The organism is Streptomyces sp. NPDC048018, assembly GCF_043202995.1.
Classification (GTDB): domain Bacteria; phylum Actinomycetota; class Actinomycetes; order Streptomycetales; family Streptomycetaceae; genus Streptomyces.
In genome coordinates this window covers 1-57671 of record NZ_JBIDBK010000010.1, presented here as the reverse complement: position 1 = coordinate 57671, position 57671 = coordinate 1, and the positions used below count along the sequence as shown (strand labels likewise).

General features: G+C 71.6%; 33 protein-coding genes (1 of these 33 running past the window's edge). 16 read left to right on the top strand and 17 right to left on the bottom strand.

Features of this window, described 5'->3' with window-relative positions; all coding sequences use genetic code 11:
- On the top strand, positions 1–2908 hold the 3' portion of the coding sequence (locus ACGF1Z_RS30275; RefSeq protein ID WP_393009218.1) for a GH92 family glycosyl hydrolase. It extends 908 nt beyond the left edge of the window; the window shows 2908 of its 3816 coding nt (coding positions 909–3816); its start codon lies beyond the left edge, outside the window; the stop codon is at positions 2906–2908.
- Positions 2909–2967: 59 nt separating this feature from the next.
- Here ACGF1Z_RS30275 and acnA read toward each other — a convergent pair whose 3' ends face one another.
- From acnA to ACGF1Z_RS30255, 4 genes are all read right to left on the bottom strand, one after another.
- On the bottom strand, positions 2968–5700 hold the full coding sequence (gene acnA / locus ACGF1Z_RS30270; RefSeq protein ID WP_393009217.1) for an aconitate hydratase AcnA: 2733 nt from the start codon (positions 5698–5700) through the stop codon (positions 2968–2970).
- Positions 5701–5952: 252 nt separating this feature from the next.
- Positions 5953–8265: a tetratricopeptide repeat protein gene (locus ACGF1Z_RS30265; RefSeq protein ID WP_393009216.1), complete on the bottom strand. Its 2313-nt coding sequence runs from the start codon at positions 8263–8265 to the stop codon at positions 5953–5955.
- 216 nt (positions 8266–8481) lie between these two features.
- Positions 8482–8661: a hypothetical protein gene (locus tag ACGF1Z_RS30260; protein ID WP_393009215.1), complete on the bottom strand. Its 180-nt coding sequence runs from the start codon at positions 8659–8661 to the stop codon at positions 8482–8484.
- Positions 8662–8721: 60 nt separating this feature from the next.
- Positions 8722–9570: an alpha/beta fold hydrolase gene (locus ACGF1Z_RS30255; protein WP_393009214.1), complete on the bottom strand. Its 849-nt coding sequence runs from the start codon at positions 9568–9570 to the stop codon at positions 8722–8724.
- Between the two features lie 66 nt (positions 9571–9636).
- On the opposite strand from ACGF1Z_RS30255, the gene ACGF1Z_RS30250 reads away from it, so the two are divergent.
- Genes ACGF1Z_RS30250 through ACGF1Z_RS30240 form a run of 3 tightly spaced genes read left to right on the top strand, consistent with a single transcriptional unit; the run spans position 9637 to position 12345 of the window.
- On the top strand, positions 9637–10353 hold the full coding sequence (locus ACGF1Z_RS30250; RefSeq protein WP_393009213.1) for a sigma-70 family RNA polymerase sigma factor: 717 nt from the start codon (positions 9637–9639) through the stop codon (positions 10351–10353).
- 55 nt (positions 10354–10408) lie between these two features.
- Positions 10409–10765 (top strand): VOC family protein, encoded by a 357-nt coding sequence (locus ACGF1Z_RS30245; RefSeq protein WP_393009212.1) that lies wholly within the window; start codon positions 10409–10411, stop codon positions 10763–10765.
- Positions 10766–10815: 50 nt separating this feature from the next.
- Positions 10816–12345: a helix-turn-helix domain-containing protein gene (locus ACGF1Z_RS30240; protein ID WP_393009211.1), complete on the top strand. Its 1530-nt coding sequence runs from the start codon at positions 10816–10818 to the stop codon at positions 12343–12345.
- Between the two features lie 157 nt (positions 12346–12502).
- On the opposite strand, the gene ACGF1Z_RS30235 is transcribed toward ACGF1Z_RS30240, so the two are convergent.
- Together ACGF1Z_RS30235 and ACGF1Z_RS30230 are read right to left on the bottom strand one after the other, a co-directional pair.
- The gene (locus ACGF1Z_RS30235; RefSeq protein WP_393009210.1) at positions 12503–13726 is read right to left on the bottom strand and encodes an McrC family protein; all 1224 of its coding nucleotides are present in this window, start codon (positions 13724–13726) and stop codon (positions 12503–12505) included.
- Complete coding sequence (locus tag ACGF1Z_RS30230) at positions 13723–15576, bottom strand: DUF4357 domain-containing protein (protein WP_393009209.1); 1854 nt, start codon at positions 15574–15576, stop codon at positions 13723–13725. Before ACGF1Z_RS30230 ends, ACGF1Z_RS30235 begins: the two co-directional genes overlap by 4 nt.
- Positions 15577–15763: 187 nt before the next feature.
- On the opposite strand from ACGF1Z_RS30230, the gene ACGF1Z_RS30225 reads away from it, so the two are divergent.
- The 4 genes from ACGF1Z_RS30225 (at position 15764) to ACGF1Z_RS30210 (ending at position 26098) form a co-directional block, all read left to right on the top strand.
- Positions 15764–16453 carry a hypothetical protein gene (locus ACGF1Z_RS30225; protein ID WP_393009208.1) on the top strand — a complete coding sequence of 230 codons (690 nt, stop codon included), beginning with the start codon at positions 15764–15766 and terminating at the stop codon, positions 16451–16453.
- A gap of 105 nt (positions 16454–16558) precedes the next feature.
- Complete coding sequence (locus ACGF1Z_RS30220) at positions 16559–17866, top strand: protein kinase (RefSeq protein WP_393009207.1); 1308 nt, start codon at positions 16559–16561, stop codon at positions 17864–17866.
- 83 nt (positions 17867–17949) lie between these two features.
- Positions 17950–20913 carry an SNF2-related protein gene (locus ACGF1Z_RS30215; RefSeq protein ID WP_393009206.1) on the top strand — a complete coding sequence of 988 codons (2964 nt, stop codon included), beginning with the start codon at positions 17950–17952 and terminating at the stop codon, positions 20911–20913.
- A gap of 13 nt (positions 20914–20926) precedes the next feature.
- Entirely contained in the window at positions 20927–26098 is a 5172-nt protein-coding gene (locus ACGF1Z_RS30210; protein ID WP_393009205.1) for a class I SAM-dependent DNA methyltransferase, read from the top strand.
- Between the two features lie 50 nt (positions 26099–26148).
- Here the strand turns inward: ACGF1Z_RS30210 and ACGF1Z_RS30205 are convergent, their stop codons facing one another.
- The gene (locus ACGF1Z_RS30205; RefSeq protein WP_393009204.1) at positions 26149–26352 is read right to left on the bottom strand and encodes a DUF397 domain-containing protein; all 204 of its coding nucleotides are present in this window, start codon (positions 26350–26352) and stop codon (positions 26149–26151) included.
- Positions 26349–27209 (bottom strand): helix-turn-helix domain-containing protein, encoded by an 861-nt coding sequence (locus tag ACGF1Z_RS30200; RefSeq protein ID WP_393009351.1) that lies wholly within the window; start codon positions 27207–27209, stop codon positions 26349–26351. The genes ACGF1Z_RS30205 and ACGF1Z_RS30200 overlap by 4 nt, the downstream gene beginning before the upstream one ends.
- A gap of 149 nt (positions 27210–27358) precedes the next feature.
- On the opposite strand from ACGF1Z_RS30200, the gene ACGF1Z_RS30195 reads away from it, so the two are divergent.
- The 3 genes from ACGF1Z_RS30195 to ACGF1Z_RS30185 all read left to right on the top strand — a co-directional run bounded on the left by ACGF1Z_RS30195 (position 27359) and on the right by ACGF1Z_RS30185 (position 32201).
- Positions 27359–27799: an ATP-binding protein gene (locus ACGF1Z_RS30195; protein WP_393009203.1), complete on the top strand. Its 441-nt coding sequence runs from the start codon at positions 27359–27361 to the stop codon at positions 27797–27799.
- 104 nt (positions 27800–27903) lie between these two features.
- A complete protein-coding gene (locus ACGF1Z_RS30190) occupies positions 27904–28329 on the top strand; it encodes a hypothetical protein (RefSeq protein ID WP_393009202.1) in 426 nt (141 codons plus the stop codon).
- Positions 28326–32201: an AAA domain-containing protein gene (locus ACGF1Z_RS30185; protein WP_393009201.1), complete on the top strand. Its 3876-nt coding sequence runs from the start codon at positions 28326–28328 to the stop codon at positions 32199–32201. Before ACGF1Z_RS30190 ends, ACGF1Z_RS30185 begins: the two co-directional genes overlap by 4 nt.
- Positions 32202–32219: 18 nt before the next feature.
- Here the strand turns inward: ACGF1Z_RS30185 and ACGF1Z_RS30180 are convergent, their stop codons facing one another.
- Positions 32220–33269 carry a hypothetical protein gene (locus tag ACGF1Z_RS30180; protein ID WP_393009200.1) on the bottom strand — a complete coding sequence of 350 codons (1050 nt, stop codon included), beginning with the start codon at positions 33267–33269 and terminating at the stop codon, positions 32220–32222.
- Between the two features lie 214 nt (positions 33270–33483).
- Here ACGF1Z_RS30180 and ACGF1Z_RS30175 point away from each other — a divergent pair, with 214 nt between their 5' ends.
- Both ACGF1Z_RS30175 and ACGF1Z_RS30170 read left to right on the top strand, forming a co-directional pair.
- Positions 33484–40428 (top strand): DEAD/DEAH box helicase, encoded by a 6945-nt coding sequence (locus ACGF1Z_RS30175; RefSeq protein WP_393009199.1) that lies wholly within the window; start codon positions 33484–33486, stop codon positions 40426–40428.
- Positions 40425–42698, top strand: a complete 2274-nt coding sequence (locus ACGF1Z_RS30170; RefSeq protein WP_393009198.1) for a UvrD-helicase domain-containing protein — start codon at positions 40425–40427, stop codon at positions 42696–42698. The genes ACGF1Z_RS30175 and ACGF1Z_RS30170 overlap by 4 nt, the downstream gene beginning before the upstream one ends.
- Before the next feature lie 257 nt (positions 42699–42955).
- On the opposite strand, the gene ACGF1Z_RS30165 is transcribed toward ACGF1Z_RS30170, so the two are convergent.
- The 4 genes from ACGF1Z_RS30165 to ACGF1Z_RS30150 form a co-directional block, all read right to left on the bottom strand.
- A complete protein-coding gene (locus tag ACGF1Z_RS30165; RefSeq protein WP_393009197.1) occupies positions 42956–45550 on the bottom strand; it encodes an ATP-binding protein in 2595 nt (864 codons plus the stop codon).
- A gap of 671 nt (positions 45551–46221) precedes the next feature.
- Entirely contained in the window at positions 46222–47775 is a 1554-nt protein-coding gene (locus tag ACGF1Z_RS30160; protein WP_393009196.1) for an MFS transporter, read from the bottom strand.
- 114 nt (positions 47776–47889) lie between these two features.
- Entirely contained in the window at positions 47890–48288 is a 399-nt protein-coding gene (locus ACGF1Z_RS30155) for a RidA family protein (RefSeq protein WP_393009195.1), read from the bottom strand.
- Positions 48285–49415: an acyl-CoA dehydrogenase family protein gene (locus ACGF1Z_RS30150; protein ID WP_393009194.1), complete on the bottom strand. Its 1131-nt coding sequence runs from the start codon at positions 49413–49415 to the stop codon at positions 48285–48287. The genes ACGF1Z_RS30155 and ACGF1Z_RS30150 overlap by 4 nt, the downstream gene beginning before the upstream one ends.
- Before the next feature lie 220 nt (positions 49416–49635).
- On the opposite strand from ACGF1Z_RS30150, the gene ACGF1Z_RS30145 reads away from it, so the two are divergent.
- Together ACGF1Z_RS30145 and ACGF1Z_RS30140 are read left to right on the top strand one after the other, a co-directional pair.
- Positions 49636–51291, top strand: a complete 1656-nt coding sequence (locus tag ACGF1Z_RS30145; RefSeq protein ID WP_393009193.1) for an AMP-binding protein — start codon at positions 49636–49638, stop codon at positions 51289–51291.
- 4 nt (positions 51292–51295) lie between these two features.
- Positions 51296–52102 (top strand): PaaX family transcriptional regulator C-terminal domain-containing protein, encoded by an 807-nt coding sequence (locus ACGF1Z_RS30140; protein WP_393009192.1) that lies wholly within the window; start codon positions 51296–51298, stop codon positions 52100–52102.
- 35 nt (positions 52103–52137) lie between these two features.
- On the opposite strand, the gene ACGF1Z_RS30135 is transcribed toward ACGF1Z_RS30140, so the two are convergent.
- From ACGF1Z_RS30135 to ACGF1Z_RS30120, 4 genes are all read right to left on the bottom strand, one after another.
- Positions 52138–52527 (bottom strand): VOC family protein, encoded by a 390-nt coding sequence (locus ACGF1Z_RS30135; protein WP_393009191.1) that lies wholly within the window; start codon positions 52525–52527, stop codon positions 52138–52140.
- A complete protein-coding gene (locus tag ACGF1Z_RS30130) occupies positions 52524–52823 on the bottom strand; it encodes an ArsR/SmtB family transcription factor (RefSeq protein ID WP_393009190.1) in 300 nt (99 codons plus the stop codon). Before ACGF1Z_RS30130 ends, ACGF1Z_RS30135 begins: the two co-directional genes overlap by 4 nt.
- 162 nt (positions 52824–52985) lie before the next feature.
- Complete coding sequence (locus ACGF1Z_RS30125) at positions 52986–55490, bottom strand: bifunctional salicylyl-CoA 5-hydroxylase/oxidoreductase (RefSeq protein WP_393009189.1); 2505 nt, start codon at positions 55488–55490, stop codon at positions 52986–52988.
- 83 nt (positions 55491–55573) lie between these two features.
- Positions 55574–56401 carry an enoyl-CoA hydratase family protein gene (locus ACGF1Z_RS30120; protein ID WP_393009188.1) on the bottom strand — a complete coding sequence of 276 codons (828 nt, stop codon included), beginning with the start codon at positions 56399–56401 and terminating at the stop codon, positions 55574–55576.
- A gap of 287 nt (positions 56402–56688) precedes the next feature.
- Between ACGF1Z_RS30120 and ACGF1Z_RS30115 the strand changes: the two genes are divergently transcribed.
- The gene (locus tag ACGF1Z_RS30115; RefSeq protein ID WP_393009350.1) at positions 56689–57156 is read left to right on the top strand and encodes an ATP-binding protein; all 468 of its coding nucleotides are present in this window, start codon (positions 56689–56691) and stop codon (positions 57154–57156) included.
- Positions 57157–57671: the final 515 nt, after the last annotated feature.

The following is a 57671-nucleotide window of genomic DNA, read 5'->3' as shown; positions in this document are numbered from 1 at the left end:
GAACTACCCGGCCACGAACGTGTCCGTGGACCTCGCCTTCACCGACGGCACCTATCTGAGCGAACTCGGCGCCACGGACACCCACGGCGGACTCCTCACCCCCCAGGGCCAGGGCGCCGCCAAGCGGCTCTACGTCAACCAGTGGAACCAGGTCACCGCCCGGATCGGCGAGGTCGCCGACGGCAGGACCGTGGACCGGATCCTGGTGGCGTACGACTCCCCCACGGGCCCGGGCAAGTTCCAGGGCTGGCTGGACGACCTCTCCATCGCGCCGGAGCAGCCGCGGAAGCCGTACGCGCGCCTCTCCGACTACGCCTCGACCGTGCGCGGGACCAACTCCTCCGGCTCCTTCTCCCGCGGCAACACCTTCCCGGCCACCGCCGTGCCGCACGGCTTCAACTTCTGGACGCCGGTGACCAACGCGGCGACCCAGAGCTGGATCTACGAGTACGCGCGCGGCAACAACGCGGACAACCTCCCGACCCTCCAGGCGCTGTCCGTCAGCCATCAGCCGAGCCCCTGGATGGGCGACCGGCAGACCTTCCAGGTGATGCCCTCGGCCGCCGCGGGCATCCCGCCGGCCGACAAGGGCGCCCGCGCGCTCGCCTTCCGCCACACGAACGAGACGGCGAAGCCGCACTACTACGGCGTCACGTTCGAGAACGGCCTGAAGGCGGAGGTCGCCCCGGCCGACCACGCGGCCGTCATGCGCTTCACCTATCCGGGCGAGGACGCGAGCGTCGTCCTCGACAACGTCACCGCGCAGGGCGGACTGACGGTCGACCCGGCGACCCGTTCCTTCACCGCCTACTCCGACGTCAGGAGCGGGCTGTCCACGGGCGCGGGCCGGATGTTCGTGTACGGCGTCTTCGACGCGCCCGTCACGGACTCCGCGGCCCAGGGCGTGCAGGGGCACCTGCGCTTCGACGCGGGGGCCGACCGCACGGTGAACCTGCGGATCGCGACCTCCCTCATCTCCGTCGACCAGGCGAAGGCGAACCTGGCCGGCGAGATCCCGGAGGGCACGGACTTCGACGCCGTGCGGGCGCGGGCGCAGGACGCCTGGGACGGGGTGCTCGGCCGGGTCACGGTCGAGGGCGCGACCCACGACCAGCTCGTCACCCTCTACTCCAGCCTGTACCGGCTGTACCTCTACCCCAACTCGGCCTACGAGAGGGTCGGTTCGGAGGACCGGTACGCCAGCCCCTTCTCCGCCCCGGCCGGGCCCGACACCCCGACCCGGACCGGCGCGAAGATCGTCACGGGCAGGGCGTACGTCAACAACGGCTTCTGGGACACCTACCGGACGACCTGGCCGGCCTACTCCCTCCTGACCCCGCGGAAGGCGGGCGAGCTGGTCGACGGATTCGTGCAGCAGTACAAGGACGGCGGCTGGATCTCCCGCTGGTCCTCCCCCGGCTACGCGGACCTGATGACCGGCACCTCCTCGGACGTGGCCTTCGCGGACGCGTACGTGAAGGGCGTCGACTTCGACGCGGAGGCGGCGTACGAGGCGGCCCTGAAGAACGCGACGGTCGTGGCGCCCAGCCGGGGCGTCGGCCGCAAGGGCATGGAGACCTCCCCGTTCACCGGCTACGCCTCGACCGAGACCCACGAGGGCCTTTCCTGGTCCCTGGAGGGCTATCTCAACGACTACGGCATCGCGAGGATGGGCCGGGCGCTCTACGAGAAGACCGGCAGGAAGCGCTACCGGGAGGAGTCCGCCTACTTCCTCAACCGGGCCCGCTCCTACGTCTCCCTCTTCGACACGAAGGCCGGCTTCTTCCAGGGCCGTGACGCCGCGGGCGCCTGGCGCGTGCCCTCGGCCTCGTACGACCCGCGGATCTGGGGCTACGACTACACGGAGACCAACGGCTGGGGCTACGCCTTCACCGCCCCGCAGGACTCCCGGGGCCTCGCCAACCTGTACGGCGGACGGGCGGGCCTCGCGAAGAAGCTCGACGCGTACTTCTCGACGCCGGAGACGGCGAGCCCGGACGTCGCCGGCTCGTACGGCAGCGTCATCCACGAGATGACGGAGGCGCGGGACGTGCGGATGGGCATGTACGGGCACTCCAACCAGGTCGCGCACCACGTGCCGTACATGTACGACGCGGCCGGGCAGCCCTGGAAGACGGCCTCGACGGTCCGCGAGGTCCTCTCCCGCCTGTACACCGGCAGCGAGATCGGGCAGGGCTACCACGGCGACGAGGACAACGGCGAGCAGTCGGCCTGGTTCCTCTTCTCGGCGCTCGGCTTCTATCCGCTGGTGATGGGCAGCGGGGAGTACGCGATCGGCTCCCCGCTCTTCACGAAGGCGACCGTACGGATGGACAACGGGCGCACGCTGGTGGTCGAGGCCCCGCGCAACAGCGCCCGCAACATCTACGTCCAGGGCGTGAAGCTGAACGGGCAGCGGTGGAACTCGACGGCGCTGCCGCACGACCTGCTGGCCCGCGGCGGCACGCTGAAGTTCGACATGGGTCCGCGGCCCTCCGCCTGGGGCACCGGCGCCTCCGCCGGCCCGGTCTCGATCACCGAGGACGACAGGGTGCCGGCACCGCGCGCGGACCTGCTGAAGGGCCCGGGGGCGCTGTTCGACGACACCTCGGTGACGGCGGGGCCGGTGGCCGGCCCGGTCGGACTCCCGGTGGGCGGGCCGGTGAAGGCGGTCCAGTACACGCTGACCTCGTCGGCGGACCGGGCGAAGGCACCGGCGAGCTGGGTGCTCCAGGGCTCGGCGGACGGCGTGACCTGGAAGGACCTGGACCGGCGGGACGGCGAGTCCTTCGCGTGGGCGCGGCAGACCCGGGTGTTCTCCGTGTCGGCGCCCGGCACGTACGCGAAGTACCGGCTGGTGGCGGCGGGTACGGGCGGTGAGCTCGCGGAGGCCGAGCTGCTCGGCTGACGTGCCGCGGACATGCGTGAGGGCCCGTCTCCGGGGAGACGGGCCCTCACCTCTGGTCCTTAGCCGCGGATCAGGTTGCGCAGCACGTACTGCATGATGCCGCCGTTGCGGTAGTAGTCCGCCTCACCGGGGGTGTCGATGCGGACGACCGCGTCGAACTCGACACCGGTGTCGGTGGTGACCTTGACCGTGCTCGGGGTCGTGCCCTCGTTCAGCTCGGTGATGCCGGTGATGGAGAAGGTCTCCTCACCGGTCAGACCGAGCGAGTCGGCCGACTGGCCGGCCGGGAACTGCAGGGGCAGGACGCCCATGCCGATGAGGTTCGAGCGGTGGATGCGCTCGTACGACTCGGTGATGACGGCCTTGACGCCGAGGAGCGCGGTGCCCTTGGCCGCCCAGTCACGGGACGAGCCGGAGCCGTACTCCTTGCCACCGAGGATGACCAGCGGGGTGCCGGCGGCCTGGTAGTTCTGCGAGGCGTCGTAGATGAAGGAGACCGGGCCGCCCTCCTGCGTGAAGTCACGCGTGAAGCCGCCCTCGGTGCCCGGCGCGATCTGGTTGCGCAGGCGGATGTTGGCGAAGGTGCCGCGGATCATGACCTCGTGGTTGCCACGGCGCGAGCCGTAGGAGTTGAAGTCACGACGCTCCACACCGTGCTCGGTGAGGTACTGGCCGGCCGGGGTGTCGGCCTTGATCGCACCGGCCGGGGAGATGTGGTCGGTGGTGACCGAGTCGCCGAGCTTCGCCAGCACGCGGGCGCCGGTGATGTCGGTGACCGGGGTGGTCTCCATCGTCATGCCCTCGAAGTACGGGGGCTTGCGCACGTAGGTCGACTCGGCGTCCCACTCGAAGGTGTTGCCGGTCGGGATCGACAGCGCCTGCCACTGGGCGTCGCCGGCGAACACGTCCTGGTAGGACTTCGAGAACATGTCCTCGCCGATGGCGTTGGCGACGACGTCGTTGACCTCGGCCTCGGAGGGCCAGATGTCGGCCAGGTAGACCGGCTTGCCGTCCTGGTCGGTGCCGAGGGCGTCCTTGGTGATGTCCACCTTCATGGAACCGGCGATGGCGTACGCGACGACCAGCGGCGGGGAGGCCAGGTAGTTCATCTTGACGTCGGGGTTGATACGGCCCTCGAAGTTCCGGTTGCCGGAGAGGACCGAGGTGACCGCGAGGTCGTGCTCGTTGACGGCCTTGGAGACCTCCTCCGGCAGCGGGCCGGAGTTGCCGATGCAGGTGGTGCAGCCGTAGCCGACGAGGTTGAAGCCGACCTTGTCGAGGTACGGGGTCAGGCCCGCCTTGTCGAAGTAGTCGGTGACGACCTTCGAGCCCGGGGCGAGGGTGGTCTTGACCCACGGCTTGCGGGTCAGGCCCTTCTCCACGGCCTTCTTCGCGACGAGCGCGGCGGCGACCATGACGTACGGGTTCGAGGTGTTGGTGCAGGAGGTGATCGCGGCCACGGTGACGGCGCCGTGGTCGATCTCGTACGTCGAGCCGTCGGGGGCGGTCACCTGGACCGGCTTCGACGGGGCGCCGTTCGGGTGGTTCGCCGGGGCGTCGGAGGCCGGGAAGGACTCCTTGCCGGCCTCGTCGACCTCGTCGACGTAGTTGCGGACGTCCTGGGCGAACTGCGCGGCGGCGTTCGCGAGGACGATGCGGTCCTGCGGGCGCTTCGGGCCGGCGATCGACGGGACGACCGTGGAGAGGTCGAGCTCCAGCTTCTCGGAGAAGTCGGGCTCGGCGGCCGGGTCGAGCCAGAGGCCCTGCTCCTTGGCGTACGCCTCGACGAGCGCGACCTGCTGCTCGGAGCGGCCGGTGAGCTTGAGGTAGTTCAGGGTCTCGCCGTCGATCGGGAAGATCGCGGCGGTGGAGCCGAACTCCGGCGACATGTTGCCGATGGTGGCGCGGTTGGCGAGGGAGGTGGCGGCGACGCCCTCACCGTAGAACTCGACGAACTTGCCGACGACACCGTGCTTGCGCAGCATCTCGGTGATCGTGAGGACCAGGTCGGTGGCGGTGGTGCCGGTGGGCAGCTCGCCGGTGAGCTTGAAGCCGACCACGCGCGGGATCAGCATGGAGACCGGCTGGCCGAGCATCGCGGCCTCGGCCTCGATGCCGCCGACGCCCCAGCCGAGGACGCCGAGGCCGTTGACCATGGTGGTGTGCGAGTCGGTGCCGACGAGGGTGTCGGGGTAGGCCTGGCCGTTGCGGACCATGACCGTGCGCGCCAGGTGCTCGATGTTCACCTGGTGGACGATGCCGGTGCCCGGCGGGACGACCTTGAAGTCGTCGAAGGCGGTCTGGCCCCAGCGCAGGAACTGGTAGCGCTCGCGGTTGCGGCCGTACTCCAGCTCGACGTTCTGCGCGAACGCGTCGTTGGTGCCGAACTTGTCGGCGATGACGGAGTGGTCGATGACCATCTCGGCCGGGGAGAGCGGGTTGATCTTCGCCGGGTCGCCGCCGAGCGCCGCGACGGCCTCGCGCATGGTGGCGAGGTCGACGACACAGGGGACACCGGTGAAGTCCTGCATGATCACGCGGGCCGGCGTGAACTGGATCTCCTGGCTCGGCTGGGCCTGCGAGTCCCAGTTGCCCAGGGCCCGGATGTGGTCGGCGGTGATGTTCGCGCCGTCCTCGGTGCGGAGAAGGTTCTCGAGGAGGACCTTCAGGCTGTAGGGGAGCCGGGCCGAGCCCTCCACCTTGTCCAGGCGGAAGATCTCGTAGGACTCGTCACCCACGCGCAGCGTGGCGCGGGCGTCGAAGCTGTTCGCCGACACGACAGTCTCCTTCATATATGTGCGCGTTCCACCACATCCTGCCGCCACGTACACGTCGTCGATCCGCTAAGGTAAGACTAAGTTAGGCAACCCTTACCGGGGTGGCGGCAGCGGTGCGCCTCGGCAGATATCTCGATGTCGAGATAACTCTAGTACATGACCGGCGGTCGGTCATGCCCGGCGTGCGGGTGCCGTGAATCGACACACCAAGCGCACCCTCCGTTACCGCAGGCCGGGTGGTGCGGCGAGAGCACCGACTCCTCCATGTCATGCGATCGGCGACCCACCAGAACGCACTCTGCGCAGCAGGTTCCCGAAGATCCCACCGGGTGCCAGAGCCGCTCGCGCGCGTGCGAGCGCGTCCTGGCTGTCACGTGTGTCCGGATGGTCGGCGCCCAGTACGCGAAGACGCCCCGCGAGGTTTCGCTCGTGCAGGTCGACGGCTTCCCCGTACTCCCCCAGTTCCTCGAGCCCGTGTGCCAGGTTGCTGCGCGCGACGAGGGTGTCGGAATGATCTGGGCCGAAGACGCGCAGGCAGGCGTCGAGATTCTGCCTCAGGAGCGAGACGGCCCCCTCCTCGTCGCCCAGTCCACTCAGCGCGTACGCCAAACCGGACTGGCTCGCGAGGGCGTAGGGGTGGTCCCTACCGAGAACACGGGCGCACTCGTGAAGGTTTTCTCGGAACAGGGCGGCGGCACGCCGGAACTCCCCTCGTTCCTCCATGACCCTCGCAAGGCTGTGCCTGCTGCCGAGGGTCTGGGGGTGGTCACGTCCGAACACCCGATCAGAGACCTGGTAATTCTGCTCAAGGAGGGAGAGGGCTTCGTCCAGATCTCCGAGCGCCCCGAGCGAGACGGCAAGACCATCCCGGCTGGCCAGCGTATCGGCATGATCGGGTCCCAGGACCTGCAGCCGTGTGCCGAGATTCTGCCGGTGCATCTCGGCGGCGTTCTGGTGCTGCGACAGGTATCCGAGGGTGATCGCCACGTTGTGGGCGGCCGTAAGGGTGTTCGGGTGATCAGGCCCCATCCCTTCGGACCAGGCTTCCCTCAGCAGTTGGCTGAGGAGCAGGACGTGCTCGTGGTCACGCTCTTGATGCAGGACGTCCGCCAGGGTGACCACCGCCTGCGCGAGATTCAGGTTCCCGCGGTTCTCGCCCAGAGCCGCGATCACCAGCAGATGGGGGAACAAGTGCCGCGCGACGGCGCGGTCGCTCAGTTCCGCCTCCGCAACATCCGCGATCGCCAGGCTGATGCGGCGCGCGAGCGCCGTGTGCCAGGCTTGCAAGGTGTCGCTGCGTTGCGTCAGGTCAAGAGCCGTGATCTCACGGACGAGCGGGTGGAGGTCCACGAGCCCTGGCACGGAGGCGCCGCTCGCGTCGGTGGGTACGTCCAGCAGGCCGTAGACGGACAAGCCGTCGAAGGCGGCGTCCACTCCTGACCGGGTGGCCGGGAGGCCGGTCGCCTCCGTGACGAGCTCGGGGGTGACAAAGGAGACGGGAACAGGCCCCCAGGCAAGGAACGACAGCAGTCGAAGAACCGGGCGGGCGAGGACGATGCCGTTGTCCGCGAGATGGTCCAGCGACAGGTCCCACGTAAGCCGGACGACCGTGCGCGCCGTTTCGGGGTCGGACGCCTGCGGGCTTTCCGCTCCGATGAGGGACGCGAGTTCCGTTTCGAGAGCCCGTCGGTAGCCCTCGAAGGTGTGGTGCCTGCTGCTCGGCGCTGCGACGTACCTGGCAGCCGCGCGAAGCGCGAGTGGCAGGCCGCCCAAGCGCTTCGCCAGCAGTTCGGCCTCTTCCTGACTTCCGGCCCGGGGGGCCGCGTCGAGCAGGACCTGGGCACCGTCTTCGTCAGGCAGCGGGGCCAGTCTCACCACGCTGGATCCTCCGCCCCACGTCCCCTGGTCGCTCACCCTGCTGGTGATCAGAAGCAGGCCCCCGGGGCCAGGGCATCTCACCCAGCCGCGGTAGTCGTGCAGCGGACCAGATCCGGACCTGGCGATGTCAGGATCATCGAGGTTGTCGAGGACGATGAGCCACTCTTTACTCTCGGCCAGTTGTTCCCACACGGCGTCCGCCAAGCTGACCCGGCCTGCGCGGGCTGATTCCAGTACCTCCTCCGGCAGGCCGCACGCCACCGCCACCCGGACCATGTGCTCAGCGAGCTCCGACGCGTTCAGAGCGGGGACCCAGAAAACCGGAGTCCCCTGATCCTGAGCCTTCCTGGCCAGAGCGGCAGCCACTGTCGTCTTCCCCATACCCCCCGTGCCCGTCACCACGGCGATGCGGTTCGCCGCACGGGAACGCCGAAGAAGCCGCTGCAGGTCGCTGATCGTGGCCTCGCGACCTCGGACCGGTCTGTCGATGCTGGGAGGCCGGAGCGACTCAGCCGCGTCGCTCACGATCCTGCTCACCGCGATCGGCCGGCCGACCGACGAACCGGTTTGAGCCGCATCCAGACGCCGCCCCCACAACTGCAGCACGAGTGCGACGACAGCCAGTCCGCCGAAAACACTCCATACCAGCCGCGGATTCCCGGCCCACCCCGGCAGAGACGCGGTGACGTAGTTCGTCACCACCGCCAACGCCACCATGACTGCCGCCCCGGCCCCCGCAACAACCGACCCGCGCCGCGCACTGCTGCCCCGCACCAAACCCCCTCCACACGACTGGACGCCCAGCATGCAGCGACATGCGCAGTCGCCGCCACGCGTCCCGCAATTCGGCCCCGACGGAAACAGCAAGGGCGGGGTCACCTCGGCGGGGGCCCGAGGGGCGACGCCCGGGGTCGACGCTCAGACCGACGGATCCGGCTCGCGTTCCCGGCGCGGGTGCGGAACGCGCGTGATCCCGAGGTCCAGGCGCATCTCCCGGCGGAGATCGTGCAGCAGGCCACGGGCGGTGTCCAGGTGCTCCCGGATCCGCCCCGGGCCGTCCTGTTCCCGCGGAGCCCGCTCGTGCAGGCGCTTCAGCACGCCGTACGCCTGTTTGCCTTTGCGAGGAGCTTCTTCGAGGGGCTTCCTCGACGATCTTCCTCAGACGGTCGTTGTCGCGAGGAACGCCGTGAGGGTTCGCGTGAAGACGTCGGGGGCGTCGAGCCAGGGGTAGTGCCCGGCGCCGGGCTGGACGACGAGGGAGGCCTCCGGCAGGAGCTCACGGAGCTCGGCCACCGCGCTCGGCGGGCTGTTGAGGTCGAACTCCCCCGCGAGCAGCAGGACGGGCGAGGCGAGACGGGCGAGCGCGGCACGCGTGGCGGTCGGGGTGAAGGCGCCCTCGGCGCCGAAGCCGGCGAGGGCGTCCGGGTTGTCCGGCCGGGCCGCGGCGTGATGACGGCGGGCGGCGTCGTCCCAGCGTCCGTACCGGAAGGGCGCGACGGCCTCCCAGTCGGAGCCCGTGCCGTCGTTGATCGCCTCCAGGGCGGCGAAGGCGGCCGGGAACCAGGGCTCGTGCGCTCGCCCGCGGGCGAGCGCGAGCCGGGCGCCGGGCGGGATGTCGACGCCGACCGCCCGCAGCCCCGGGGTGACGAGGGCGAGCCGGGCCACGCGGTGCGGATGGCGGGCGGCGTACTGGAGGGCGACGTTGGCCCCGGCGGAGTGGCCGAGCAGATCGACCCGGTCGAGGCCGAGGTGCGCGCGGAGCGCCTCGATGTCGTCGACGAGCCGGTCGCAGCGGTAGGTGGCGGGGTCCGCGGGCCGGTCGGACGCTCCGGTGCCGCGCAGGTCGGGGACGACGAGGGCGCGATGGGCGGAGAGTCCGCCGAGGTCGCCGAGGTAGGCGGAGTCGGCGGGGCCGCCGGGGACGCAGAGGAGGGGCTCGCCCGAGCCGTTGAGGCGGTGGGCGAGCCGGGTGCCGTCGGGGGCGATGAGGGTGTCGCGCAGTTCCATAACCCCGTTGTACAACCTGGTTATGACATCTGTCGAGCCCATGCCGACTGCGGGTATAACTGAGTTGTGACAGGCGACGAGAGCACGGGGACGCCCGAGGAGCAGGCCGGTCGGACGTCCGGCGACCAAGCGGACCGGATGTTCGGCGACCAGGTCGGGCGGACGTCCGACGACCAAGCGGGCCGAATGTCCGGCGACCAGGTCGGGCGGATGTCCGAGGAGCAGGTCGGGCGGATGTTCGCGGGGATGAACGAGATCATCCGCGCGGGCGAGGAGATGCGCCGTTTGCGCGCCGAGATGATCCAGGTCTTCGCCGCCGCCGGCTGGACCCAGGACCGGCTCGCCCGCCTGGCGGGGATGAGCCAGCCGGCGGTCTCGAAGCAGGTGGCCAAGGAGCGGGCCGACGCGGCGGCCGGCATGTCGCTCGACCAGCACGACACGCCCTGGCTCGAAGGGCGGCTGTGGGGGCTGGCCGAGGAGATCTCGGAGGCCCTGGACGACGACGCCCACTGCTCGCGCCTGGTGCACGTCCTGGCCCGGGGCCGCAAGCGGTTCACCGGGCAGAACGTGGACGCACTGCGCCGCCTGGTGGAGGAGGACCTCCGGGAGCACGCGACGGAGGCGGCGTTCCCCGCGTACCGGGTGGTCTACGACGCGATCGCCCGCGGCCTGGACGTGGGTTCCGCCGCGCACACGGACGAAGGTCCGGCCGGATCGGCGTCGGCCCGCCGCACCCTGGCGTGCCAGATCCAGCGCGTACGCCTGCGAGGTGGTGACGCCTGACCCGTACGGCCGCGGAGCGATTGCCGCGAACCGGACACACTCTGACAATTGAGGCATGTTCAGCGGCGCGCATGTGATCCTCTACAGCAGGGACGCGGAGGCGGACCGCGCCTTCCTCAAGGACGTCCTCGGCTTCGCCCACGTGGACGCGGGGCACGGATGGCTCATCTTCGAGCTGCCGCCGGCCGAGATCGCCGTGCACCCCGCGGACGGTGAGCCGAGGAGCGAGGTCTATCTGATGTGCGACGACATCGCCGCGACCCTGGCCACGCTGGAGGACCGCGGGGCCATGGCTTCACGACCCGTCACCGACGAGCGCTGGGGCCGGGTCTGCTCCGTACGCCTGCCGAGCGGGACCGAACTGCCGCTGTACGAACCGCGTCACCCGATCGCCCACAGCCTGTCACCCTGATGGCCCACCCCACCGCGAGCGTCATCTCATATCTGAGATAACGTGACGCCATGGCAGACGACTACCTCGTACGCATCGGCAAGCTCATCCGTGACGCCCGCCAGCACCGTGGCTGGACCCAGACCCAGCTGGCCGAAGCGCTCGGCACCAGCCAGAGCGCCGTCAACCGGATCGAACGCGGCAATCAGAACATCAGCCTTGAGATGATCGCCCGCATCGGCGAAGCCCTCGACAGCGAGATCGTCGCTCTCGGTTACGCCGGACCGATGCACCTGCGGGTCGTCGGCCGGCGCCGGCTCTCCGGCGCCATCGACGTCAAGACGAGCAAGAACGCCTGCGTCGCCCTGCTGTGCGCCTCGCTCCTCAACTCCGGCCGCACGGTGCTGCGCCGGGTCGCCCGCATCGAGGAGGTCTTCCGCCTCCTGGAGGTCCTCAACTCGATCGGCGTCCGCACCCGCTGGATCAACGAGGGCGTCGACCTGGAGATCGTGCCGCCGGCAGAGCTGGACATGGAGTCCATCGACGCCGAGGCCGCGATCCGCACCCGCTCGATCATCATGTTCCTCGGGCCGCTGCTGCACCGCATGGACCGCTTCAGGCTGCCGTACGCCGGCGGCTGCGACCTCGGCACCCGCACGATCGAACCGCACATGATCGCGCTGCGCCGCTTCGGCCTCGACATCACCGCGACCGAGGGCCTCTACCACGCGCAGGTCGAGCAGTCCGTCACCCCCGACCGCCCGATCGTCCTGACCGAGCGCGGCGACACCGTGACCGAGAACGCCCTGCTCGCGGCAGCCCGCCACGACGGCGTCACGGTCATCCGCAACGCCTCCTCCAACTACATGGTCCAGGACCTGTGCTTCTTCCTGGAGGCGCTCGGCGTCCGGGTCGAGGGCATCGGCACCACCACCCTGACCGTCCACGGCGTCCCGCAGATCGACGTCGACGTCGACTACTCCCCCTCCGAGGACCCGGTCGAGGCGATGAGCCTGCTCGCGGCGGCCGTGGTGACGGAGTCCGAACTGACCATCCGCCGGGTCCCCATCGAGTTCATGGAGATCGAACTCGCGGTCCTGGAGGAGATGGGCCTCGACCACGACCGCTCGGCGGAGTACGCCGCGGACAACGGGCGCACCCGCCTGGTCGACCTCACGGTCCGCCCCTCCAAGCTGGAGGCGCCGATCGACAAGATCCACCCGATGCCCTTCCCGGGCCTCAACATCGACAACGTCCCCTTCTTCGCGGCCATCGCGGCCACGGCCCAGGGCAAGACCCTCATCCACGACTGGGTCTACGACAACCGCGCCATCTACCTCACCGACCTCAACCGCCTCGGCGGCCGCCTCCAGCTCCTGGACCCCCACCGCGTCCTGGTCGAGGGCCCCACCCGCTGGCGCGCCGCCGAGATGATGTGCCCCCCGGCCCTGCGCCCGGCGGTGGTGGTCCTCCTCGCGATGATGGCGGCGGAGGGCACCTCGGTGCTGCGCAACGTCTACGTCATCAACCGGGGTTACGAGGAGCTGGCGGAGCGCCTGAACTCGGTGGGCGCGCAGATCGAGATCTTCCGGGACATCTGACCGTCCTCGGGAACAACGCCGCCCCCTCCTGACCCGTAGGTCAGCGAGCCAGGGGGCGGCGCCCGGGCACTCTTCCGTGACTCTGGCCGGGCCACCCATGGTCCTGCGGAGCCTGAGGGGTGGCCGGTGCGCTGCAAAGTGGGTCGTCGGCATCGTTTCAGGGCAGCCGCTCCACCGGAACGGAACCGAGCATGTGCCGGGCCAGCCCGTCGATCTCGGCAAGCAACCCCGTAGGCTGCTGGTCCAATTCGACGGCGTGCTGGTGGAGGATTGTTCCGGCGTGGCGGACGTGGTGGCTGGTGTGGGGCGCGTTTCCCTTCGCGTAGACCAGGTGCCCTTCGGGCAGGCCCAGGGCCGTGCAGTAGGCCAGCAGTTGGTACAGGTCCTCGTTCGGGAATCCGCGCTTCCTGCGGGTCTTGTACTTGGCGTCCGCGACGATCGCCGGCGTGTCGGTTTCTCCGTACCAGACGAAGTCGGGTCGCAGACGGATGGATTCACCTTCGTCCATATGGATGTTCCGCGCCTGGAGGACACTGCGGCCTCCGAAGGCACGCATGGCCTCCCGCAGGGCCGTGCAGACGAAGTCCTCATAGACGCTGTTCATGTCGAAGAGGAAGCCGTCCATGCGCAGCTGCCCGGGCAGGTGCTCCGCCGACGCGCCCCTCAACACCGTCTCGGCGAGGTGCAGTGCCGCGTGATAGCGGGTGTTGAGGCGGGTCGGGCGCCAGGCCGGGCGGGTGTGGCCTCGCGGGAGCGGTGTGACGTCCGCCAGTCGGGACCGTTGGTGCATCAGGCGCGTCCGGACGGTCCGGGGGACGGCGGGGAGGCGCAGGAGGCGGTCGACGGCCGTGCGGAGGATGCGGTTCTCGGTGATGTCCGTGGTGAATTCGTCGTACGTCACCTCCGCGGGCACGGGCATGCCGAAGCGGCGCCGGATCTGTTCGGCCTCACGGAACCTTCCCCGTACGACGGGGGACGACTCCTCGGCCGTCCGGTAGCCCTGGAGCAGGCCCTGCCGCAGTGCGCGGTCGATCTGGCGCTCGACGGCGTGGGCGAACGCCGGGAGGAGGTCGTCGTGCGCGGCCACGTCCACGACGCCGTCCCGCCAGCTCCGGGGGTCGCTGCTGTAGCCGAGCAGGAAGAGCAGGCGGGGGATCGGCACCTTGGGGGTGATCCGCACCGTGACGGCTTCGCCGCCCGGGACGGTGAGCGTGACGGCGCCGACCCTGCTGCCCGCGCGCAGTCGCCAGGTGCCCGGCTCGTAGGGGTCCGGTCCGGCCTCTTCCAGGATCCTGGAGGCGACCAGGGCGCGGCCCACGGCGTCGGGGAGGCGGACCGAGCGCGCGGGTCCGTGCTCGACGAGAGGGACGTCCGAGGTCACTGCGTGCCGACCCCGTCGTCCGGTTCCGGCGAGGTGGTGCGTGACGCGAGCGCCTTGCGGAGTGCCGGCAGGCCGTAGCGGCCCTCGATGTCCACGCCTTCGCCGTAATGGTGCTCCTCAAGGAGCGGGAGGATCTTGGTCCGCCAGGTCCGTTCCAGTCCGCCCTCGCGGTAGACGCCGGGCTTCATCAGGTACGACGGTCCGATCTTGAAGTCAGGGTCTTCGATGCGGGCGTTGAGGGCGTTGAGCAGGTCCGCGGGTTCGGCGTCCTTCTCCTCCGCCTCCAGCCAGGAACGCAGCAGCCCTCGGGTCGGATCGATGCGCGGGGACAGCTCGACGAACGCGAAGCGGCGGCGCATCGCCGCGTCGACGAGGGCGATCGAGCGGTCGGCCGTGTTCATGGTGCCGACGACGAAGAGGTTGCGGGGCAGGGAGAAGTCCTCGTCCGAGTAGGTCAGCCGCACCGACCGGTCCCGGTATTCGAGGAGGAAGTACAGCTCGCCGAAGACCTTGGCGAGGTTGGCCCGGTTGATCTCGTCGATGACCAGGAAGTGCGGGATGTGCCGGTTGCCCTCTCTTCGGGCCAGTTCGGCGAACTCCCGCAGCGGGCCGGCCGTGAGCCGGAAGGCGACCTCGCGCGTCCCGGGGTCCTCGCGGGGGCGGAAGCCCTCGAAGAAGTCCTCGTAGGAGTACGACGGGTGGAACTGAACCAGCTCGACCTGCTCCGGCCCGCCGCCGAAGAACTCGGCGAGCTGCTGCGCGAGGAAGGTCTTGCCCGTCCCGGGAGGGCCGTAGAAGATCAGCTGCTTCTCGTCGTGAAGCAGCTGCCTGATCTCCTGCAGCCATTCGAGGTGGTGCACGTGGAGTTCCTTCCGCAGCTCCTCGGTGGGCTCGGGCAGCTCCACGTCGCGGCGGGCGGTGACGGCCAGGGGTTCGGCGCTGATCCCGGTGCCGTCGGCCAGGGCCTCCTCCACGAGTTCCTCGTCGCTGACCCCGAGGCCGTCGACGATGGCCTTGACGGTGGTGAGGTCGAGCACGTCGTGGCGCGACGAGAGCTTCTGGCGCAGTTCCTGCGGCAGTGCGTCCACGCGGAAGCCGTCGCCTCCCCACTCCACGGGGCGCCAGAGGACGCGGCTTCCGTCGTCGGCGACGAGGTGCTCGACGTTGCCCGTGATCTTCCCGATGTGGAGCCGGCCGTCGGAGAGTGCGCACACCGTGTCGCCGGGCCGCATCCGGGAGAGGAAGGCGTGCAGCTCCTCGACGAGCTGCGGCTTCTCGGTGTACGTCGCCGCCGAGCCGTAGTCCTCGTCGACGAAGGTGCGCAGCTGTTCCTTGCTGATGCCCTGGGTGGCGGCGGGGCGCAGGTGGGCGGCGGTCAGGGACACCCTGCCTTCGGGGAGCCACGCGCGCCGGAACAGGTCGGGGCCGGCCGAGTGCGGCCCCCGCACCAGCCAGGCCCGGCTCGGCCCCGACCACACCTGGCCGAGGAAGTCGGCGAGCGGCCGGCCGTCCTCGGTCTTCCACTCCATCCACCCGTTGCTGCTGCGGCCCAGGAGGATCTCTCCCGCCGCGGAGGGCGAGTTGCACTCCACGTCCTCCGCCACTTCGAGCCAGCCCGCCCACGTGGAGGTTTCGCGTATCACCCGGTCCGCGATCAGCCGTTCGCGCAGCCGGTACGAGGAAGGCGCCTTCTCCGGGAACGACGGGACGACGTCGGGCCGCGCCGGGGAGCCCGCGAGCACCACCATCTTCTGGCTGCCGTTGGTCCCGCTCTCGGCGAGCAGCCGGCCTCTGGCCGTGGGCCCGCCGTACGGAAGACGCAGCTGGAACTCCGGGTACGAATCGAGCATCGGTGTCCTTGGGTCGGAGGGTACGGCCGGGTGCATTGTGGGGCGCTCGTGATCCACTTCGGCATCGCTTCGCGTATTTCCGGCCAACTCCGACGCCTCGGCCGGCACAGATCCGGCCGCGCGTTGCCGTGCACGGCGGCCGACGTCCATGATCGGGAGCGGAGCACCGGCACGGCGAGGGGGAACGGTGGGCACCGGAACGACGAGCGGACCGACCAGGCAACGGCACACCGAGGACCTGCTGGCGGCGGTGTCCATGACGTCCGCGCAGCTCGCCCAGGCGGTAGGCCGGTTCGACGGGGACACCCCGGCCATGGTGACGGCCGCCATCCGCACGGCGGAGCGCGCCTTCGAGGAGCTCGACGCCTGTTACGAGGTCATCGACGACGCGTCGGCCACGGGCCAGGCGATCGCCGCCCGGCTGAGCACCCTGCTCGCGGCGGAGGACGAGCCGGGCGTCGGCCCCGAGCTGGACGCCCTTGACACGGTCTCCGCTCGCGTCCGCGGCACGGACCGGGCCCGGGAGCTGCTGCAGCGTGTCCTCGGACGGGAGGAGGCAGCCGAGCGCGCCCTGCCGGCGGTGCGCCGTCTCACCGGGGCGGACCTGCCCGCGCTCCCTTCCGCCTACGCGGACGACGCGGGTTTCGACGACCTGATGGCCATGGCCGCCCGCGAGGAGGAGCTGGCGCCACGGCTGCGCGCGGCGCACGCCGAGCGCCTGCGCGAGGTGGCCGCGCACCTCGTCCATGTGGTGGAGCAGGTCGCGGCCGTGGGTTTCGCCGACGAGGCCTTCGCCCGGGAATCGGTGCACGAGGCCCGCCGGGCCCACGCACTATGGGTCCGGTGCCTCGCGGAGCGCAGGCGGGACCTCGGATAGCCGGCCGCCTCCGCGCCCGTACGGCACCGGTCTCCGGCCGGATACCGTGTGCGGTGCGACCGGACGCCGGCTCCGTCCTCACGCTCACGAGCAGAAAGGCCCCTCGTGCACATCGCTCCCCTCAGCCCGCACGACCCCGTCGAGCTGGGCGGCTACGAGCTGCTCGGGCGCATCGGGCACGGTGGCATGGGGCAGGTGTACCTGGGCGAGTCACCCGGCGGGGAGCCCGCAGCCGTCAAGGTGATCAAGCCGTCGGTCGTGGACTCCGAGACCCGGCAGCGCTTCGCCCAGGAAGTGGAGATCCTCAAGACGATCTGGGGTGCGCGGATCGCGGCGCTGCTCGACGCCGACGCGGAGGCCGATCCGCCGTGGCTGGCCACCGAGTACATCGAGGGCCCCGACCTGAGCCGGCACGTGGCCCTGCACGGCCCGCTTCCCTCGCTGCTCGCCGCCTCCCTCGGGGCGACGCTCGCCGAAGCGCTCGCCACCGTGCACAAGCAGGGTCTGCTGCACCGTGACCTCAAGCCCGCGAACGTGTTGCTCGGCCCCAACGGGCCGAAGGTCATCGACTTCGGCCTCGCGGTGTTCGCCGAGTCGAGCGTGTCCCTGACCGCGCCGAACACGGTGGTCGGCACCCCGGCCTGCATGGCGCCCGAACAGGCGCGGGGCGACCGGCCGCTGACCCCCGCGGTCGACGTGCACGCGCTCGGCGCCGTGATGCTGTTCGCCGTCTCCGGTCACCTCCCGTACCAGGCCGCGAACATCCACGTCCTCTTCCACCAGGTCACCGACCCGGAGACGGCTCCCGACCTGTCGGGGGTCCCCGACGAGCTGGTGCCCCTGCTGACGGCGATGCTCGCGCACCGGGCCGAGGACCGGCCGGCGCTGAGCGATGTCGTCCAGCGGTGCCGGGCGGTCATCGAGGCGCAGGGCTTCAAGGTCGCCCAGGCACGGCGCCGGCTCACGACGCACACGGCCGCTCCCTCACATGCGCTGGACAGCCTGCCGCCCACGGTCGCCCTCCCGCTGCCGCCCACCGTCCCGGCGGCCCCGGCGGTTCCCGGGACGAACACGTCGCCGACGGGGCCGACCGTGGTGCTCTCCCCGGACACCCTGGCGCTCTCCCCGGACGTCACCCCGCCGGCCGCCCCCGCGCCTGACGCCGACGAGCAGGCCGCCACCGGGCCGACCCCTACGCTCGTCGACGGGCCCGCGCCGCCGTCCGGAGCCGGCGCGCCCTCGTCCGCACCCGCCGCCCCGGAACCCGCCCCGGACGCGGACGGCCCGTCGTCCAGCCCGCCGGCCGCTCCGCGCGCTCCTCGCGGCCGCTCCGGGCAGCGGCTGCATTCCGCCCAGGCCCGGATCACCGCACAGCGGCTCCGCGAGGTGTACGCGGCCCAGGCCGCGTTCTGACACCGGCGGCCTCCCGATACCGGCGGACCCGCGATACTGAGGGGCCTGCCACAACCGTCACGAATCACCACAGGAGGACACGGGTGACCGCCGTCCAGACCAGCCCCGAGCAGCACGGCGACGCGTCGGACGCGGCGGGGCAGGAGCAGTTCCCGGCAGGCGCACAGGTGCTCGTACGCGACGAGGTGTGGCTGGTCAGGAACGCGGTGCCGACCACCGACGACGGCACCCGGGTCGAGGTGGTCGGGGTGTCCGACTTCGTACGGGACCAGGAGGCCGTGTTCTTCACCGGCCTGGACACCGTCGAGCTCATCGACCCGCGCGACACCCGCCTGATCGCGGACGACTCCCCCACCTACCGGCGCTCCCGGCTGTTCCTGGAGGCCGTGCTGCGCCGCACGGCGCTGCCCCAGTCCGAGCGGCGGCTCGCGCTCGCGGACTCCTTCCTCCTGGACCCGCTCACCTACCAGCGCCGCCCCGCCGAACTCGCGCTCTCGGGTGCCAATCTGCGCCCCCGGCTGCTGATCGCGGACGTGGTGGGTCTGGGCAAGACGCTGGAGATCGGCCTGACGCTCGCGGAGCTCATCCGGCGCGGCCGGGGCGAACGCATCCTCGTCGTCACGCCGCAGCACGTCCTGGAGCAGTTCCAGCACGAGCTGTGGACGCGGTTCGCCATTCCGCTGGTCCGGCTCGACTCGGTGGGCATCGAGCGGATCCAGCGCGAGATCCCCGCGGGACGGAATCCGTTCACCTTCTTCAAGCGCGTGATCGTCTCGATCGACACGTTGAAGAACACCGACCAGTACCGTCACCACCTGGAGCAGATCCGCTGGGACGCGGTCGTCATCGACGAGTCGCACAACCTGATCAACCGCGGCTCCCTGCGCAACCAGCTCGCCCAGACCCTGGCGCCGCGCACCGACGCCCTGATCCTCGCGTCCGCCACGCCGCACAACGGCGACGCGAGGTCGTTCGCCGAGCTGATCGCCCTGCTGGACCCGGCGGCGATCCGCGACCCGGAGAACTACCGGGCCGAGGACATCGAGCACCTCTTCATCCGCCGTACGAAGGTCAGCACCGAGGTCCGCGAGCAGATGAAGGGCCAGTGGGCGGACCGCGGCCCGTCCCAGGCGGTGCACTGCCCGGCCACCCCGGCCGAGGAGCGGATCTTCGAGGAACTGGCGGCCGTCTGGCTGCCGCGCGACGGCAGCCCGTCCGTGAGCTCCGTCCCGCTCTTCCCGTACACGCTGCTCAAGTCCTTCCTCTCCTCGCATGCGGCGCTCAAGGCCACTGTGAGCGCCCGTATCAAGACCCTGGAGAAGAAGGACGACCCCCGCGCCACGGCCGCGGAGCTCGCCGCCCTGCGCCGGCTCGCGGAACTGACCGCGGACCTGACCGAGGCGGACTCGGCGAAGTTCGCGGCGCTGGTCGAGCAGCTGAAGGGCATCGGCGTCGGCCCGTCCTCCGACACCCGCGTCGTGGTCTTCTCGGAGCGCGTCCAGACCCTGGAGTGGCTGGCGACCGTCCTGCCCGCCGCCCTCGGCTTCCGGGGCAGGACCGCGAAGGACTGCCTGCGCGTCATGCACGGTGGTCTGTCCGACGAGCAGCAGATGCGGGTCGTGGAGGAGTTCGGGCTGGCCGGCGCTCCGGTACGGATCCTGCTGACGGGCGACGTCGCCTCCGAGGGCGTCAACCTGCACCGCCAGTGCCACCAGCTGGTCCACTACGACGTGCCGTGGTCGCTGATCCGCATCGAGCAGCGCAACGGCCGCATCGACCGCTACGGGCAGGCCCAGCCGCCGCAGTTCCGCGCCCTGATCCTCACCAGTGACACCGAGGGCGCGAAGGACGACACCCTGGTCTCCGAGCGGCTCCTGGAGCGCGAGGACCAGGCGCACCGCTCGCTCGGCACGGCGGAGGCCGTCACCGGCCTCTACCGCGCGGAGGCCGAGGAGAAGTCCCTCATCCAGGATCTGCTGCGCGGCAGGACCGTGGACGAGTCCCTCGACGGGCGCCGGTCCGGCGAGGACGCCGGCACGGATGCCATGGACGACTTCCTGGCGGACTTCTTCGGCTCGGTCGGTGACGAGCCGCAGGCGGAAGACGGCACCGCCGCCGAGCGGTCCGCCCCCGAGACGGCCGGCGGCGCCACCGGCGCGGGTACGGGCGAGGGCACGGGCTCCGTCCTCCCCCGCCTCTTCGACTCGACCGCCCACTTCCTGGACGAGGCGCTGCGCGAGGTGTACCCGGACGCCCGGGACCGCCTGGACCTCGACCGTGACGAGCAGTCGGGCCTGCTGTCCTTCCGTCCCCCGGCCGACCTTCTCCACCGCCTCAAGGCGCTGCCCGTGGACTACCTGCGCGAACAGCGTCTGCGCGAGCGGCTGTTGGTCACCTTCAACCGGCGTCTCGCCCAGCACTCGCTCCAGCGGGCCCGCGAGGCGGGTTCCACCTCCAGCTGGCCGGAGATCTCGCTGCTGACCGACCTGCACCCGGTCGTCGAGTGGCTGACGGACAAGGTCCTCGTACGGCTCGGACGCCAGGAGGCGCCGATGATCACGGCGGAGGTGGCGGAGCCCACCTATCTCGTTCAGGGCGTGTACTCGAACGCCCTGGGCCGGCCGACGGTCGTCAAGTGGATGGGCGTGACAGGCAGCGGGGCCGTGGACGACGACATGGTGTCGCTGCTGCGCCGCTCCGGGGTCGGCCCGACGATGGCGAACAAGCTCCGCCACCGGGACCCCGCCCCACTGGCCGCCGCCATCCCCGCCGTACTGGAGGCCGCCGAGGCCTTCATGGAGCGGCACCGGGACGCCTGGGACCGGCCGCTGCGCGAGTCGATCGAGCGCCACAAGCTGCGCCTCGGCGACTGGGAGCAGCCCACGCTGGCGGGCCAACACACCAAGCGGCGGCTCACCGACCTCGCCGACGACCTGCTGACCACCGGGCAGCGCCCGATGCTGCGCGTCCTCGCCGTGCTGCTGCCCGACCCCGACGCACCGGCGGCCGCGCCCGCCTCCCCGTCCGCCACGCCCGCCGCCCTCTGAGAGAGCCACTGTCATGACGTACGACTCCCTGGTCAACCGCGGCGACTACTTCTCGGCCCACTACCTCGCCGAGGTGCTGCCCAAGGACCTCAAGACGGGCCTGCTCCAGACCTGGAAGGAGCGGGAGGAGGCCGCGAAGCCCCCGGCCGGGACGGGCGAGGCGGCGTCCGCCGAAAGCCCCGACCCTCTGCGCGAGGACACCAAGCAGGCCCTGCCCGTCACTCCGCGGGCCGGTCTCCGGGCACTGCGCCGCGACTACTTCCGGGCCCGCTCGTTCTTCGCGCTCCCCGGGGACGCCGAGGGCACCGCGTCCACGCCCGACACCGGCGACGACGCGCTGACGTACGAAGCCCCCGCCTGGCGGGAGCGGGTACACGCGCTGAACGCCGAGGTCCTGCGCGCACTGGGCTATGACGCGAAGCCCGGCAACCTCACCGTCTGGCGGGCGGGCCAGAGCCATGAGATCACGGTCGCGCACGCCGAGAAGGGCCTCGTCGCCGTCGACTGCGGCTGGGCCGCCGAGGCGGACGCCGCCCTGGACCCCGACGGCCCGGGCCGCCTTCTCGACCCCGTCGTCCTCGACGGCTCGAACAGCCTCGTCACCGGCTCCAAGCTGGCCTCGTTCCTGTTCGCCTGCGACGAGGCCCCGCGCTATGTCCTGCTGCTCGTCGGCGGAGTCGTCGTCCTCGCCGACCGGATGGTGTGGGGCGAGGGCCGCTACCTCGCCGTCTCCCTGGACATCGCGCTCCAGCGCAACGACACCCGACCGGGCGGCGAACTCGACACCGTCGCCGCGCTGTTCGGAGCCGACTCGCTCCGCACCCCCGAGGAGGGCGGCGAGAACCCGCTCGCCGAACTCGTCGGCAAGTCCACCAAGCACGCGGTGGGCGTCTCCAGCGAGCTGCGCGACGGCCTGCGGCTGAGCGTCGAGCTGATCGCCAACGAGGTCCTGGAACGCCTCCGCGAGCAGGGCGTACACCCCCAGGACATCGCCGAACTCCCCGAACTCGGCCGCCAGCTGACCCGCGAGTCACTGCGCTACCTCTACCGCATCCTGTTCCTGCTGTACGCCGAGGCCCGCCCCGAGCTGGGCATCCTGCCGTCCGACTATCCCGAGTACCAGCTCGGCTACGGCCTCGGCCGGCTCGGCGAACTCGTCGCGGAGCGCGACCTCGTCGACGAGAAGTCCCGCCGCGGCTTCTACCTGTACGAGTCCCTGGACCTGCTGTTCCGCAAGGTCCAGGACGGCTACCGGCCGCGCCGCACCCATGGCGAGGCGGCGGAGACGGCGGAGAGCGCCGACGCCGTCGGCGGGAAGACCAGCGAGGACCTGGGCCTGCGCTTCGAGCCCCTGCACTCCACGCTCTTCGAGCGGGACTCGATCAAGCTGATCGGCGCGGACGCCGTCGTCGACCCCCGACACGACGCCGACGAGGCCCTCGCCCGCGGCGAACGCGTCCGCTACCTCGACACCCGGCTCCGCAACGCCACCCTGTACGAGGTCCTGCACAAGCTCATGCTCACCAAGGGGAAGAAGGGCGAGCGCGGCGGCTTCATCTCGTACGCCCAGCTGGGCATCAACCAGCTCGGCGCCGTGTACGAGGGCCTGATGTCGTTCTCCGGCTTCATCGCGGGCGAGGAGCTGTACGAGGTCGCCAAGGGCGGCGACCCCAAGGACGGCTCCTGGCTGGTGCCCAAGTCGAAGGCCGACGAGTACCCGGACACGGTCTTCGTCCGGCGTCCGGACCGCGACACGGGCGAGGAGCTGCGCGTCCGGTACGCCCCCGGCTCGTTCGTCTACCGGCTCTCCGGCCGCGACCGTCAGACCTCGGCCTCCTACTACACCCCTGAGTCGCTGACCAAGGTCACGGTGCAGCTGGCCCTCCAGCACCGCCTGGACCAGGACGACACGGTCACCGAGGCTCGCGAGCTGCTGGACTGGAAGATCTGCGAACCGGCCCTCGGCTCGGGCGCGTTCCTCAACGAGGCCATCAACCAGGTCGCCGCCGAGTACCTGCGCCGCCGACAGAAGGAGCTCGGCCGCTCCATCGACACCGAGCAGTACGCCGTCGAGCTCCAGAAGGCCAAGGCGTACATCGCCCTGCACAACTCGTACGGCGTCGACCTCAACGAGACGGCGGTCGAGCTGGCCGAGGTGTCGTTGTGGCTCAACACCATGCACCCCGGCATGGAGGCCCCCTGGTTCGGCCTCCACCTACGACGCGGCAACTCCCTCATCGGCGGCCGGCGCGAGGTGTACGGCCCCGAACGCCTCAAGAAGGGCGGCTGGCTGGGGGCGACCCCGGAGCGCTACCCGCTGGCCGACGCGCAGGCAGGCGTCCCGCTGCCGGACGGCGCGGTGCACCACTTCCTGCTCCCGGCGAAGGAGTGGGGCGCGGTCGCCGCCGAGAAGGAGGCGAAGGCGCTGGCGCCGGAGGCCGCGAAGGCGCTCGGCGCGTGGCGCAAGGCGGTCACGAAGTCCCCGACGGCCAAGCAGACGGCCCGCCTCCAGGGCCTGGCGCGGCGCACCGAGTACCTGTGGGACCTGGTCGTGCAGCGGCTGACGATCTCCGAGCGGGAGATCTCGCGGCGCGTGGACGTGTGGGAGGCGGAGCCGGAGTGGCTGCGCCGGCCGAAGGAGGCCGTGCCCCGGGAGAAGGTGCTGGCCGACCTGACGGCGGTGGACACGCCGTACTGGCGCCTGAAGAAGCTCATGGACACGTGGTGCGCGCTGTGGTTCTGGCCCGTGCAGGAGGCCGCGCTGCTGGACGGGACGGACGCGCGGTACGAGCGGGCGGAGGTCGTGCCCGCTCCGCAGGGCGGGGCTGCTGCGGTGTCCGGGGCGTCGGACGTGATCCGTACGTACGAGGAGGTCGACCTTCTCGGGAACGTCACCGTGAAGGAGGTCCGGCGCGGCGACATCGACAAGCGGCGGAAGGGTACGCGCAAGGGCGAGCAGTCCTTCGCGGGCCAGCGCCGCGAGGTCATCCCCCTGGCGAACCTGGACGACTGGCTGGACTTCGCGGAGGCGCTGCTGGGCACGCACGACGTGCCGGCGGAGTCGCTGGTGGCGTCGTTCGACTCGCTCGGCGACCTGGAGCGGTACGAGGACGAGCTGCCGGACTGGATGGGCATGGACCGGTCGTACTGGCTGGAGGGGCGGTTCCCGTGGGTGGGGGTCGCGGGGGATGTGGCCAAGCGGCAGGGGTTCTTCCATTGGGAGTTGGAGTACGCCCAGGTGTTTGGGGGGCGGGGTGGGTTTGATCTTCAGGTGGGGAATCCGCCTTGGGTACGGTTGGATTGGCAGGAGGACCTGGTTCTCGCCGAAATCGAGCCGTGGTTCGTTCTCGCGGAGAGTCAGAGCGCTTCTGAGTGGAGACTCCGCAAAGACAATGCACTGGACCACCTCAAGAGCCACCGTTCTTACTTGATGAACGAGTTGGCGAACAACGCGGGTGCCATCGCAACTCTGAGAAGTCCAGCCATGTACCCGGTTCTAGCTGGCACCAGAGCGGACCTCTACCGCGCGTTCATGGTTCAAGTTTGGCGGCACTTGCCGCAAGATGGCAGCGCAGGCCTCATTCATCCGGACACGCATTTCAGTGGTGTCCGAGAGGGTGCCATCCGAGCGATCTCCTATCGCCATCTCCGAGTGCACGCACACTTTGTGAACTCCGCGAACTGGGCATTTGAGGACCTCTCCCGTTCACAGGAGTTCGGAGTCCACATCTATGGAACCTCGCAAGCACCAGACTTTCTCCACCTCAGCCAGCTGCGCGATGCCGAGGCGCTCCCCAACTCGCTGACGCATGACGGACGAGGACCAAAGCCCGGCATCAAGCACAACGGCTCCTGGGACATCCGGCCACATCGCGAGCGGGTGGTGCACGTTACTGCAGAGCTACTGGAGAGCTGGAAAGCACTCACCGGTTCAACGGGTGAAACCCAGCAGACTCCGCTGCTCTACCCGGTACTCGGCAGTGAGCAAGGAGCTATCCAGGCGTTGACCTCTTACGGCTACGCCCTGGACGACTTTAACCCCATGATCTCGCAGGGCTACAACGAGACCACAGCAAAGAAAGAAGGCTTGATCCGCTGGGGCAACCAGGCTGCCCCACAGCTGGCAGACGTCATCCTGCAGGGGCCCCACTTCTCGGGGGCAACTCCTTTCTCAAATGAACCGATGATCCCCTGCCGAAACCAGAGGCACTGGTACGCACTTTCACCCACCGAACTTCCTGAAGCCTATGTTCCGGTGACCAACTACGTGCGGGCTACTGACACAGTCACCTACCAGGAAGCCCAGGATTCCTGGAATGGTCGTCGCTACACGGAATATTTCCGCTTGACGTGGCGAGTAATGATTCCTTTCAACACCGCACGGAGCCTCTTTGCCGCTCTCATCCCACCCGGACCCGCGCACATCGATGCCGTCAGCTCAATGTCCCTGCCCGACAACCGCCTGCTAGCCCTCAACGCTGGCTTCTGGGCTTCTCTACCCTTCGACTACCTGCTGCGCATCACCGGCCGTTCACACCTTCGGGTAGCAGAAGCGCGAAAGATGCCGGCCCCAGACCCCAAGCACCCCCTTTCCTCCGCCCTCCTGCTCCGGTCGTTGCGTCTGAACGTTCTCACGAACGCCTACTCGCCACTCTGGGATGAGCTCTTTGACCCTCGTTGGGCTGGGTATGAGGAATGGGCAAACCCAGGATGGCCAAGACTGAAGCCTCTTGCTGCCGACCTGAAGCCTTCCTGGACGCATTCCACGCCGCTCCGTACCGAGTTCGAACGACGTGCAGCGCTAGTGGAAATCGACGCTTTGGTGGCCGTGTGGTTGGGCATCACCGTTGACCAGCTGGTAGCCATCTTTAGCACCCGATTCCCGCAGCTGTACGACTACGAGACGGCAACCTACTTCGACGCCAACGGCCGTAAGATCGCTGCCGACTTCAACACGTATGGCCACGGCCAGACCAAGCAGGACTGGCTCGACTTCGAAGCCCACCTCGCCGATCCCGCCAACACACCGTCCCCCGTCGGCTACGTCGGACCCTTCTACAAGGCCGACCGTGAGGCCGAGATGCGGGCGGCGCACGCGCACTTCCAGGCGCGGCTGGACAAGGAGATCGAGCTCGGGCGTTGGACGCCTCCGGCGCGCAAGGCAGCCCTGGAGAGCACGGCATGACATGCGGCTGCCCCGGACCCTTCGAGGTCCGGGGCAGCCACGTCGTTGCACTACCGGCCTGCGAAGCCGACGAAAGCGGTCCAGGCAGAGCTGTCGACCACGAGCCCGGGACGGCGCGTGTCCTTGGAGTCGCGCACGTGGACGCTGCCCAGGCGTTCAGCCACCTCGACGCACTGGCCGCCCTCGCCGCTGCTGTAGCTGCTCTTGACCCACCGCAGGTCCGGCACGATCGGGTCAGGTGTTGCCTTCTTCATGTCGCTCCAAGCAACTTCTCAATGAGGTCCAGCGATTCACGCGGAGTGAGAGCCTGGGCGCGGAGAAGGCCGTACTGTTCTTCAAGCTCCCGGACAGACTTCCGCTCCGTGTAGAGGCGACTGTGTTTGTAGGCCTCCACGTAGGCAATCCTCCGTCCATCGAGCGTTTCGATCAAGGTGAAGGGTCCGGCCAGGCCGGCATGCTCCTCCCGCCCGTTCGGCATCACCTGAATCTCCACGTTACGCCGCTGGCCGCTGAGCAGAAGATGCTCTAACTGGCCTCGCATCACGCCTCCGCCGCCGAGGGGGCGCGTGAGTACCGACTCCTCGATGACGAAGCTGGTGGTCGGCAACGGCTGTCTGATGAAGATGCCTTGCCTGGCCAGTCGGGCCTGCACGCGCTCTTCGATCGTGTCCTCGCTCAGCAGGGGCCGCCACATGGTGAAGATGGCTCGGGCGTACTCCTCGGTCTGCAGCAGCCCGTTGACGATGTGCGTGTCGTACACATGCAGCTCAACCGCCTCCGCCTCCAACTTCGCCGCGTCCCGGAAGAACGCCGGGTACTGCGCCCGCGCGACCTCCTCCTTCATCTCCTTCAGGACCTCGCCCGCGTCCAGCAACTCGTCCGCCTGGTCGATGAAGCGAGACGGCGGCACCCTCCGCCCCTGCTCGTACGCCGCGATCGTCGACGCCGAGTACCCCAGCCGCGCCCCGAACTCGGACCGCTCCACCCCCGCACGTACCCGGAACCGTTTCAGCTGGCGGCCGAAGACGCGCAGGATGCCCGAGCCCGGATCCGGTGCGGCGGCGTCGCCGGCCGGGTCGTCGTCCTCTGCCCGCCGGGTGGATTCGTTCATGCCCGCCATCACCTCCACCGGCCAACGCCGCTCCGCGTCGGCCGTCACGCTCCGCGCCGCCTACAGGCACCGACACCGCGCCTACCGCTGCCCCCTGTACGCGCCTTGGCCCTTACTCAGCGTAAGCGGAGCACGCCAGCCTGTGTCCCATGAACAGCGAAACGTCCCCCGCATCCACCGCCCTTGAGTTCGCGATGCGCTTCACGTCCTCACCTCGCGGCGCCCGCCTCGCCCGGCGGCTCGTCTCCCATCGTCTGGACAGCTGGGGCCACCCGTACACCTCGATCGCCAACGAGACGATGACGCTCATCGCCGCCGAGTTGACCGGCAACGCCGTGCGTCACGGGCACGTCCCCGGGCGGGACTTCCACCTCCGGCTCACCGACGCGGTCGACACCCTGCGTATCGAGGTCACCGACACCCGTACCGAACGCGTACCTCTGCTCTCCTCCCATGAGCCGCCCGGCGACGCCGAGTCGGGGCGCGGGTTGCTGGTCGTGGCGCTGCTGGCGAGTCGGTGGGCGGTGGCGCCGCGCGTGGGCGCTCCGGGGAAGACCGTGTGGGCCGAGGTGTGCCTTTCACGCCAATGACCAGCGGGTTTTCGGAAATTGGCCGACGGTCTGTCGGTGCGTGCCGCTAGGGTCGTGCGTCCGTGTGTGCACTGCACGGGGGAGCCCAAGGGGGAACAGCGCACGTGAGCAGCACGACCCACACCGACCCGGCCGCCGGTTGCCGCATCTCCATCGTCGACGAGGATCCGCTGCGCGCCCGCCGTGAGGCCCGCGAGTTGCTTGCCGCCCTCGCCGAGACCGACCCGCAGGCCGCGCTCGACGTTCCGGCCGGCCCTGCGACCACCGGCACCACCACCGACAAGGGCGGACCGGTCGCCGATCTCCTCGGCCTGGTGTTCAGCGGCGGCTCCCTGGCCGCCGCCGTCCTCCAGCTCTGGCTGGCGCGCGTGCCGCAGCGGACGATCGTCGTCACGCGGCCCGACGGGGCGACGCTGACCATCTCCGGGAAGCAGGCCCGCGCGGACGACGCGCAGATCGAGCGGTTCCTCAACGGTGGCGCGGGTTCGGCGGACGAGGGCGGCGCGCAGGGCGGGCCGGGCGCGGCGTGAGTGACAACGACCGGTACGCCATGCTGATCGGCGTATCCACGTACGACAGCGACCGGTACCACGAACTGCCGGCGGTTCGGGCGGACCTGCACTACATGCAGGCGGTCCTGGAGAGCACCGAGATTGGCATGTACAACGACTGCGCGATGGTTGCAGAGCCGACGCGCGCCGAGATGCTGCACGCCGTGGAGACGTTCCTGGAGGAGCGGCAGGCCAGCGAGACGGCGCTGCTCTACTTCAGCGGGCACGGGGAGTTCTGCGAGGCGGACGGGCAGCTGTACTTCCTGACGCGGGACGCCGATCCGGACGACCTGCCGGGTACCGCCGTGCCGGCCGAGTTCCTGGAGCGGATGCTCACGTCCTGTCGGGCGTCGTCGAAGGTCGTGCTGCTCGACTGCTGCTCCAGCGGCTCCGTCGTCCAGGGGTGGACGGCCAAGGGAGCGGCCGACAGCGGCGAACGGCCCGCGCCCAGCACGCTGCTGCGGCCGACCGGCGTGTACTTCATCACCGCCTCGGACGCCCTCCAGGCGGCCTCGGCGCTGGCTCCGGCCGGTTCCTCGCTCGGCACGTCGCGGTTCACCGGGGAGATCGTCGAGGGGCTGCGCAGCGGGCGGATCAAGGACAGCGGCTGGATCACGCCGGACGACCTGTTCGAGTACCTGACCGCGCAGATGGTGCGCATCGGCGTGCCCGAGGAGCAGCGGCCCACGAAGTCCACCATCCGTGCGACGCATTCTCTGCCGTTGGCCCGCTCGGTGGCGCGGACCGTCCAGCTCCCCGAGCCGCCGCCGGAAGCCGGTGGCGGTCTGCCGGTCTCCTCGGCGCTGTCGAAGGCCCGCGGCCTTGTCGCGCAGGACGCGCACGACGGCGTGGACCGGGAACGTCTGCTGCGCTACTACGCGCACTGCCTGCGGGCCCAGGCCGAGTCGAAGATGCTGCCCGACCGGGACAGCGGCCGGAACTCCGACTACTTCCTGCTGAGTCAGGGGTCGGAGACGATCCAGTCCGGGCTGGGCTCCGGTCTTCCCGCGCCCGGTGGGCTGCCCAAGGCGAAGAGCACCGGCGCGAAGGTCGACGAGGCCGGGCTGCAGGAGTACTGGTACGGGTACCCGGCCGTCACGCTGCCCGAGCGCGGCGGGAACCGCGGCCGGCGGGCCGCGGTGCGCATCGCGCCGCTGCTGGTCCAGCCGATGGAGCTGGCGCCCGACGAGAACGGGCGGGACCGGCTGCGGCCGAGCGGGGTGCCGTCGCTGCACAGCGGCGTGCTCACGGAGCTGCTGGAGGACGAGGAGGCGGCCGAGTTGCTCGGCCGCTGGCAGCCGACCTGGCAGGAGGGCAACGCCGCCCAGATGGTGAAGGCGGTGCGAGAACTCCTGACGCGGCTCGAACTCCCGGAGCTGGAGCCGCTCGACCTGTCCGCGCTCAGCGAGCGTTCCGTCATGGACTCGCTGCGTCCGGGCGCGCACAACGCCGCCGTCCTCCTCGCGCCGTCGGGTCTGGAGCGGACCGCGACCGAGGGCCTCGTGGAGAACCTGCTCCAGATGTCCACGCGCGCCGACCAGATCCCCGGCACCGCCCTGGACGCGCTGCTCACCGGTGGTGGCGACGGCGGACCGGCCGGGCTCGACGCGCCGCCGGTCCTGGTCTCCCCCGGGCCGTGCAACGAGAGCCAGGCGCGGGTGATCACGTCGGCGATGACCCGGCCGCTCACCGTCTCCACCGGGCCGCCCGGCACCGGGAAGAGCGAGGTGGTGGCGGCGGCGGTCGCCACCGCGGTGGCCGCCGGGCAGTCCGTCCTCGTCGCGTCCACGAACAACGAAGCCGTGAACGTGGTGGCCGAGCGCTGCGACGCCATCTCCCCCGGGCTGCTCATGCGGACGGGGAACTCCGAGGCCCTGGAGGCCGAGGCCGCGAAGCTGGAGCGGCTGCTCGCCGAGCCCGTCGAGGCCCCGGCGCGGGGTGCGGCGACGGTGGCGGGTGACCTCAGGAACCGGCACGCCCGGGACGCCGTGCACGAGGCCGAGGCGGCGCGGCTGGTCGGGGAGGAGGCGCGGCTGCTGGAACTGCTGCGGGAGCGTGAGCGCCGCGCGGACGGGCTCGGGCTGCCGGTGGAGCGGCTGGAGCGGGCGTGGTCCGAGGGCGGGGCCGAGGCGCTCGCCGACTGGGAGGACCGGGCGCGGAGGGCCGCCGTCGCCCGCTGGTACTCCTTCGGCCGGTGGCGCAGGGGGCGGGCGCTGTCCGCGTTCGTCGCCTCCGCCGGGGAGGGCGGTGCGGGCGCGTGGCCGGCCTGGGCCGCGGAACGGCCCGTACCGCCCGAACTGCTGCTCGCCCTCGCGGAGGCCGCCGGAGTGGAAGGCGCGCTCAGGAGCCTCGTACCGGGGCATCTCGCCCTGGACGAGGAGGCCTTGAAGCAGGCGCGGCTGGAGAGCCGGGCGGGTCTGTCGGAGGTGTCGGGCGAGCTGGCCCGGGCCGTGTCCGCCGAGGCGATGACGCGGGGGCGGTCGCTGATGACCCAGCGGCTCCAGGCCCTGCGCCGGCGCTCCGGCTTCTGGAAGAGCCAGCGCAATCTGATGGCGCACCTGAAGGGCTGGGCCATCAGCACGCACTCGGTGCGTCAGCTCGAACTGGTCCCGGAGCTCTTCGACCTCGTCGTGATCGACGAGGCCAGCCAGTGCTCGATCCCGTCGGTGCTGCCGCTGCTGTTCCGGGCCAAGCGGGCGCTGATCATCGGGGACCCGATGCAGCTCGGACACATTCCGGGGATCACGGCGCAGCAGGAGCGGCAGGCGCGGGTGCGGGCCGGGTTGAGCGCGGCGCAGCTGGAGGATCACCGGCTCGCCTACCACGTGTACTCCGCTTACCACGCCGCGGCGCAGCACGGCGAGGAGACGCTGCTGCTCGACGAGCACTACCGGTGCCATCCGGCGATCGCCGATGTCGTCAACGGGCACTGCTACGCAGGGCAGTTGCAGGTCCTCACCGACGTCAGGAAGCAGGTTCCGGCGCTCGATCCGGTCGGGTCGGGCGGTCCGGCTCCCGCCCTCGGCTGGGTCGACGTGGCGGACGGCGCTTCCGCGCTGGGCGCGGGCGGCCGGTCCTCGCGGAACGCGGCGGAGGCCGCCCGGGTGCGGGAGACGGTGGACGAGCTGCTCGCGCGGCTTCCCGAGGACACGACGGTGGGCGTCGTGACGCCGTTCCGTGCCCAGAAGGACGCCCTGGCGCGGGTGTGGGCGGACGACGACCGCGTGCGGGTCGGCACGGTGCACGCCTTCCAGGGCGGCCAGCGGGACGTCATGGTCCTCAGCCCGGTGGCCACCGACAACACCCCGCCCCGTACGACACACTGGGTGTCGAGCCAGGTCAACCTGTGGAACGTCGCCGTCACCCGGGCGAAGTCACAGCTGATCACGGTGGGCAGCCACACCTTCTGGCAGGGGCAGTCGGGGCTTCCGGCGCTCCTCGCGGGGCGGTCGGAGGTGCTGGGGACGGGAGCGTCGGCGGACCGGCCCGGCGCGGGCTTCGGCGCGAGGCCCCGGAGCGCCTTCCGCGAGGAGCTCACGGACCGGCTCCAGGACTTCCTCGGGCGCCGTGGTGTGACCGATCTGGAGCGCGAGGCGGTGGTCGGCGGACACGTCGTCGACCTGCTGTTCACGGTGGACGGGGCCAACACCGCCGTCCTCGTCGACACCGGGCCCGAGCACGGACAGGACCCGGCCCGCCATCTCCGACTGACGCACGCGCGCGGCGACCTGCTGCCCGGGCTGCCGTCCGGCGGTTCCGGCGCGAAGCCCGGACCGGTGGCGCGGACGGTCCGGGTGCCGGCGTGGCGGATCCTGGCGGGTGACGTGACGCTGGAGCCGCTCTTCGCCTGAGCGCGCGCCCCGGCGGGGTCAGGGCCGCAGGCTCCGGACGACGTGGGTCATGTGCTGGACATGGCCCACGCGCAGCCAGTCGCCGACGTTCCCGGTGCCTTCCGGACCGTGGCCGTGCGCGCAGTCGCGCAGCCAGGTCTCGGCCCTGCTCGCCGCCGGGCCGCGGAAGTCCGGCAGGGCGAGGACGTCCCGCGCGGCGGCCCGGACGGCGGCGGCCCGGCCGGGACCTCGCGTGGGCGCCTTCACGAGGACGTACGACTCGTCGGTGGTGTACCGCAGCGCGTTCCAGGGCGGGCCTCCTCCCTTGCCGGTGGAGGGCGGGCGGGCGATACCCCTCGTGGCGTCGGTGCCGTAGTCGCCGTACGCGAGGATGGAGTCGAACTCCCTTCTACTGAACCGCACTTCCGTCCACACGTGCCAGTCCGAGCGTGGTACGACCGCGCTGCCGCGCTCCAGGAGCCGGGCGGTGACGTCGGGGAAGGCGCCGCCCAGGACGGCCGCCGTACGCCAGGGGAACAGCGGCAGCAGGGCGTCGAGCGCGCGCCGTGTCTCCTTCGCGGTGTCGGTGCGGTCGGCGACGACGGCGCCCAGGTCGAGCAGGAGGTCCGTCTCCACAGCGGGGTCGACACGGGCGATGAGGTCGCGGACGGCATGAAGGGGCACGTCGTCCCACTCGCCGGGCAGCAGGACGCGTATGCCGAGTCCGTTGCCCGTGGACCGGGCGTGCGCCAGCATCGCGGCCTGGTGAGCCTCGGAGCGGTCGGGACCCGTCACCGGACGCAGCGGACTCACGTCGGCGTCCGTGGACAGCGCCTCGGCCAGCGCCGACTGCTGTGCCTCGTCGGCGAACGGGCAGTCGACCCAGGCCGGATGATGGCGATGGGCCTTCCGCACGCGCCACAGGTCGCCCCGCACGCCCACGACGAGTGCGTCGGGATGTGCGCCCGCGCGGGGCGGAAGGTTCCACAGCGGCACGACGGCCGCCTGCACGTCTGGGATCAGCTGCCGGTACGCCTGGCAGGCGTGCTGCTTGGCCGGCAGGACGGGAACGTACAGCGGTCCGGACATGGCGGCTCCCCCTCGGCTCTGCCTGCGTCCTCTTCGCCGCGCCTGTCCTCGTCCGTACCGTGGTCCGTTCCAGGATCCGCCGTGTCACCGCCGCACGAAATGGCGTCTTTTCAGCCTTCATGACTGAAACTTCAATGAATCTGGAAGCGCTGTGATCACCGAGGTACTGTTCGTGAGGCTCGGCAGCGGTATTGGCACGGTGAAAGGGACCGTCGTGAAGCCCACCATGGCCGCCGCCCAGTTGCGCGGCAGTCTGACGCAGTACCTCACGACGACGTACGCCCTCGCCGACGAGGGCACCCGGCGTGCCCTGGAGCGCTTCCTCGGGCATCCCGAGACGGGGATCTTCCGGGGGCCGTACCTCCGGATCCGGACACCGTTCCACGTGGCCGACGACGGCTGGCAGCGGGAGCTGGAGTGGACGGCCGGGTTCCCCGGCTTCGCCCCGTACCGGCACCAGGCCCGGGCATGGGCGCGGCTGTCCACGCTGCACGGCCCGGCCCGGCCGACGCTGGTGACCACCGGGACGGGCTCCGGCAAGACGGAGTCGTTCCTGATCCCGGTGCTCGACCACTGCCGCCGTGAGCGGGCGCGCGGCAACCGCGGCGTCAAGGCCGTCCTGCTGTACCCGATGAACGCGCTCGCCACCGACCAGGCCGGCCGCATCGGCGACTACCTGGCGCGGCCCGAACTGGCGCAGGTGACGGCCGGTCTGTACATCGGCGACCGGCCCGACACGGACTTCCGCCGGGTGATGACCCGGCGCGAGGAGATGCGCGCCTCCCCGCCGGACGTGCTGATCACCAACTACAAGATGCTCGACCTGCTGCTCCAGCGCGGCGAGGACCGCTCCCTGTGGGAGGGAGCCGACCTGACATACGTCGTGCTGGACGAGTTCCACACGTACGACGGGGCGCAGGGCACCGACGTGGCGATGCTGCTGCGGCGGCTGGCCGCGGCGACCGGTGCGTCACGGCCGGGCCGGCCGCTCGGGTCGATCTGCCCGGTGGCGACGTCGGCGACCCTGGGCGAGGGCCCGGCGGACTCCGCGGGCAAGGAGGCGGGCGGCATCCTCGACGTGGCGTCGCGGGTGTTCGGGATGCCCTTCCCGGCGGACGCGGTGGTCGGCGAGGAGCGGATGACGGCCGAGGAGTTCACGGGTGCCGTGGACTACGAGCTGCCCGAGCCGCCGACGCCGCAGGAGGTCATCGCCTGTTCGGGCGGTCCGGGGGTGGAGGCCCAGCCCGATCTGCTGGACCTGGACGGGCTGGCGCAGCGGCTGCTCGGCCGCGCCGGCCTCGACGCCTTCCGCATCGGACGGCTGCTCAAGCGCCACGACTTCACCCACGGCGTCCTGTCGCTGCTCGGCGGAGAGCCGCTGGACGAGTGGGGGCTGCGCGACCGGCTGGCCCGCTTCGGGTACGCGTGGGGGCGCACCGCGCGGGAGAACCCGCAGCTCGTGCTCCAGGCACTGTCGCGGTTCGTCGCCCTCCTGTCGGCGGCGCGCGACCCGGACTCCGACGAACGCCGGCCCCGGCCGCTGCTGCACATCGAGGCTCACCTGTGGATCCGGCCCGTCACCCGGGTGCTGCGCGGTGTGGGAGCGGCCCCGGAGTTCCGGTGGTACGAGGACGACCGCACCGCGGCGCGCCGGGCCGCGCTGCACGCCGCTCCGGTCCCCGACGAGGAGTCCGACGGGTCGTCCGACGGCTGGCCGTCACCCTCCGCACGGCCGCAGACGCTGGCCGGGGCCGACTCCGCCGTCCGGCCCGCCGAGGTGCATCTGCCCGCGGTGTACTGCCGCAACTGCGGCCGTTCCGGCTGGGCCGCGGTGTCGCCCGAGGCGGACCCGCAGCGGCTGGTCATGGCTCAGGACCGGATCTGGCGGGCGTCCGTGGGCCGGGACAAGCGGCGCCTGCGCTACTTCATCGCCGCCACGCAGGGCGAGCGGCAGCAGACGCTGGACGCGCTGACCGGTGCGCGGCCGTCGGACGGCGGCGTCGACCCGCTGTCGGTGGTGGTGCTCGACGGCGGGCAGGGCACCTACCGGCTGCCGACGCCGTCGGACGCGGGCGACCTGATCGACGCCTGGTTCGCGCTGGCCGTGCTCGACAAGAAGTCGGCCGACCGGGCCGCCAAGGACGACCGCTGCCCTGCCTGCCACACCGACAACAGCATCCGCTTCCTCGGCACCGCGCAGGCGGCGCTCGCCTCGGCGACCGTCACCCAGCTGTTCACGGGCGGCGACATCGCGCTCGTACCGGAGGAGCGCAAGACGCTGCTCTTCAACGACTCCACGCAGGACGCGGCCCACCGGGCCGGATACGTCGCGAACGCCTCGTACAAGTTCTCGCTGCGCTCGCTGCTCGCCCACAACCTGGACGAGTCGGGCGCGCCGACCGCGCTCAACGACCTGATCGGGCACGTCCTGGAGTCGGTGGACGACCCCGAGGCGCTGGCCGCCGTCGTGCCGCCCGACCTGCACGACGAGCCCGGCGTCGACCGGCTCCTGTCGGGACGCGGCACCGGCGACGCGCGGACGTGGAAGCTGATCGGCGAGCGTCTCGCCTTCGCCACCGTCATGGAGTTCGGGCTGCGCAGCCGCATGGGCCGCACCCTGGAGCTCACGCGCACCGCCGCGGCCGAAGTGGTCGTCGCGGAGCCCGAGCGCGTCACGGCGCTCGCCCGTGACGTCCACCTGTCCCTGCCGGGCCAGCTCCTCGTCACCGGCGGGCTGCCCACGCCCGACCGCTACCTCGCCTACGTCCGTGGCCTCCTGGAGCGCCTGCGGCTGCGGGGCGCGGTGCACCACCGGTGGCTCGACACCTGGATGAGGGAAGCCGGCACCAACCGGTACCTCATCTCCGGCCGCAGGCCCGAAGGCATGCCCGCGTTCCCCGAAGGCGTCGCGCCGCCGCGCTTCCTGCTGGACGGACAGAAGGACAGGTCGGAGTTCGACGCGATCACCGGCCGGCTGGGCTGGTACCAGGACTGGACCCGCCGCTGTCTCGGCCTGGACGCCGCCGGTGCCACCGAGTACCTGCGGCGGCTGCTGCCCGCCCTCGCCGACGAGCGGGTGCTCGCGGTGCGCACCGCCAGGGACCGGCAGACACGGCTCTACGGACTGCAGCCCGGGCACATCGAGGCGCGGCTGCTCGACGACGCCGTCGTCAACAAGGCGTTCGTCAGCTGCGAGGACTGCGGCTGGCAGCAGGTCGTGGCGCCGGAGCGCCGCACCCGCTGGTACGGGCACCCGTGCCCGCGCTACCGGTGCAAGGGACTGCTGACCCCGCCCCAGCCCGGTATGCCCGGCAGCGGTTCCAGCACCTCCGGGTTCGGCCCTGCGGTCCGCGAGCGGGACTACACCGGCGACTACTACCGCCGGCTCTATCTGACCGGCGGGACGTTCCGCGTGGTCACCGCGGAGCACACGGGCATGCTCACCAGGCCGGAGCGCGAGCGCGTCGAGCGCAGCTTCAAGGCGGGCACGCACTACACCGACCCGAACGTGCTGTCGTGCACGCCCACGCTGGAACTCGGCATCGACATCGGCGAGTTGTCCGCCGTGCTGCTCGGGTCCCTGCCCAAGGGCCCCGCCAACTACGTGCAGCGGGCCGGCCGTGCGGGACGCCGTACGGGCAACGCGCTGGTGGTCGCCTTCGGCGGGCGCCGCGCCCGCGACCTGTACTACCTGGACGAGCCGTCGGAGATGATCGCGGGGACGATCCTTCCTCCCGGCTGCTACCTGTCGGCCGTGGAGATCCTGCGCCGCCAGTACACGGCCCGGCTCCTCGATCTCGCGGCGAGCGGCGGGCTGCGGACGTCCGACGGCGAACTCCTGTCGCCGGTGCCCCGGTTGTCCTCCGCACTGTTCGGCACCACGGGCTGGTGCCAGGACCTGGCGGACGCCGCGCAGACCCACGGCGCCACGCTGGTCGAGGAGTTCCTCGCCCTGTTCCCGGGAGGCGGCGACGATGCCGACGGTGGCGTGTCGCCGTACGCGGCGGACGAGCTCAGGGCGTACGCCACCGGCGGCATCGTCCGGGCGCTGCAGGAGGCGGAAGAGGACTGGACCGGACGGCGCGAGGAACTCCGGCGCAGAATCGCCGCGATCGACGAGGCCGCCGAGCACCTGATCCGCACGGACGTCGTCCAGGAGCGCGAACGCCGGGAACTGCTCGCCGAACGGCGCAGCGCCGGGGACCTGCTGCGGGAACTGAGCCAGTCGAGCGCCCACGGCACCCTGGTGGAGCTCGGACTGCTGCCGAACTACAGCCTCACCGACACCACCACGCAGCTGGAGGCGACGCTGTACTGGACGGAGACACCGGACGACGAGGAGGAGACCCGGCCGGAGAGCCCCGCGGGGGACCCGGCCAAGCGGGTGTACCGCAGCGAGACGCGGGACTACGAACGCTCCCGCAAGCTCGCCCTGACCGAACTGGCGCCCGGGAACAGCTTCTACGTCAACGGCTACCGGCACGTGGTGCGCGCGCTCGACGTCGGCACCCCGGACCGCCGTGCCTGGGCCGAGTGGCGACTCTGCCCGGCGTGCGGGTACGCCCGCACGCATGACGCCAGGAAGGACACCAGCCCGTGTCCCCGCTGCGGAGGGCGGGAGATCGCCGACGCGGGCTGCGTGCAGTACGTGCTCCAGCCGCGGCGCGTCGTCTCCCGTGACAAGCGGGACGACGCCAGGGTGCGGGACGACCGCGACGAGCGGGACCGCCGCCACTACGCGGTGCTCACGACGGTCGACGTCGACCCGGAGCGGATCACCCCCGGGTCGTGGCGGCACGAGACGGCCGTCTTCGGCGTGGACTTCACCCGGCACGCGAAGATCCGCACACTCAACCTGGGTCTCGACCGGGAGGAGGGCAGCAGCACCGTGCCGCTCGCCGGTGCGGACGTGCGGCTCAACCCCTTCTATGTGTGCACCAGTTGCGGCGGCGCGACGGCGGAGGGCCGTCCCGTCGTGGACGTGCCCCAGCACGCGCTGACGGACTCCGGCGCGGTGAGCACCCCGGCCGCCGCCCACCACCTGCTGTGGTGTCCGCGCCGCCGGACCAGGGAAACCCCGGCGACCGGACCGGCCGAGCCGCAGGGCAAGGGGGAGGACGTGCCGCTGCTGCTCGCGCACGAGCTCACCACGGAGGCGGTGCGCATCCTGCTGCCCGCCTCCGTGGCCCGCGCCAAGGAGCGCCTCGCGTCGTTCACCGCGGCGCTGTTCGCGGGCATCGCGGCGCAGTACGGCGGCGATCCCGACCACATCGACATCGCCGAGGCGACGATGCCCGACCACCTGGGCGCCGACGGCTCCGACTGGCCGCGGCGGTTCCTCGTGGTCTACGACCGCCTCCCGGGAGGCACCGGTTATCTGCACCGGCTCGCGTCCGCCGACGGCTTCCGGGACGTGCTGCTCAAGGCCCGGGACGTCATCGAGGACTGCGAGTGCCGCGAGAAGGGTCTCGACGGCTGCCACCAGTGCCTGCTGCGACGCGTGCCGGCGGCCGACTACGACAAGGTCAGCCGCAACGAGGTGCGGCAGATGCTGGAGGACCTCCTCGGCGAGGACGGTTCGCGCTGGCGGACCTCGCCCGTCGCGACGACCCGGCACATCCCGCTGGAGCGGCAGGCCGAGAGCGATCTGGAGATCCTGTTCATCGAGACGCTCCAGGAGTGGGCGAGGCTCGCCGATTCAGGAGCCACCGCCGACGCGTACACCACGTCGGCCGGTACCTACGCGCTCGACCTGCGGCTGACGGGCGACGACGGGGCGACCGTGAGCTGGCGGGTCTCGCAGCAGCGCGCGCTGGACGGCACCCGGCCCGACATACTCCTCGAACGACTCGACGCGCCCGGCCCCCGCGTCGCGGTGTACCTCGACGGCTTCGCCTACCACGCGACCCCCGAGCACAACCGGCTGGCCGACGACGCCACGAAGCGCACCGGTCTGCGCAGCGAGGGACTGCGGGTGTTCCAGCTGTCGTACGACGACGTCAAGGAATGGCGCGAGCGCGTACGGGACACCGGATACGCGGCGGCGGGCCCGGCCGACCCGGTCTGGCAGCCCTACCCGGCGGACGCGCAGAACCGGGCACGCGACTACTACAGCCGCATCGGCGGAGGACTGCCCGGCGAGCTGTCCGACGCCGTCTGGGTCAACCCCGCCCGGCTCCTGCTCGCCTACCTGCGGACGCCCGACGCCCCACGCTGGCAGCGGCGGGCCGAAGCCGCCGCCGCGGGGCTCATCGGCGCGGCGGGCGTCCGCGCCGCCGCCCTCGGGACGGACGGCCTCGGGCCGGCCCTGCTGTCGGCGCTGGGCGGCGGGACGGTCACGGGCCCGGCGGGACCGGTCCGGCTCGTGTACGGGCCCGACGCCTCCGGCTGCCGGCTCGTCCTGGCCGCGGACGGCCGGCGCACCCCGCCGGTGTGGACAGGTCTGACCGTGCTCGACGACAGCGCCGAAGCCATGGCCGACGCACGGGCCCACCGGAGGCGCTGGCGGGCCTGGTTGTACTGGAGCAACGTGCTGCAGTTCCTGGACCACGCAGGCGGCGACAGCGCCCAGCTCACCACGAGCCTCGTCGACGGCTTCGCCACCGAAGCGCTGACCGTGACCGGCGGCGAGGGATGGCTGCAGTCCGCCCGGACCGAGATTCCCCGGGAGGAGTCGGCACCGGTCGCGGCCGAGGCGGCGGCGGTCGAGGTCGGCGCCGTCCGGGACGGCACACCGGCGGCCGCGGTCGCCGCGGCAGCGGCCACCGAGCAGGTCGCCTCTCCGGCGACCGGCCGGGACCCGGGCTGGAACCCGGTGCTCGAACTCCTCGATCCCGACGAGACGGGCCTGGCAGAACTGGCCCTGGCCCTGGCGGAGGCCGGGGTGCCGGCGCCCGAGGACGGTTACGAGCTCGACGAGCGGGGATGGCAGGCCGAACTGGCCTGGCCCGCAGCCCGCGTCGGCGTGGTCCTCGCCGCCCGCGACGACGGCCCGGAGCCCGACCACGAGGCCGCGGACCGGGACAAGGCCTTCGCGGCGGCCGGCTGGGACGCCCGTACGGCGACGGCCTGGGACGCCGCCGAACTGGCCGCCCGGCTGCTCGGACGGGGCCGGGACACGAACCACGACAGCACCAGTGACGGGGAGCACACACGATGACCGCCTCGGGCGTGACGCTGCGCCTGCTCGACAAGGCCGACAAGGAGATCCTCAAGCTCCCCCGCACGGTCAAGGGCGCCTTCTTCGACTTCCAGCACAAGTTCAAGACCAACCCGCGCACCACCGGCCTCAAGCTCCAGCAGCTCAAGGGAGACAGCCGGCTGTGGTCGGCGCGCGTCAGTGACGACTACCGGGCGCTGCTGATCCGGCTCGCCGAGGACGACTGGCTGATCGTCTCCGTCAAGCACCGCAAGGACGTCTACGACCGGCTGTCCGCACAGGTCAACCAGGTCACCGGTGGTATCGAGTACGTCGACCTGGAGGTTGTGGAGGAGAGCCTCCTCCGCCGGCTTCCCGTCCCGCCCGCCCCGGCGCCGACCGCACCCGACGTCACCGCGCCCGCGTCTCCCGCGCCCGAAACGGCCAAGCCGCAGGAGCTCTTCGCGGCCTGGACCGACGCCCAGCTGTCCGAGCTCGGCGTCGCCGAGCCGCTGCTCCCGGTCATCCGGACGCTCACCACCGAGGACCAGCTCCTCGGCCTCGTCGAGTACGCGCCCCAGCTCACCGGCGAAGTCCTGCTCGCCCTCTTCGACGGCAAGGCGTACGACGAGGTCCTCGACCAGGTGACCGCGCCCGTCGCCGTCGCCGAACCCGTCGACCCCGACGACTTCCAGGCCGCGGCGCAGCGCCCGGCCACGGTCGTCACCACCTCCGACGAGGCCCTCCGCGAGGCCTTGGAGGGCGGCGACTTCAGCCGCTGGAAGGTCTTCCTCCACCCCACCCAGGCCAAGCTCGTGGAACGGCGTTACTCGGGTCCGGCCCGGGTCGGCGGCGGGCCCGGCACGGGCAAGACCATCGTCGCCCTGCACCGGGTGCGTCATCTGGTGCGGCAGCTGCCGCCCGGCCGCGACAAGCCGGTCCTGCTCACCACCTACAACAAGAACCTCGCCGCCGACCTCCGGTCCCGGCTGCTGGAACTGGGCGGCGAGGAGCTGCTGGCCCGGGTCGAGGTCAGCCACGTCGACCAGCTGGCGCTGCGCATCGTGCGCGAGGCCGAACCGGGCAGCGGCAAGCAGGTGATGGACGACAGCCAGGCCGTACGGGAATGGCGGGCGCTGCTCGACGAGCTGGGCGAGGAAGGCTGGGACCCCGAGTTCCTGCACGACGAATGGACCCAGGTGATCCTGGGCCAGGCCGTCGCCACACGCACCGACTACTTCCGCGCCCGGCGGGCCGGCCGCGGCCGGAACGTCACGCGGGGCGAGCGCGCCGCGATCTGGCAGCTCGCGGAACGCTTCACCCAGCGCCTGGACCGGCTCGGACGCCAGACCTGGGACCAGGTCGCCGAGCGCGCCGCCCGGCTGGAGATGGGCCGCGAACAGCGGATCCTCTCCCTCGCACGGCAGCGGGAGGAGGCCGGCGGCCTCGACAACATCCACGTCGCGGACGGCTCGGGCGGTTGGCTGCGCTACCGGTACCGGCACATCGTGGTGGACGAGGCCCAGGACCTGCGCCCGGCGCACTGGAAGATGCTGCGCGCGATGGCGCCCCGGGAGGCGGACGACCTGTTCCTGGTCGGCGACACCCATCAGCGCATCTACAAGAACCAGGTGACGCTCGGCAGCCTGGGCGTCAACATCCGGGGCCGGTCGTCGAAGCTGAGTCTGAGCTACCGTACGACGCGCCAGATCCTCCGCTCGGCGCTCGACGTGCTCGGCGAGACGGACTACGACGACCTCGACGGCGACAAGGAGACGCTGGCGGGCTACCGGTCCGTGCTCAGCGGACGGCAGCCGTCAGGGCACTCCTACCCGGACTGGGCTGCGGAGCGGGAAGGCATCGCGGCCCTCATCGCGGGCTGGGACGCCGACCCCGATCTGGCCATTCCGCACGAGCAGATCGCCATCTGCGTACCGACGAACCAGATGGCCGCCGAGATCGGCTACGCGCTGGGCACGCACGGCATCCGGCCGGTGGAGATCCGTGCCGACGGACCCCAGGGCGACGGCGGCGTGCACATCGGCACGATGTTCCGGTTCAAAGGACTCGAATATCAGCGGATGATCATCGCGGGCGTCTCGGACGGCTTGGTGCCGCGCGAGGCGGTCAGCCGGCTGCGCACGAGCGATCCGGTGCGATACCGCCACGAGATGCAGCGGGCCCGGTCGCTGCTGTTCGTGGCGGCCACCAGGGCTCGGGACAGCGTGGATGTCTTCTGGCACGGCACCCCCAGTCCGTTCCTGGGCCCCGGCCTGACGCAACGGGAGTAGAGCGCGGCTGGGCGAGGGCCCATGAACACGCCCGATGCAAGCCCTCTGGGACTTTCGGCCGCGTCAACGGGCACGACCGTGAAACAGGCGAAAGACGATCTGCCCGGGTCAGTCACTCAGGGAGATGGATCGTGGCAGGTCACAGAACCGCCCAAACTCTTCCGGGACATCTAGCGCAAGGCGTAGCGCGCCAGAGTCGAGGCCCCATCTCCTTCCGAAGGCGATGGGGCTTCCCTCCCAGCCGGTGCCGACGGTGATCACTCGCCGGAGGGCACCGCGGCATGTCGATCGCCTTGGCCCGGGTCCTCCACAGAAAGCGGCAGGGCGACATCCGGATTCTCGGCACGGATGGTCTTGAGGAGCTGCTCGAAACGCCCGACGGCGTCCGCCTGACTCAGGTGGGCCGCGGCTTGAAGAGCCAGAAGACACGTCGCGATCCTGGTGAGCGGGGGCAGTACCCTGCCGCCGTCGCTGAGCGAGAGCGTGGCGTGCGACAGGCCCGCCTCCCACAAGGACTTCTCGCAGTACTCCATGGCCAGTGCGTGATGAGCCAGGGCAATCGTCTTCACCTCCTCGAACTCGGCCAGGACCAGGAGGGCCTGTTCCACCACCATGACGTTCTCGGCGTCGGGACCGTCGTGGAAGAGAATCGGGATGTGGGACACCACCGTCTGGGCGAAGCGCTGGCGGTCCCCGAGGTCGACGAAGCGTTTCCGGGCGAGGGCCGCCTTCTCCACCGCCTCCGCGGTCCGCCCCACGCGGTACAGGATCTCGGCGGCGTTCCCTTGCGCCACGCCTTCTCCGGAGGTGTTGCCGGTGGAGCGGCACAACTCGATGTCCTCCGTGTGGAGCGACAGAGCCTCCTCGAACCGCCCCTGGCGGCGCAGGGTGAGGGCCAGGTCGTTGAGCACCATGCTGATCTTGTGGGGGTTTCCGAGCCGCGAGAACGTGGCCAGGGCATCACGCTGCAGGGTCTCGGCCGTATCAGCCTCCCCCAGTTCGGCGTAGGTGAGTGCCATCGTGTTCATGGTCTCGGCCGCGCCCGCCTCGTCCGCCATCTCGCGACACACGGAGAGGTCACGCTCGAAGTACGACAGCGCGGTCCGAAGTTCACCGGAATCGCGGTGGATCGTACCCAGGTTGTAGAGGGCCTTGCCGACCTCGTGCTTGATGGTGAACCGCTCGGCCAGCTCGAGGCTCTCGTGCAGCAGGGGGAGCGCTTCGCTCCTGCGGCCGAGGTCCATCAGCAGGCATCCCATCTGGCTCGCCGTACCCGTGATGAGCGCAGGGGACTTCGTCGCGCGTGCTTCGTCGTGCGCCTGCGCGGCGTGGGCCAGGGCGGTGACGAAGTCCCTCCGATAGCGAGCCAGGTTGGCGGTCTCCGTGAGGAACGTGACCCGCAGCTCGGGATCTGCGGCAGCCGTGGAAGCTCTGAGCCCTGCCGCGCACACCGTGGCCCACTCGTCCCATCGTCCGACGGTCTGGCAGACAAGGGAGAGGGACAACGCGAACGTCGCGGTGTCCATGGGCCGACCGAGCGCTTCGGACGTCACGAGAGCGCCCACCGCGTTGCCGAGCTCTTGTTCCACCCACCTGACGGCTGCCTCGACGGAGTTCAGGGCTGCGCCGGTACCGGGGGGAACCTCCACCTCCAGGATGCCCACGATGTGGTTCTGCGCACGCAGCGCGGAGTTCTGCAGCCAGAGGATCATGCGGCGGAGGTCCGCGGCGGACTCGGCGGGTGATCCCTTTCGTGTTCTCTCGCGGGCGAACTCCTTCAGCAGGTCGTGCACCTGGTACCGGCCAGCCGCCGGGGCAGGTTCAACCAGGTTCGCCTCGGCGAGCTTCCGCAGCGCCTTGCGTGCCTGGGCTTCTCCGCTGCCCGTGAGCACCCCGCAGATGCCGGGGCCGAAGTCCGAGGTGGGAACGTGGGCGAGCTTCTTGAAGGTGTTCCTCACCGCCTTTCCCAGCCTTCGATAGGAGAGGTTGAACGCCTTGCGTACCGCGAGGTCACCGACCACGAGGGCGTCCAGCCTCTCGTGTTCGTTCTGCAGTTCGACGGCGAGGTCGGCCATCCTGAACCCCGGCGTGGACTGCACGCGATGGGCGGCGATCCGCAGGGCGAGGGGAAGGTGGCCGCAGTGCTCGGCCACGGTGAGCGCCGCCCGGGCCTCCGCCTCTCCCAGCGTCCGGCCCGTGACCCGCTCCAGGAAGTCGAACGACGTGCGCGTCGGGAAGACCGCGAGGTCGAACCGGTGCGTCGACTCCAGTCCCGCCAGTCTGTTCCTGCTGGTGACGAGGACGACGGCGCCGGCACCGGAGGGCAGCAGCGGCCGGACCTGCCTTTCATCTGAGGCGTTGTCCAGTACGACCAAGAGGCCCCGGCCGGCGGTCATGTGCCTGAACAGGTCGAGCCGCATGTACGGATCCGCCGGGATGTCGCCGTCGGGGACGCCGAGGACGTGCAGAAAGCGCCGGGCGATCTCGTCCGGACGCACGGGTTCCGGATCGACTCCCCGGAGGTCGGCGTGGAGGACACCGCCGGCGAAGTCCTGCTCGATCAGGTGGGCGACACGCAGAGCGAAACTGGTCTTGCCGATGCCGGGCTGTCCGGAGACGACCGCCGTCATCTTCCCGGAGCACGACAGGGTCGCTTGTGCCGCCCTCACTGCACGGTCGACGTCGTCCTCACGGCCGGTGAAGTCCGCCACGTCGGGAGGTAACAGCGTCGGGCGGGACGCGACCGGAGCCGGACCGTTGACCACGATCAGCTGGGGCGAGTTCACCAGGATCGGGCCGTGCGCGTCACCGCCGACCGCCACCGCCGCATCGCCCTCGGCGCGTACGCCCATGACGGGTCGCCTCATGAAGCGCCGCCGGAGCTGCTGCGCACGGAGCCTCGTGCGTCGCCTCCGATGGCCACCGAGCCGGGGCCGGCGGCCGTAACCCCGCTACCAGTGGGGGCGACCGGCGCGCCGGTCCCGTTGCCGCGCGCAGACACGGGACCGTGGGCCGAGCCGCCGATGGCGATCGCCCCGGCGCCGGCGGCCGTGACCGCGGGCGACTCCGGGGACGCACCACCGTCGTTCAGATAGATCTGAGCCCCCGTGCCGGCGGTCACCAACAAGGCCAAGACGGTAGCCCACGTCCACGACGGGCTGTCCGTGACGAGGTTGGTGACCACGCCGCCCGTGGCGGCAAGGATTCCCGCCGCTCCCGCTGCCAACGCCCGCTTCACTCGCATGGTCATGCAGTCCCCCGCTTTTGAATGACAGACGTTTCAGGCTCTCACAGGCCACTGACAGCGGAAGGGCGGACGACCGGCACGCCCTCGATGCGCCGATGACGAGGATCGCCACAAAGTTCGCCGGCCCCCGGTTCCGGCAGGACCTCCCTCGAGGATCACTTGGCGGGCACCCGGCCCCCCTCGCGGGGGATCCATCGGCCGGGGGCTGCTCGCCGGCATCGAGCCCGTCCGATTCCCAGGGTGCCGAGCGCGGCTCATGGGTAACTGGGCCCACCCTCACCCCGGTGGCATCATCGCCGCCCCGCCCTTGAGGCGTTCGATGTCCGAGGCGCGGACCTTGATGACGAAGAGGGCGATGAAGAAGGCGACCACGCCGAAGATCGCGGCCGTGACGAATCCGGCCGAGACGCCGGAGGTGAGCACCTCGTCGCCCCAGGGCGGGGGCAGTTCGCCGGTCTTGGCGAACGCGGCCTTCTGCAGGGGGGTCGCCTGGGAGAGGAAGAGGGGGACCTGGACGTCCGCCTCGTTGCGGCTGGCGGTGCCGAAGACCGTGACCAGGATCGACAGGCCCAGCGAACCGCCCACCTGCTGCATGGCGTTGAGCAGTCCGGAGGCGGCTCCGGCCTCTCTTGGTTCGACGTTGGACAGCGCCATGATGGTGAGGGAGACGAACATCAGGCCCATGCCGAGGCCGAAGACCAGGATCGGTCCGAGGATGCTGCCGAGGTAGGTGGAGTCGATGTCGGTCAGGGTCAGCCAGGACAGGCCTCCGGCGGCCAGGAGCGAACCGGCCACCATGAAGGGTTTGGGTCCGTAGCGCGGCAGCAGGTTGGAGGTGAGCCCCGCACCGACCGCGATGATGCCGCTGACCGGCAGGAAGGCGAGGCCGGTCGCGAGCGGGCTGAAGCCGAGGACCTGCTGGACGAACAGGGTGAGGAAGAAGAACATGCCGAAGATCGCCGCCGCCAGGCACAGCATGATGGCGTAGGTGCCGGAGCGGTTGCGGTCGGCGAACATGTGCAGCGGGGTGATGGGCTGTTGCGAGCGCCTCTCGTTGAGGATGAACGCCGCGAGGAGGACGACCGCCGCGACGAACGAGCCGATCGTGTAGGGATCGCGCCAGCCCTCCTGGGCGGCGCGGATGAAGCCGTACACGAGGGCGACCATGCCCAGGGTCGAGAAGAGGGCGCCGGCGAGGTCGAAGTGTCCGGGGTGCCGTTCGGACTCCTTGACGTGGCGGGGCGTGAGGAAGGCGATGAGCAAGGCGATCGGCACGTTCACGAAGAAGATCCAGCGCCAGTCGAGCCACTCGACGAGCATCCCGCCCGCCACCAGTCCGATCGCGCCGCCGCCCGCGGAGACGCCCGCGAAGACGCCGAAGGCCCGGTTGCGTTCGGGCCCTTCGTCGAAGGTCGTGGTGATCAGGGAGAGGGAGGTCGGCGAGGCGATCGCACCGCCCACGCCCTGGAGCGCACGGGCCGCGAGGAGTTGCCACTCGCTCTGGGCCAGTCCGCAGAAGAGCGAGGCCAGTCCGAAGAGCAGGACGCCGAACATGAACACCCGGCGCCTGCCGAGGATGTCACCGGTGCGGCCGCCGAGGAGCAGCAGGCCGCCGAAGGTCAGCGTGTAGGCGTTGACCACCCAGGACAGGCTGGTGGTGGAGAAGTCCAGCGCTTCCTGGATGTGCGGCAGTGCGATGTTCACGATGGTGATGTCGAGGACCACCATCAGCTGGCAGGAGGCGATCACGAAGAGGGCGATGCCCTTGCCATCGCCGCCCGACTTCGGGGCGGCGGTCTTCTGCGGGGTCGTCGGCTTGGGATTGCTCATGACGCATCGTGCCCTCACCTGCGGGAAGGGGCCGGTCAGTCCACCTTTCGACACTAAGCCCGGCCCCCGGGCGTGACCAGTTGATCAAGCGCTCCCCCGTCCGGGGAGCGCCGGTCAGTCCAGCACCGCGAAGCCGTCCAGTTCGACCAGGGCCGGGTCGTCCCACAGGCGCACGACCCCGATCACGGCCATCGCCGGATAGTCGCGGCCGGCCAGGCGGTGCCAGATGCGGCCGAGTTCGGAGGCCTGCCGGCGATAGGCGTCGACGTCGGTGGTGTAGACGGTCACGCGGGCGAGGTCGGCGGGCGAGCCGCCGGCGTGCCGGAGGGCGGCGAGGAGGTTGGCGAGCGCCGTCTCGAACTGTTCGGGCAGGGTGTCGCCGGTGACCTTGCCGTCCCGGTCGAGGCTGGTCTGCCCGGCGAGGAAGACCAGCCGGGTGCCGGTGGCGGTGACGGCGTGGCTGAAGCCGGTGGGCGGGGAGAGCTCGGCGGGGTTGTGGCGGTGCAGGCTCATGGACGGACCTCCCGGTAGAGCTCCTTGGCGATGATGGTGCGCTGGACCTCGGTGGCCCCCTCGTAGATCCGGGGTGCCCGCACCTCGCGGTAGAGGTGTTCCAGGAGGTGCCCGCGCTGCAGGGCGCGGGCGCCGTGCAGTTGCACGGCGGTGTCGACGACGTACTGGGCGGTCTCGGTCGCGAGCAGCTTCGCCATGGCCGCGCGGCGCGGCACGTCCGCGTCGCCCCGGTCGTACGCCTCGGCCGCCGCGTAGACGAGGAGCCGGGCCGCCTCGGTGCGGGTGGCCATCTCGGCCACCTGGTGGGCGACGGACTGGAGGTCGGCGAGGACGCCGCCGAAGGCGGGCCGGGCGGCGGTGTGGGCGAGGGTGGCGTCGAGGGCGGCCTGGGCCATGCCGACGGCGAAGGCGCCGACGCTGGGGCGGAAGAGGTTGAGGGTTGCCATGGCGACCCGGAAGCCCTCGCCGGGCGCCCCGAGGACGTCCTCGGGGCCGACGGGCACGCCGTCGAAGGCGAGGCTGCCGAGGGCGTGCGGCGCGAGCATGTCGAGGGCCTCGCCGGACAGTCCGGGGCGTCCGGCGGGCACCAGGAAGGCGGTGACGCCGCGGGCGCCGCCCGCGCTGTCGCCCGTTCGGGCGAAGACGGTCGCGAAGTCCGCCTCGGGCGCGTTCGAGATCCAGCGTTTCTCGCCGTGGAGGCGCCAGCCGCCGGTGGCCGGGTCCGGTACGGCCTCCAGGGCCAGGGCGGCCGCGTCGGAGCCGGCGCCCGGCTCGGAGAGGGCGAAGGCGGCGACGGCGCGGCCGGCCACGACCTCGGGGAGCCAGCGGGCCCGCTGGGCGGCGCTGCCGTGGGCGGCGACGGGGTGGGCGCCGAGGCCCTGGAGGGCGAGGGCGGTCTCGGCCTCGGTGCATGCGTGGGCGAGGGACTCGCGCATGAGGCAGAGGTCGAGCGCGCCCGAGTCGAAGAGGCGGGCGAGCAGGCCGTGGCTGCCGAGGGCGGCGACGAGGGGGCGGTTGACGCGGCCGGGCTCGCCCTTGTCGGCGAGGGGGCGAAGCTGCTCGGCGGCGAGGCCGCGCAGCGACGCACACCAGGCGGTCTGTTCGGGATCGAGCGAGAATGCGGCCATCGGGGCCCTCTCTGGCGCGCCCGTCGGCCGCCGGACGGCGACGAGCTGGCTTGTATCGCGAACCGTTGACTGTCGTCACCATCACGATACGCTCGTGGGGCGACGGTCGACCCCATCACGACGAGCCACGCGATCCGCGAAAGCCGCACGAGCCTCGCGATCCCAGCGAGCCACGCACACCACGCGACCCAGGAACATCCCACCGAACAGGGGGACGGACGTGGAGCTGACGCCCTCGGCCCATCTGGACACCTTCGCCCGCGACCACCTGCCGCCCGCCGGAGAGTGGCCGACGCTCCTCTTCGACCTGCCCTCGCTCGCCTACCCCGACCGGCTCAACTGCGGGGCCGAGCTCCTCGACCGCACGGTGGAACGGTTCGGCGCCGGGCGGAGGGTCTTCCTGGACGGCGAGGGCGGCGTGTGGACGTACGGGCAGCTGCGCGAACGGGTCGACCGGATCGCCCACGTCCTCGACGCCGACCTCGGCATCCGCCCCGGCAACCGGGTGCTGCTCCGCGGCCCGACGACGCCCTGGCTCGCGGCCTGCTGGCTCGCCGTGATGAAGACCGGCGCGGTCGCCGTGACCGTGCTCGCCCAGCAGCGGGCCCGGGAGCTGGCCGTCATGTGCGAGATGGCCCGCTGCACCCACGCCCTGTGCGACGCGCGGGCGGTCGACGAACTGCTCGCGGCCGAGGTGCCGGGCCTGCGCGTCACCCCGTACGGCGGGGACGGCCCCGACGACCTGCTCAGCCTCTCCATCGGCAAGCCCGCGCGCTACGAGGCGGTGGACACCGCCGCCGACGACGTGGCCCTCATCGCCTTCACCTCCGGGACCACCGGACGCCCCAAGGGGTGCCTGCACTTCCACCGGGACGTGCTCGCCGCCGCCGACACCTTCTCCGCGCACGTCCTGCGGCCGGAGCCGGACGACGTCTTCGCCGGCTCCCCGCCGCTCGGCTTCACCTTCGGCCTCGGCGGGCTCGTCGTCTTCCCCCTGCGGGCCGGGGCGTGCGCGGTCCTGCTGGAACAGGCGGGCCCCCAGCAGTTGCTCGCCGCGATCGAGCGGCACCGGGTGTCGGTGCTGTTCACGGCGCCGACCGCGTACCGCGTGATGCTGGACGAACTCGACAAGCCCGGCCACGACCACGACCTCGACTCGCTGCGCCGCTGCGTCTCCGCGGGCGAGAACCTGCCGACGGCGACCTGGGAGGCCTGGCGGGAGCGGACCGGGATGAAGCTCATCAACGGCATCGGCGCCACCGAGCTGCTGCACATCTTCATCTCCGCCGCCGACGGCGAGATACGCCCGGGCACCACCGGGCGGCCGGTGCCCGGCTGGGAGGCGCGGATCGTGGACCGGGAGGGGCCCGGCCTGCGGGAGCTGCCGGACGGCGAGGAGGGCCTGCTCGCCGTACGCGGCCCGGTCGGCTGCCGCTACCTCGCCGACCCGCGGCAGGCGGAATACGTGAAGGACGGCTGGAACATCACCGGCGACACCTACGTCCGCGACCCGGACGGCTACTTCCGCTACGTGTCCCGGGCCGACGACATGATCATCTCGGCCGGCTACAACATCGCCGGACCGCAGGTCGAGGAAGCCCTGCTCGCCCATCCGGACGTCGTGGAGACGGCGGTGATCGGCCGGCCCGACGAGCGGCGCGGCCAGGTCGTGGTGGCGTACACGGTGGTGCGGGAGGGGGTGCCGCACGACTCGGCCACGGCGGCGGCGCTGCGGACCTTCGTCCGCTCCCGGCTCGCCCCGTACAAGTCGCCGCGCGAGATCGTCTTCATGGACGCGCTGCCGCGCACGGCGACGGGAAAGCTCCAGCGCTACCGGCTGCGGGACGACGCGCGGGATCCCGGCCCCCTAAAGTGATCACGTGGCCGAGCAGCACACCCCCCGATCCCTGATCGTCTCCCTGTACGGCGCGTACGGGCGGCTGCCCGACGGCGCGCCGATGCCCGTGGCGGAGCTGATCCGGCTCCTCGCCGTGCTCGGCGTGGACGCGCCGTCGGTGCGCTCCTCCGTCTCCCGGCTGAAGCGCCGCGGGCTGCTGCTGCCGGGCCGCACCGCGGACGGGGCCGCCGGGTACGCGCTCTCGGACGACGCGCGGACGCTGCTGGAGGACGGCGACCGCCGCATCTACGCCCGCACCGAGCCGGCCCTGTCGGACGGCTGGGTGCTCGCCGTGTTCTCCGTGCCCGAGGCCGAGCGGCACAAGCGCCATCTGCTGCGCTCGCGGCTCGCCCGGCTCGGCTTCGGCTCGGCCGCCCCCGGTGTCTGGATCGCGCCGGCCCGCCTCCACGAGGAGACCCGGCACACGCTGGAGCGGCTCGACCTCGCCGCGTACGTGGACCTCTTCCGCGGCGACCACCTCGGGTTCGCGCCGACGGCGGAGGCGGTGGCCCGCTGGTGGGACCTGCCGTCGATCGCCAAGCTGCACGACGAGTTCCTGGACGCGCACGAGCCGGTCCTGCGCAGCTGGGCGGCCGCCCCGGGCACCCCGGAGGAGGCCTACCGCGCCTATCTGCTCGCCCTCGACTCCTGGCGCCGGCTCCCCTACGCGGACCCGGTCCTGCCGCTCGAACTCCTCCCGGAGAACTGGCCGGGCAGCCGCTCGGTGGAGGTCTTCCTGGCCCTGCACGAGCGCCTGCACGCCCTGGGCGGGCGGTTCGTGCGGGTATAGGGGACGGGCCGTCCGAGGCGGCCGTCGAAGCCCGGTCAGCCCTTGTACTCGGCGATCTGGATCAGGTTGCCGCAGGTGTCGTCGAGGATCGCGGTGGTGACGGGGCCCATGTCCACGGGGTCCTGGGTGAAGCGGACGCCGAGGGCGCGGAGCCGGTCGAACTCGGCGTGCACGTCCGCCACGGCGAAGGAGTTCACCGGGATGCCGTCGGCGGCGAGCGCGTCCTGGTAGGCCTTGGCGGCGGGATGCTGGTTGGGCTCCAGGACCAGTTCGACGCCGTCGGGCTCCTCCGGCGAGACGACGGTCAGCCAGCTGTGGCCGCCGAGCGGCACCTCGGTCTTCTTCACGAAGCCGAGCACCTCGGTGTAGAAGCGCAGGGCCTTGTCCTGCTCGTCGACGAAGACGCTGGTCAGGTTGATCCTCATGGGGTGCTCTCCGGGGTTTCGGGCCTGAGCCACCGGGTCGCGATGCGCTGCAGCGGCCGGGTGTCCAGGTCGTGGAATTTGTAGCGGCCCTCGCGCCGGGTGCGGACCAGGCCGGCGGCCTCCAGGACGGCGAGGTGCTGGCTGACTCCCTGGCGGGACAGGCCGAGGCCGTGCCGGGTCGCCAGGCGCGCGCAGATCTCGAAGAGGGACTGCCCGTCCCGTTCCGCCAGCTCGTCGAGGACGATCCGGCGGGTGGGGTCGGCCAGCGCCTTGAAGAGTTCGTCGTCGTCCGCCACCCGTCCACCATAGGCAAGCCGTCACTTGCCTATCAAGTCGATCACCGTGACGCCGGCAGGCGCGCCGGAGCCCTGCCCGCGTCAGGGGTCCTTGCGGCCCGTCGGGGAGGGGCGGTGCCGGCGTCAGGGGTCGTTGCGGCCCGTCGGGAGGGGGTGCCCGCGTCAGGGGTCCTTGCGGCCCGTCGGGGGGCGGCGGCTGCCCGCGCGGTACGGGGGCGGCCAGGGGGCCGCCGGGCCCGTGTAGCCCTGCTCGGCGGCGGCGTGCAGGGTCCAGTGCGGGTCGTAGAGGTGAGGGCGGGCCAGGGCGCACAGGTCCGCGCGGCCGGCGAGGAGCAGGGAGTTCACGTCGTCCCAGGAGGAGATCGCGCCCACCGCGATCACCGGGATCCCGAGTGCCGAGCGGATCCGGTCCGCGTACGGGGTCTGGTACGAGCGCCCGAACTCGGGGCGCTCCTCGGGGACGACCTGGCCGGTGGAGACGTCGAGCGCGTCGGCGCCGTGCTCCGCGAAGGCCCGGGCGATCCCGACGGCGTCCTCGGCGGTCGTGCCGCCCTCGGCCCAGTCGGTGGCGGAGATGCGGACGGTCATGGGGCGGTCCGCGGGCCACACCTCCCTGACCGCGTCGAAGACTTCGAGCGGATAGCGCAGCCGGCCGGCGAGGTCGCCGCCGTAGGCGTCGGTGCGGAGGTTGGTGAGCGGGGAGAGGAAGCCGGAGAGCAGATAGCCGTGGGCGCAGTGGAGTTCGAGGAGGTCGAAGCCGGCCCGGGCGGCCCGGCGCGCGGCGGCGGTGAACTCCTCGCGGACCGCGGTGAGTCCGGACCGGTCGAGGGCGTGCGGGGTCTGACTGACGCCGGGGCGGTACGGGAGCGGGGAGGCGGCCACGAGCGGCCAGTTGCCGTCGGGCAGGGGCTCGTCCATGCCCTCCCACATGCGCCGGGTGGAGCCCTTGCGGCCGGAGTGCCCCAGCTGGACCCCGATCGCGGTGCCCGGGGCCTGCGCGTGCGCGAAGGAGGTGACGCGGGCCCAGGCCTCGGCCTGCTCGTCGGTCCACAGCCCGGCGCAGCCGGGGGTGATCCGGCCCCGTTCGCTCACGCAGACCATCTCGGTCATGACAAGTCCGGCGCCGCCGAGGGCGCGGGCGCCGAGGTGTACGAGGTGGAAGTCGCCCGGGACCCCGTCCTCGGCGACGTACATGTCCATGGGCGAGACCACGACCCGGTTGCGCAGGGTCAGGCCGCCGAGCCGGAAGGGCGTGAACATGGGCGGGGTGCCGGGCGGACAGCCGAACTCGTCCTCGACGGAGGCGGTGAAGGCGGGGTCGCGCAGCCGCAGGTTGTCGTGGGTGACCCGGCGGCTGCGGGTGAGCAGGTTGAAGGCGAACTGGCGTGGAGGCCGGTCGAGCTGGCCGGCGAGCTCCTCGAACCAGCGCAGGCTCGCGGCGGCGGCCCGCTGGGTCGACTCGACGACCGGGCGCCGCTCGGCCTCGTAGGCGGCCAGCGCCTCGGTGAGGTCGGGGTGCCGGCCGACGGCGGCGGCGAGGGCGACGGCGTCCTCGACGGCGAGCTTGGTGCCGGAGCCGATGGAGAAGTGCGCGGTGTGGGCGGCGTCGCCGAGGAGGACGGTGTTGCCGTGGGACCAGCGGGCGTTGACGACGGTACGGAACGCGGTCCAGGCGGAGTTGCGGGAACGCAGCACGCGGCCGTGGAGCGCTTCGGCGAAGAGCTTGGCGCAGCGGGCGGCGGACTCGGCCTCGTCGAGCTCGTCGAGACCGGCGGCCCGCCAGACCTCCTCGCGCATCTCGACGATGACCGTGGAGGAGGTCCCGGAGTAGGGGTAGGCGTGGAGCTGCATCACGCCGTACTCGGTCTCGGCGATGTCGAAGCGGAAGGCGTCGAGGGCGAAGTCGGCGGCGAGCCAGATGTAGCGGCAGCGGTGCGTGGTGACCGTGGGCCGGAAGACCTCGGCGTGGGCCTCACGGGTCCGGCTGTGCACGCCGTCGGCGGCCACGACGAGGTCGTGTCCGGCGGCGAGCGCTGCGGCGGGCGGGGCCTCGGCGCGGAAGCGGAGGTGCACGCCGAGCCCGGCGCAGCGCTCGTGCAGCAGCTCCAGGAGCCTCATGCGGCCGAGGGCGGCGAAGCCGTGGCCGGTGGAGGTGAGCAGATGCCCGCGGTGGGCGATGTGGATGTCGTCCCAGCGGACCAGCTCGCGGCGCAGGGCCGCGTGGACCTCGGGGTCGGCGTCCGCGATGCCGCCGAGGGTCTCGTCGGACAGGACGACGCCGAAGCCGAAGGTGTCGGTGGGGGCGTTCCGCTCCCAGACGGTGACCTCGCGGTCCGGGTCGTCCCGCTTGAGGAGCGCGGCGGCGTAGAGCCCGCCGGGTCCGCCGCCGACGACGGCGACCCGCAGCGGCCGGCTGCCGCCCCGTACCGCGCCGGTGCCGCCCGGCGCGGTACGGGGGGTGGGGGTGGGAGTGAGGGTGGAGCCGGCCGGTGAGCCCGGGGCCGGCGTGGTGGGGGCGACCGGCGTGGTGGGGGCGGCGAGGGCGGTGGGAGTGACCGGGGAGCCCGGGGCCCCGTGAGGAGCGCCGCCCGGCGCGGTGCCGGGGGTGGAGGCGGAGGTGGCGGGGGAGCCCGGGGCCAGGTGAGGGGGGACCGGTGTGGTGGGCATGGAGGCGGAGCCCGGGGCCGGGTGAGGGGGAACCGGCGTGGTGCCGGGGGGCGGAACGGTGCGCGGACCCCGGGTGGGCACGGTCACCGCCCCCGCCATTTCGCGGGGCGCTTCTCGGTGAAGGCCGCGTGGAACTCGGCGTAGTCCTCGCCGTGCATGAGGAGGGCCTGGGTGGCGGCGTCCATCTCGACGGAGGCGGCCAGCGGCATGTCGAGCTCGGCGGTGAGCAGCGCCTTGGTCTGGGCGTGGGCGAGGGCGGGGCCCTCGGCGAGCCGGCGGGCGAGGACGGCGGCGCGGTCGTCCGCGGCGCCCTCCTCCGTGAGCTCGCTGACGAGACCGATGCGTTCGGCCTCGGCGGCGCCGACCGGGTCGCCCAGCATGAGGAGCCTGGTGGCGTGCCCGAGCCCGACGACCCGTGGCAGCAGATAGGCGGCGCCCATGTCACCGCCGGAGAGCCCGACGCGGGTGAAGAGGAAGGAGAAGCGGGCGGTGGGGTCGGCGACCCGGAAGTCCGCTGCGAGGGCGAGGACCGCCCCGGCGCCGGCGGCGACGCCGTGGACGGCGGCGATCACCGGGAAGGGGCATTCGCGCAGGGCGCGCACGGTCTGCCCGGTCATCCTGTTGAAGTCGAGGAGCTGGGCGGTGTCCATGGACAGCGTGGCGCCGATGATCTCGTCGACGTCGCCGCCCGAGCAGAAGCCGCGGCCCTCGCCGCCGAGGACGAGCGCGCGGACGGCCCGCTCGCGGGAGAGCTCGGCGAGCAGGTCGCGCAGGTCCGCGTAGGCGCCGAAGGTGAGCGCGTTCAGCTTCTCGGGGCGGGCGAGCGTGATCGTGGCGACCCCGTCGTCGACGGTGAGGCGCAGGTGCCGCCAGCGTTCGGTGCGGGTCGCGGAGCCGGTGAAGGGGCTCATCCGGGAGAACCTCCCTGTTGTGTGCACGTACGGGTACGGCATCACCTCCTGGAGGGTATCACTCTCCTGTGACTGTCGTCACAAGTACGCGATACCACCGGGATGCCCCGGTACCGGAAGTCCCGCCCTGAGGTGGACGCAGGTCCCCGCCGAAGGCGGTCGCCCGCCTCTGGATCCGGGTTTCCGGGTCCGTAGGGTGGAAACAGGACGTCGTCCGCCCGCCCCCCTCCCCGCGCTCCCCCGCGCTCCCCCGCACTCCGCCCCCACGCCCCCACGAGCCCGAACGGATCCCCGCCGTGTGCGAAGCCTCCGGTCCCGCAACCTGGCGCGTCGAGCTGCCGCACACCACGGCCGCCGTGCCGATCGCCCGCGCCCTGGTCCGCTCCGTCCTCACCGAGATCGAGGGCACGCGGCGAGCCGCGGACCGCGACACGGCCGAACTGCTCACCGCCGAACTCGTCGCCAACGCGGTCGAACACACCCCCGGCGACCACCCGATCGAGCTGGTCGTCGAACTGCTCCCGGCCTACGGCGGCTGTCAGATAGAGGTCCACGACGGGCGCGGCGCCGCTCCCGGCGACCTGCTCGGCCCGGGGCCCGTCACCCCGGTCGACCCGTTGCAGGAACACGGCCGCGGACTGCTCCTGATCCGCGCCCTCAGCAGCGACTGCGGCCACCGCCCCACCGCGCACGGCAAGGCGGTCTGGTTCACGCTCCCGGCCGTGCCGGCACCGCGTCGGAGTCCGGAGCAGTGACGAGCCGCACCTCGCGGCGCCCGCGCACCGTGTAGGGGCATCGGCGCGGGGACGGAGCCGGGCGCGGGCACGGGCACGGAGCGGTACGCCGGGCGCGGGCACGGGGGGCGGAGCGGTACGCCGGGCGCGGGCACGGGGGCGGAGCGGTACGCCGGGCAGGGGCACGGGCACGGAGCGGTACGCCGGGCGCGGTTCCGCCTTCCCCTGCGCGGCCGTGATCGCGGGCAACCCCCCGCACCTCGTGGGTGACGGCGAGCCTCCCCCTCCGTCGCGGCCGTAGCCGCGGGTCTCCCGGTGCGCGGCCGCCCGCGAGGCGCGCGGACTCCCGGGGGTCGTGCGCCGGGACGACCGTCAGCGATCACGGGGGACCGCCGGGCGTCTGCACAGGCAGTACGCGCGGGGCGGCGGGCCGGGGGCGGGCTAGGGCCTGTTGCGAAAGTGCTGGTCACAGCCATTCGTTGATGGCTGCGACCAGCACTGTCGCTTCGTAACGGACGGCGAGTTTGTCGTACCGG

Excerpts from the sequence above, each read along its gene's own strand:
- ACGF1Z_RS30165 (WP_393009197.1), bottom strand. The coding sequence starts at position 45,550 with ATGGGCGTACGCGCCGAGGGCGATGCGGCGGTGGCGGTCGGCGGTGAC.
- ACGF1Z_RS30170 (WP_393009198.1), top strand. The coding sequence starts at position 40,425 with ATGACCGCCTCGGGCGTGACGCTGCGCCTGCTCGACAAGGCCGACAAG.
- ACGF1Z_RS30160 (WP_393009196.1), bottom strand. The coding sequence starts at position 47,775 with ATGAGCAATCCCAAGCCGACGACCCCGCAGAAGACCGCCGCCCCGAAG.
- ACGF1Z_RS30120 (WP_393009188.1), bottom strand. The coding sequence starts at position 56,401 with ATGAGCCCCTTCACCGGCTCCGCGACCCGCACCGAACGCTGGCGGCAC.
- ACGF1Z_RS30255 (WP_393009214.1), bottom strand. The coding sequence starts at position 9,570 with ATGGAACTGCGCGACACCCTCATCGCCCCCGACGGCACCCGGCTCGCC.
- ACGF1Z_RS30195 (WP_393009203.1), top strand. The coding sequence starts at position 27,359 with ATGAACAGCGAAACGTCCCCCGCATCCACCGCCCTTGAGTTCGCGATG.
- ACGF1Z_RS30240 (WP_393009211.1), top strand. The coding sequence starts at position 10,816 with ATGGCAGACGACTACCTCGTACGCATCGGCAAGCTCATCCGTGACGCC.
- ACGF1Z_RS30125 (WP_393009189.1), bottom strand. The coding sequence starts at position 55,490 with ATGCCCACCACACCGGTCCCCCCTCACCTGGCCCCGGGCTCCCCCGCC.
- ACGF1Z_RS30245 (WP_393009212.1), top strand. The coding sequence starts at position 10,409 with ATGTTCAGCGGCGCGCATGTGATCCTCTACAGCAGGGACGCGGAGGCG.
- ACGF1Z_RS30150 (WP_393009194.1), bottom strand. The coding sequence starts at position 49,415 with ATGGCCGCATTCTCGCTCGATCCCGAACAGACCGCCTGGTGTGCGTCG.
- ACGF1Z_RS30180 (WP_393009200.1), bottom strand. The coding sequence starts at position 33,269 with ATGTCCGGACCGCTGTACGTTCCCGTCCTGCCGGCCAAGCAGCACGCC.
- ACGF1Z_RS30210 (WP_393009205.1), top strand. The coding sequence starts at position 20,927 with ATGACGTACGACTCCCTGGTCAACCGCGGCGACTACTTCTCGGCCCAC.
- ACGF1Z_RS30205 (WP_393009204.1), bottom strand. The coding sequence starts at position 26,352 with ATGAAGAAGGCAACACCTGACCCGATCGTGCCGGACCTGCGGTGGGTC.
- ACGF1Z_RS30135 (WP_393009191.1), bottom strand. The coding sequence starts at position 52,527 with ATGAGGATCAACCTGACCAGCGTCTTCGTCGACGAGCAGGACAAGGCC.
- ACGF1Z_RS30155 (WP_393009195.1), bottom strand. The coding sequence starts at position 48,288 with ATGAGCCTGCACCGCCACAACCCCGCCGAGCTCTCCCCGCCCACCGGC.
- ACGF1Z_RS30200 (WP_393009351.1), bottom strand. The coding sequence starts at position 27,209 with ATGAACGAATCCACCCGGCGGGCAGAGGACGACGACCCGGCCGGCGAC.
- acnA (WP_393009217.1), bottom strand. The coding sequence starts at position 5,700 with ATGAAGGAGACTGTCGTGTCGGCGAACAGCTTCGACGCCCGCGCCACG.
- ACGF1Z_RS30230 (WP_393009209.1), bottom strand. The coding sequence starts at position 15,576 with ATGCTCGATTCGTACCCGGAGTTCCAGCTGCGTCTTCCGTACGGCGGG.